Here is a 57,223-nt window from a genome sequence, read left to right as displayed (position 1 = left end):
GCTTCGGCCACGAAAGCGTGGTCCTTATCCGCGACCGCTTCATCCCACCCGAACTGCAGGAGAGCTACACGGCAGTGACCCGCATGCTCCTGGAGGCGGTTGACGCAATCCTGGCTGAAGCTGGGCCGGTCCGGTTCCTGCGGACCCACGGCGACTGCCATGCCGGGAACATCCTCTGGCGCGACGATGCCCCCCACTTCGTCGATTTCGACGACGCCCGCATGGCCCCGGCCGTGCAGGACCTCTGGATGATGCTCTCCGGTGACCGCCCGCGAAAGCTCGCCCAGCTGGATTCGCTGTTGGAGGGGTACTTGGAGTTCAATGATTTCGATCCCCGGGAGCTGCGGCTGATCGAACCCCTGCGGGCCCTGCGGGTTCTCCACTACAGCGCCTGGCTCGCCCGCCGCTGGGAAGACCCCATCTTTCCCGCCACCTTCCCCTGGTTCAACACCCCCCGCTACTGGAACGACCAGATCATCGAGCTGCGGGAGCAGGTTGCGGCCCTGGCGGAGCCCCCCCTGGAGCTTCCCTGAACAATCCCTTTGCCGTGTCGCCGGTTGTGGCGCCGCGTATTCTGTGCTAAAAAGATATGAGCATTGAACTTCCTGATTTGTATACGAAAAATCGGGAGACGGTCATTGTAAAGGAGTGAGAGCTGCCATGAAACTGCTGGACGGAAAAAAGTGCGCCGAGAGCCTGGTTGCCGACATCGCCAGGAAGGTGGCGGGGTATGAGGAGTCGGGCCTCCGGAAGCCCCATATGACGGTGATTCTCGTGGGGGAGCACGCCCCCAGCGAGTCCTACGTGAAATCCAAGATCAAGTCGTGCGAGAAGGCCGGGTTCGAGGGGACGCTCCTCAGGTTCCCGGATACCATCAGGGAGGCGGAGCTCCTGGAGAAGATCGCCGAGATCAACGCCGACCAGACCACCGACGGCCTCATCGTGCAGCTCCCCCTCCCCCGGCACATCAACCAGCAGCACATCATCAACGCCATTGCCCCCGAGAAGGACATCGACGGGTTCCACCCCACGAACTTCGGCCGCATGACCCTGGGGCAGAAGGCGTTCCGCCCGGCCACCGCCTATGGCATCTGCAAGCTCCTCCAGTTCTACGAGATCCCGGTCTGGGGGAAGCACTGCGTGGTCATCGGCCGGTCGAACATCGTGGGCAAACCCATTTCCATCATGCTCTCCAACGACTTCGACATCGGCAACGCCACCGTGACCCTGACCCACATCGAGACCCCTCGGGAACTGCTGCTGGACGAGACGCGCCGGGCCGACATCGTCATCGTGGCCGTCGGCATTCCCGGCTTCGTCACCGAGGACATGGTGAAGGAGGGGGTGGTCGTCATCGACGTGGGGATCAACCGGCTGGAGGACGGCAAGATCGTGGGGGATGTGGACTTCGAGAACGTGCAGAAGAAGTGCTCCTGGATCACCCCGGTCCCGGGCGGCGTCGGCCGGATGACGGTTGCCGCCCTCATGATCAACACCCTCATGGCCTACCAGAACAATTTCGACCTGGTCTGAGGATGCCCGGCGTTCCCCGCGCCGGAATCTGCAGCATCTTCCCCGAACGGCGGCCCCTGGCCGCCGTTTTCGTTTTTTGTACAGCACCGCTGCCGTGAAGGTTGCGAACCGGACGAAGGGCGGTAAGGTATAGGGGCACGACATCACGGTCACAAGGTGGTGGCCCATGGCATGGCTACCCGGTCTACGACGGACCGGCTTTCGATCCTTCATCCCTCTCTTGCTGGTGGCGTTCGCACTTCTTCCCGGTGCTGCGACGGCCCACACGGAGGAGCAACTCCACGAGCACGGCCCCTTTGGCACGGATGCCGGAGCGGTTGATACGGCGAAGTTCGGCCTCACCGAACGGCTGGGGGAGAAGATTCCCCTCGACCTCACGTTCCGGGACGAAACCGGTTCGCCGGTCCGCCTGGCCGACCTGGTGACCGTTCCCACGATCATCCTTCCCGTCTACTACAGCTGCACCAATGTCTGCAATTTTCTCCAGGGGGGATTGGCCAGCGTCCTGAAGGATGTCAGGCAGAAACCGGGGGAGGAGTACCGGGTTATCTCGGTCAGCTTCGACGAAACCGAAACGCCGGAACTGGCCGCCAAGTACAAGCGGATGTACCTGGCCTCCATGAACGCCACTTTTCCGGAGAACGGGTGGCGTTTCCTGACCGGCGACGCGAAGAACATCCGCCGGCTGACCGATGGGGCCGGCTTCCGGTTCGCGCGCCGGGGAAGGGATTTCATCCACCCGGTGGCGAGCATCATCGTTGCCCGGGACGGAACCATCGTCCGCTACCTCTACGGGACGACCTTTCTCCCCAAGGACCTTTCCCTGGCGCTGCTGGAGGCAAGGAGCGGGAAGGTGGGGGCGACGATCCGCCAGGTGGTGGGATACTGCTTCACCTTCGACCCGACGTCGAAGACCTATGTCTTCAACCTGCTGCGGGTGAGCGCCACAATCGTCATCATAAGCACCGGGGCCTTTCTCGCCTTCCTGTTCCTGACCGGGAAAAAACGCCCGGTGTCTCTCCGAGGTCGCCATGAAGCCCACTGACCAGACCCCGCCCCCCGCCGCCAGCTTCTGGAACGACACCGGCAGGAGCGGCATCACCGCCTGGCTCTTCTCCACCGATCACAAGCGGATCGGTCTCCTCTACTTCTTTTCGGTGTTCGGCTTTTTCCTCGTGGGCGTGGTGCTCGGCCTCTTGCTCCGCATCGAGCTGATGGCGCCGGGCCGGACCATCATGGGGCCCCAGACCTACAACGCCCTCTTCACCGTCCACGGGGTGGTGATGGTTTTTCTCTTCATCATCCCCGGCTTCCAGGGCTCCTTCGGCAACCTCATCATGCCGATCCAGATCGGCGCCCGTGACGTGGCCTTTCCCCGCCTGAACCTCTTTTCATGGTGGCTCTACATGGGCGGCGCGGCGATCATCCTCACGTCGCTCTTCACCGGCGGCGGCCCCCCCGACACCGGCTGGACCTTCTACCTCCCCTTCAGCAGCCGGACAGGGACCAACGTCTCCCTGGCGGTATTCGGCGTCTTCATCGTCGGCTTCTCGTCCATCGCTACCGGCGTCAACTTCGTCACCACCATCCACCGCCTCCGGGCCGAGGGGATGACCTGGGGGCGGCTGCCGCTCTTTGTCTGGTCCCTCTACGCCACTGCCTGGGTGCAGATCCTGGCGACCCCCATCCTCGGCATCACCCTGGTGCTTATCATCGCCGAGCGGCTCCTGGGAACCGGCCTCTTCGACCCGTCCCGGGGGGGCGACCCCCTCATGTACCAGCACCTGTTCTGGATCTATTCACACCCCGCGGTCTACATCATGATCCTGCCGGCCATGGGGGTGATCTCGGACATTATCCCGGTCTTCGCCAGAAAACCGATCTTCGGCTACAAGATGATCGCCTTTTCCAGCCTTGCCATCGCCGCTGCCGGCTCCCTCGTCTGGGGGCACCACATGTTCACCAGCGGCATGAGCGATACGGCGATCCTGGTCTTCTCCTTCCTCACCTTCGTGGTCGCCATTCCGTCGGCCATCAAGGTCTTCAACTGGGTCTCCACCCTCTACCGGGGATCCATCTCCCTGGAGGCCCCCATGCTCTTTTCCCTCTCCTTCATCCTCCTCTTCTCCATCGGTGGGTTGACCGGGCTGATCCAGGGGGCGGCGGCCACCGACATCCATGTCCACGACACCCAGTTCGTGGTGGGGCATTTCCACTATGTCATCTTCGGCGGCTCGGGATTCGCCTTCTTCGCCGCCATGCACTACTGGCTCCCCAAGTTCTATGGCCGCCGCTATGCCGAAAAGCCGGCAATTATCGCTTGGGCGCTCATGTTCGTCGGCTTCAACATCCTCTACTTCTCCATGATCGTGCTGGGGTTGGAGGGGATGCCGCGGCGTTACTACGACTACCTCCCCGAATTCGCCCCCCTCAATCTGCTCTCCACCATCGGGAGCTGGATTCTGGCCGCCGGCCTCGTGCTGCTCCTGGTGAACCTGTTCCGGGGGCTGAGGAGCGGAGAGCGGGTCGGGAGCAACCCGTGGGGAGGGGCGACCCTGGAGTGGAGTATCCCGACGCCCCCTCCCACGGAGAATTTCGAGGAGGAGCCGGTGGTCAGCCACGGCCCCTATGATTTCAGGGGAGCCGGCATCCCATGAGCCATCCGACCCGCAAAGACCACGCCGGCGCCAAGCTCGGGATGTGGCTCTTCCTCTTCACCGAACTGCTCCTGTTCGGGGGGCTGTTTCTCCTCTACGGGACCTACCTGGCCCGCTACCCCCGGGAGTTTGCCGCGGCGGGGCGGGAGATGCATCTGGGGTTCGGGACGGCCAATACGGTGATTCTCATCACGAGCAGTCTGATGGCGGCCATGGCGGTCACCGCCATCCAGCGGAACGGACGTAGGCAGGTCGTGTATTTGCTGGGGGGGACGGTTCTCTGCGGTGCCGTTTTCCTCTTCAACAAATACCTGGAGTGGAGCGCAGAGATCGGCCGCGGCATCTATCCCGGCTCGCCCCGGCTGGCGGCGGGGCCTCCAGGGGAATCGGTCTTCTACAGCCTCTATTACCTGACCGTCGGGCTCCACGGCCTCCATGTCCTGATCGGCGGCACGCTGCTGACGGTGGTGGCGGCGCGGGTCGGGCGGGGGACGATCCACGCCGGGGATTTCGCGTGGCTGGAGAACGGCGCCCTCTACTGGCACCTGGTGGACCTGGTCTGGATCTTCATCTTCCCCCTCTATTACCTGGTTTTGTAGGGGGAAGTTCAAGGAAGCGAACATGGCATCTGAACGCACAGGGAGCCACATCATCGGCTACGGGACACTGACGGCGGTCTGGATCGCACTTCTGGCCCTCACCGCGCTCACGGTCTGGGTGGCCCTCAACGCCCCGGGAATAGGCCACGTGTGGGGCTCCCTCGCCATTGCCGCCGCCAAGGGGGGGCTGGTTATCGCCTTCTTCATGCACATGCGCTACGAGGGGAGGCTCCTGCGCTGGCTGCTGTTTGTGGCCCTCCTTACCCTGGCGATATTCATCGGCCTTACCTTTTTCGACGTTCTCTACCGATAAGGACCTGTCGTGGACCCGAACCTCTACACCACAACCCGCGCGGTGGACCCGATCTTCATGCTGATCTTCGGGATCAGCTTGGTGCTCCTTATGGGGATCACCGCCACCATGGTGGGATTCGTCATCCGCTACCGCCGCTCCCGGGCACCGGAGCCCACCTCCCAGGTGGCGAGCAACATCTGGCTCGAGATTGTCTGGACTGCCCTCCCCACCATCATCGTCATGGGGATGTTCTACTACGGGTGGGCCGGCTACCTGACGCTCCGCAACGTGCCGAAGGATGCCCTGGAGGTGACGGCCACGGCCCGCATGTGGTCCTGGAGCTTCGCCTATGCTAACGGCAAGACCAGCCCGAAGCTCTACGTCCCGGTCGGAAAGCCGGTGCTGGTGCACCTCGTATCCGAGGACGTGATCCACGGCTTCTATGTTCCCGCGTTCCGGGTCAAGCGCGACGTGGTCCCGGGAATGAAGAACCATGTCTGGTTCGTGGCGGACAAGCCCGGATCCTCTGATCTTTTCTGTTCTGTCTATTGCGGCCTCGGCCATTCCGCCATGGTCTCGACGGTGGAGGCGGTTCCCGAGGCGGAGTTCCAGTCGTGGCTTTCGCATGTGGAGGGAGAGGAGAAACAAGGAGAGGGAAGGGAACTCCTTGAGAAGAACGGCTGCCTCGGCTGCCATTCCCTGGACGGGTCGCGAAAGGTGGGGCCCACTTTCAAGGGGATCTGGGGGCGGAACGTGACGGTGGTGACCGGCGGCGTGGAACGGACCATCACCGTGGACGAGGCCTACGTGAAACGCTCCATCCGGGAGCCCGCGGCCGACGTGGTCAAGGGGTACCCGTCGGTCATGCCCCCCTATCCAGCCCTGTCCGACAAGGATATCGAGGAAATCGTGGACTTTTTTAAGGAGCTCAAGTGATTGCAGGGACTGGCCGGCTGCTTCGCCCCCGTCTCGCGCTGCTGAACGGCATCGCGGCGATGGCGGGGTGCCTCCTCGCCCCCGAGGGAGCGGCGATGTCACTCATCGGTGCCTCCCTGGCGGGGGTGACGCTTCTTGCCGCCGGGGGATCGGCCCTCAATCAGGTGATGGAACGGGACCTGGATCTCCTCATGGAGCGGACCCGGCACCGCCCCCTCCCCACGGGGGAGCTCTCTCCCCGGGCGGCAACGGCCATCGGCGGCATCTGCATCGTCGCCGGCCTCGTTGTGCTCGCCGGGGCCGGGGGGATTTTCCCCCCCCTCCTCGGTGCCGGTGCCCTGGCCTGGTACCTGGGGATCTACACCCCCCTCAAGCGCCGCACTCCCTTCGCACTTCTGGCCGGCGCCGTGAGCGGGGCGGTTCCACCCCTTGTGGGATGGGCCGTCACCGGCGGTAATCTGGTCGATTTCCGGATTGTACTCGTGGCGGGGCTCCTCTACCTCTGGCAGATTCCCCATTTCTGGCTCCTCCAGTGCCGCCACGCGGAAGACTACCGGCGGACGGGTCTCCCGCTCTTCGCTCCCGGCGTTACGGCCGGCTCACCCGTCTTCAGGGTCTGGATCGGGGCGTTCGCGGCAGGAACGCTCCTGCTTCCGCTGTTCGGCATCATAGGCGGCGGGGCAGCGCTCGGTTTCTGCGCCTTTTCCCTCCTCTTGGTCCTCCTTGCACTCTCCCGAGCCGACGTTGCCCTCTTCTCCAGCCTCAACCTCTTCCCGCTTCTGATCGTCCTGGCTCTCTATCTCCAGCGGTAAATTCCATCGGCTCCTTCATCGTGTTGCAATGCTCATGTGCTCCGCCCGCCACCACCGGCCCGGGGAAGCGACCAGTTGTAGCGGATGGCAAAGAGCCGCACCACGATGACCGTCATGGCGGCTGCGAGAAGCGACCAGGTGCGGGGGAAGGAGGTTCTGTCCAGGAGAAAGAGGAGGGCAGCGCCGGCGATGCAGGCCGAGGCGTATACCTCCTTCTGCAGCACCAGCGGGACATGGGTGGAGAGGACGTCCCGGATCATCCCCCCGGCGGTGGCGGTCATCACCCCCATCATCACGGAGCCCACGAACCCCATCTTGAAGGCGAGGGCCTTCCCTGTGCCGATGACCACGAAGGTGCCGAGCCCCACGGCATCGAAGTAGAGGAGGGGGTGATGGAGGAATTCCAGGTGCCGGTGAAAGAGAAATATCGCCAGGGAAACGGCGATGGAGAGGTAGAGGTAGGTCTCGTCCTTGAAGATGAAGGGGGGGGTGTCCCCCAGGAACAGGTCGCGCAGGGTTCCGCCCCCCGTGGCGGTGACGAGGCCGAGCATGAGCACGCCGAAGAGGTCCATGTCGCGGCGGATGCCGGCCCAGGCGCCTGAGGCGGCGAAGGCGGCGGTCCCGAGAAGGTCGAGGGCATAGAGCAGGTTCATGGGTTCTCCTTTCGCGGAGAGCTTACCTGCTCGCCAAAGGGAACGCAATGCGAAGTTTATATGGTTGGGGCTCAGGGGATTGCGCTCCCCCGGGCTTTCATTCATTATGCTTTGACGACCGTGCAGCCTCTCGCCTGCGGCGCCGGGCGCCCCGCAGGGCGAAGAACCCGCCGATGGCGGTCAGAATCCAGATGGTGGCCGTAACGATTATCTCGCTTGATGTCATGGTGCTCCTCCGGTCCGTGGGTGCGTGTCCGGCTGAATGGTAGCACCGGCGGGAGCCACCGGCATTGATGCAGGTCAAGGAAGGGGAGGGGAGTTTGGGGAATAGATGGCCAGCAGTGACTGACGGGACAACAGCCGTGCCCCTGCGGGCGCTGGAGCTCTTCTGCGGGATCGGCGGATTTGCCGCGGCGGTGGAGGGGGGAAACGTGCGGGTCGTTGGCGCCTTCGACCAGGACCCGGCGGCCCTGGCCACCTACCGGCTCAACTTCCCCGGTCACGGGGCCCGGCAGGTGGATCTGGAACGGGTAAGCGCCTGGGAACTGACGGCCGGGGGGATCGACCTCTGGTGGCTCTCTCCCCCCTGCCAGCCTTACTGCGAACGGGGAGCGTGCCGGGATCTGGCCGACCCCCGCGCCCGGAGCCTGGTTCATATCCTGGAACTGCTGGGGCGGATACCGGACGATCTCCTCCCCCGCCATCTGGCCCTGGAGAACGTGGCCGGCTTCGTGGGCTCCGAAGCCCACGGCCGGCTCACCGAGGTTCTGGCTTCCCGCGGCTTCCAGGTGCAGGAGCGGCTCCTCTGCCCCACGGAGTTGGGGATTCCCATGCGGCGGCCCCGCTACTACCTGTCCGCCTCCCGCGACGAAATGCGGCCGCTCGTAGCCCCGAACCCCCGCCCCCTGCGCCCGCTGGCCGGGTACCTCGACCGGCGGTTTGGCCGCGACGTACCCGATGAACTGCTCCTTTCTCCCGACGTTGTTGCCCGTTTCGGCGGAGCCCTCCCCATCCTTGATTCTGGCGACGGTTCAGCCTGTGCCACCTGCTTTACCGCCGGGTACGGGAGGTCCATCACGTCCGCCGGCTCTTACCTGCAGTGCGCAAGCGGCGTGCGCCACTTCTCCCCGGAAGAGATTGCGCGGCTCATGGCGTTTCCGGAGGGATTCCGCTTCCCTGACGAACTCCCGCTCCGGAAGCAGTGGCACCTGATCGGCAACAGCCTCTCGGTGGCTGCGGTGCGCGAGGTGCTCCGGGTGTTCCCCTCTCTGGCATTGTCGCCGCGAATCGACGATGAAAATCCGTCCAACCACCCCGAAAACATGATATAACCCGGCAGGTTGTTATTATTTCCGGCCTTCTGTCCGGCCCCAGGAGCCTCTATGTCCGATCCCCTCATTCCCCGCACCCCCTCGGCCTACGACTATCCGCTGCTGATCAAGAACCTCCTCTTCTGCCCCGTGGTGGACAACCCGGACCAGGAGATCGTCTACCGCGACTTCTACCGCGGCACCTACCGCACCCTGCGGGAGCGGGTCCGGCGCCTGGCCAGTGCCTTGACCGGCCTGGGGGTGAAGCCCGGCGACACCGTGGCGGTCATGGACTGGGACAGCCACCGCTACCTGGAACTCTTCTTCGCCGTGCCGATGATCGGCGCGGTGCTCCATACCATCAACGTCCGGCTCTCGCCGGAGCAGATCCTCTACACCATCGACCATGCGGAGGACGACCTTCTCCTGGTGAACAGCGAATTTCTCCCGATCCTGGAGCAGATCCGGGGGCGCCTCGACGCGGTGCAGGGGTACGTGCTCCTTACCGACGAGGCGAAGTCGCCCGAAACCGCCATCCCCTTCCTCGGCGAGTACGAGGCGCTCCTGGCCGCGGCATCGCCGGAATTCGCATTCCCCGATTTCGACGAAAACACCCGGGCCACAACCTTCTACACCACCGGCACCACCGGCATGCCCAAGGGGGTCTACTTCAGCCACCGCCAGCTGGTCCTCCACACCTTCGGTGTCATGACGGCCCTGAGCACGGCGGTGGGGCACGGGACGTTCCGCCGCACCGACGTCTACCTGCCCATAACCCCCATGTTTCACGTCCACGCCTGGGGGATGCCCTATGTGGCCACCATGCTGGGGGTGAAGCAGGTCTATCCGGGGCGTTACGTGCCGGACCATCTCCTGGATCTCATCGAGCGGGAGAAGGTGACCTTTTCCCACTGCGTCCCCACCATCCTCCACATGCTCCTGAAGCACCCCCACGCTGAGCGGATTGACCTCTCGGGGTGGAAGGTGATCATCGGCGGCGCGGCCATGTCGCGGACCCTCTGCCTGGAGGCGCTGCGGCGCGGCATCGACGTCTTCACCGGCTATGGCATGTCCGAGACCTGCCCCATCCTCTCCTTTTCCCATCTCACGCCGGAGATGCTGGAACTTTCCCCGGAGGAGCAGGCGACGATCCGCTGCAAGACCGGCCAAGCCCTGCCTCTGGTGGATCTGCGGGTGGCGGGTGCCGATCTGCGGGAGATGCCCCGGGACGGCGTGAGCAGCGGCGAGATCGTGGTCAGGACCCCCTGGCTCACCCAGGGGTACCTGAAGGACCACAAGGCCTCGGAGCGGCTCTGGGAGGGAGGATACCTCCACACCGGCGACGTGGCGGTCCGCGATGGGCTGGGATACGTGCGGATCACCGACCGGACCAAGGATGTCATCAAGGTGGCGGGGGAGTGGGTTTCCTCCCTGGAGCTTGAAGACATCATCGCCCACCACCCGGCCGTGGCCGAGGTGGCGGTCATCGGCCAGCCCGACGAGAAGTGGGGGGAGCGCCCTCTGGCCCTGGTGGTCGCGAAGCCCGGCGAGGCGGGGCGGGTGACCGAAAAGGAGCTGGCCCACCATGTGCGGGAGTATGCTGACAAGGGGGTCGTCAGCAAGCAGGTGGTCCTTGTCCGGGTCCACCTTGTGGAGGCCATCGACAAGACCAGCGTCGGCAAGACCAACAAGGTCGCCCTGCGGGAAAAGTACCTGTAGCACTTTGGAGTAACGGTGAGATTCCATCCTCCCTCACAGCCGGGTAAACGGTCACGGTTTCTTCTCGTGAGGAATCTCGTCATGGGGATCGTTCGGTCCGGCCGGGGTGGGGTTTGTGCGTCGGGAGTCGCGCTGATCGTCCTGCTTATTGGGCTGCTCACGGTGCCGGCCTTTGCAGCGGGGGAGCGTCCCATAGTGGTGGGGGGGGACCGGGACTATCCCCCCTACGAGTTTCTTGACAAGGACGGAAAGCCGGCCGGCTACAACGTGGAGTTGACCCGTGCCATTGCCGACGTCATGGGGATGAAGGTGGAATTCCGCTTCGGCGGCTGGTCCGAGATGCGCAAGGGGCTCACGGGTGGTACCATCGACATCCTCCAGGGTATCTCCTTTTCGGAGGATCGCTCCAGGAGCATCGACTTTTCCCCACCCCACACCGTCGTTCACCATGCCATCTTTGCTCGTCGCGGCACTCCGCCGGTCGGCTCCCTGGAGGAGCTTCGGGGCAAGGAGGTGATCGTCTTCCGCGGCGGCATCATGCACGATTCCCTCGTCGCGCTGGGATTTGGCCCCAACCTGACCCTGACCGACACCCCTGCCGACGCCCTGCGTCTGCTGGCTTCGGGGAGGCACGACTACGCCGTGGTGGCCATGCTTCCCGGCATGTACCTGATCCGGGAGCTTCACCTGAGCAACCTGGTGCCGGTGGCGAAAAACATTGCGGCTCAGCGCTACTGCTATGGGGTCAGGCACGGGAATGCCGAACTCCTGGCCCGCTTCAGCGAGGGGCTGGCCATTTTGAAGCAGACCGGCCAGTACCAGGCGATCTATGACCGGTGGCTGGGGGTGTACGAGCCGCCAAGGTTCACCACGGAGCGGCTTCTGAAGTATGGGGCCATGGTGCTCCTGCCGCTGCTGACAGTTCTGGCGGCGACCGTGGTCTGGTCCCGGACCCTGCAGCAGCGGGTGGCCCAGCGCACCGAGGAACTGGCCCGGGAAGTGGAGGAGCGCAAGCGGGCCCTGGAGGAACTGCGCCTCCACCAGGCAAGGCTGGTACAGGCCGACAAGATGGCTTCCCTCGGCATCCTCGTCTCCGGCGTGGCCCATGAGATCAACAATCCCAACGGCCTCGTCCTGCTGAACCTGCCGATCCTCCGAGATGTCTACCTCGACGCAGAGGAGCTTCTGGAGGCCCGCTACCGGGATGAGGGGGATTTCCTGCTGGGGGGACTCCCCTATTCGAGGATGCGCCAGGAGATTCCCCATATGCTGGAGGAGATGACCGACGGGGCCACGCGAATCAAACGGATCGTCGAGGACCTGAAGGACTTCGCCCGGTCGGATGTGGTTGACCGCATGGAGCCCTTCGACCTGAATGCTGTGGTGCAGGCGGCGGTGCGGCTGGTGGAACCCTCACTCCGCAAGGCGACCTTCCACTTCTCGGCCGACTACGGTGAAGAGTTGCCATTGGTGCGGGGTAATTCCCTGCGGATCGAGCAGGTGGTGGTCAATCTCCTGATCAACGCCTGCCAGGCGCTGCCGGGTACCGACCGGGCCATCTCCCTGGCCACGGTCCATGACCCCGCAACCGGCACCGTGGTGCTCACCGTCCGGGACGAGGGGGTGGGGATTCCCCCTGAGCACCTCTCCCGTCTCACGGATCCGTTCTTCACCACCAAGCGGGAAAGCGGCGGCACCGGCCTGGGGCTCTCCATCTCGGCGGGCATCGTCCAGGAGCATGGCGGGAGCCTCGCCTTCGACTCAGCACCCGGCAGGGGGACCACCGTGACCCTCACCCTGGCTGCCCTCAAGGAGGATATGATCCCATGACGGAACTGCTCGCACCCCCCTTGGGGGTTTTGCTGGTGGACGACGAGCCGGCCTGGCTCCGTTCCGTGAGCCTTACCCTGGCCCGGGCGGGGATCACCAATACCGTCACCTGCCAGGACGGCCGCCTCGTGATGGATATTCTGGCCAAAGGGGGGATCGGGCTGGTGCTCCTCGACCTGACCATGCCCCACTTGGCCGGGGAGGATCTCCTGGCGCTGATCGGCGAGCGTTGTCCGGAGATCGCGACCATCGTGGTGAGCGGCATGAACCAGGTGGAAACCGCGGTTCGCTGCATGAAGCTGGGGGCCTTCGACTACTTCGTCAAGACCGTCGAAGAGGATCGCCTCGTGTCGGGGGTCGTCCGGGCCCTCCGGATGCTGGAGCTGGAACGGGAGAACCGGGCCATGACCGACCGCTTCGTTTCCGGCCAGCTGCGGCACCCGAAGGCGTTCGCCAGTCTCGTGACCGGCGACCGGACGATGCATGCCATCTTCTCCTACATCGAGGCGGTTGCCGCGAGTCCCAAGCCCTTGCTGATCAGCGGCGAGAGCGGAGTCGGGAAGGAACTGATCGCCCGGGCCGCCCACGGTCTCAGCGGTTGCTCCGGGCCCCTGGTGTCGATCAATGTGGCCGGTCTCGACGATACGGTTTTCGCCGATGCCCTGTTCGGACACGTGCGGGGGGCCTACACCGGTGCCGACCAGACCCGGAGGGGGATGATCGAGGAGGCCGCCCATGGCACCCTGTTCCTGGACGAGATCGGAGACCTCAGTATTCCCTCCCAGGTGAAGCTGTTGCGCCTTCTGCAGGAAGGGGAGTATTTCCCCCTGGGGAGCGACCGGCCCAAGCGCCTCAAGGCCCGGATCATCGTCGCCACCCACCGGGATCTGGCGGCGCGGGAAGCGTCCGGGGGATTCCGGCGCGACCTCTACTACCGGCTCCGTACCCACCAGATTCACGTACCGCCGCTGCGGGAGCGGATGGATGACGTCCCGCTGCTGGTTGAGCACTTCCTTGCGGAAGCCGCCCGAACCCTTGGCAAGAAGAAACCGACCCCCCCGCGGGAACTGTTCCAGCTCCTCGCAACCTACCGGTTTCCCGGCAATGTCCGGGAACTGAAGGCGATGATCTTCGACGCGGTGAGTGTCCACCGTGGAGGGGTTCTTTCGCTGGATACCTTTATCAGGGCCATCGGCCCTGTCAGCGGCGAGGCGTTGAACGTGCCGCCGCCTGAAAAGAGCCTTTTCGCCGGTCTCGACCGTCTTCCCACTTTTGCGGAAGCCGCCGAACTGCTGGTCGTCGAGGCCATGACCCGCTCCAAGGGGAATCAGACCATCGCCGCCCGGCTGCTCGGCATCTCCCAGCCGGCCCTCAGCAAGCGGCTCAAACTCGCCCGCCAGTAGTTTTTTCCCCGATTGCCAGAGCAGCGCCGCAAAAGGGTATAACCACGGTTATTGTTATAACCCAGGTTATACCTCTTCTCCTTTCGTGACGTGTCGCACGGTTTCACCACTCCTCTCCCCTCGTTGCTATAACCTCGGTTATACCCCTTTGTGGTAGGCAGACAATTTTAAAACAGTGTTTATTGCTATATTTAAGCATGTTACGCGACTGTTGCGATTTGGTATTCAGTTTGCTGATATGACTTTATAGTCCATCGCGCGTTATGGTCGAAGTCGGCCACTGCACTGTACTCGGTACCACAACTTCAACGATGAGAGGGTGAGCGAATGAAACAGAAACGGTTCTACCAGCATCTGTATGTCCAGGTTCTTGCCGCCATTGCCGCCGGGGTACTCCTCGGCAATTTCTTCCCGGAGACGGGGGTCGCCATGAAGCCTCTGGGAGACGGCTTCATCAAGCTGATAAAGATGATCATCACCCCCGTCATCTTCTGCACCGTCGTCACCGGTATCGCCGGGATGGAAGACATGAAAAAGGTAGGGCGCGTGGGAGCCAAGGCGCTCCTCTACTTCGAGGTTATCACCACCTTTGCCCTGGCCATTGGCATTATGGTGGTGAACGTGATCCAGCCCGGCGCCGGTTTCAATGCCGACGTGACCAAGCTCGATACCAAGGCCCTGGCCGCCTACACCACCCAGGCAAAGTCCCACACGACGGTGGACTTCGTCATGAACATTATCCCCAACAGCGTAGTGGATGCCTTCGCCAAGGGTGACATCCTGCAGGTGCTTCTCTTTGCGCTCCTGTTCGGCTTTGCTCTTTCAATCCTCGGCGAGAAGGGGAAAGCTGTCCACGCACTGATCGACCAAGTGTCCCAGGTTTTCTTCGGCATCGTCAACATCATCATGAAACTGGCCCCCGTCGGTGCCTTCGGAGCCATGGCGTTCACCATCGGCAAGTTCGGCGTCGGCTCCCTCTCCAAGCTCGGCATGCTCATGGGAAGCTTCTACCTTACCTGCCTCCTCTTCATCTTTGTGGTGCTCGGCACCATTGCCCGACTCTGCGGTTTCAGCATCATCAAGTTCCTCTCTTACATCCGCGAGGAACTCCTCATCGTACTTGGCACCTCTTCATCCGAGTCGGCCCTGCCTCGCCTGATGACCAAACTGGAGCATTTGGGATGCAAGAAGTCGGTGGTGGGGCTCGTGGTCCCCACAGGCTACTCCTTCAACCTGGACGGCACCTCCATCTATCTGACCATGGCAGCGATTTTCGTTGCCCAGGCCACCAACACCCCCCTCACCCTGACCCAGACCGTGACCATCCTGGCAGTGCTCCTCCTCACCTCCAAGGGGGCGGCGGGGGTCACCGGCAGCGGCTTCGTCACCCTGGCCGCCACCTTCGCCGCGATCCCGACCATTCCGGTGGCGGGTCTGGCCCTCATTCTCGGCATCGACCGCTTCATGTCCGAGGCCCGCGCCCTGACCAACTTCATCGGCAACGGCGTTGCTACGGTGGTTGTCTCCAAGTGGGAGAATGAGCTGGATGCGGCGCAGATGCAGCGGGTCCTGAACAATGAGGCTGTCGAGGATGAGCTGCTGGTGGGCGAGCCGGACCTGGAGGCAGTGGCGGATTAGGATATCCCCCTGTCCCTCTGTGCTCCGCAGGAAGAAGGCGGCCATCCGGCCGTCTTCTTTGTTTCTTCTTCACCCGCCATAACGGGGGTTCCTTTACGGTCGCCGGACCCTGTGCTAGGATGCCGGGAAAGGAGACCTCCATGCCCCATCACAGCCGTATCCGCCGCCAGCGCTGGGTCATCTTCTCGGTGCTGGCGCTCATGTATATTCTGGTCTATTTCTACCGGGTCTCCCTGGCGGTGGTGGCAGGGGACATCTCCCGGGAGCTGAGGCTCACCCCCCAGCAGCTCGGCTCCCTGTCGGGGATTCTCTTCTACGTCTATGCCGTGGCCCAGCTCCCCCTGGGACCCATGATTGACCGGCTGGGGAGCCGGCTCGTCATCAGCGGCTGCGGCGTGCTGACCACCATGGGCGGCATCCTCTTCTCCCAGGCGGACACCCTTGCCATGGCCATGGCGGCCCGGGTGCTGATCGGCATCGGCACCGCGTCGGTGCTCATGGCCACCTTCACCATCTTCAGCCACTGGTTCTCCAAGCAGGAGTTCGGCCGGGTCTCCGGCTTCATGGTGGCCATCGGGAACCTGGGGAACCTTTCGGCCACGGCCCCTCTGGCCCTGGCGGTGGCCGCCATCGGCTGGCGTTCTTCGTTTCTGGTGATCGGCATCCTCCAGGCGGTGGTGACGGTACTGGTTTTTAGCATGGTAAAGGATCGCCCGCCGGTGGCGGATCCCGGAGACGCCGCCGACGCCGCTAGGCCCGCCGGCATGCTGGATGCCTGGGGAGAGATCTTCTCCAATCCCCATTTCTGGCTTTTGGGAGGGGTCTCCTTCTTCTGGTACGGCAACTACCTGGCCCTCCAGGGGCTGTGGGGCGGCCCCTACCTCATGGAGGTGATGCGCCTTTCCCGGGCCGCCACCGGCCAGATGCTCATGTTCACCTCCCTGGGGTTCATTACCGGGAGCATGGTGGTCGACACCGTCGCCCGCCGGCTCTTCCGTTCCTACAAGAAGACCCTTCTGGCAGGGCAGATTGTGCTACTCATCCTCATGTCCGGCTTTCTCGGGACCGCCGAAACGCTTCCCCGCCCGCTCCTGGCGCTCCTCTTCTTCGCCATCGGCCTGGCCGTCTCCAGCGGAGTCATGATCTACCCCATCATCCGCTCCATGTTCTCCGTGCGAATCGTGGGGACGGCTCTCACCTCCCTCAACTTCTTCGTCCTCATGGGTGCGGCGGCGACCCAGCAGATCATGGGGGTGATCGTCGGCTCCTACGGGCGCGGCGCTGCGGGTGCCTCTCCCGCCGCCTACCATGCCGCCTTCCTCTTTCCTGTGGCGGGTCTGGCCGGTGCCATTGTGGCGTATTTCTTTGCGCGGGATTATTCGGAGAAGGGGTAAATAGACTGACCTGTGGGGATCACGCCCCCCGCAGGTCCATCAAACGTGAAAAGGCCCGCCAAATCGTTCGGCGGGCCTCTTTTGTATTGCTTCTGTTCTCCCCATTTCAGGGTCATGCCGGCTCGGTACTTCAGCCGGCCACGTGCTGCCTCAGATTGTGTTCGGGAGTAGCTACCTCTATAGCGGGGCCCTCCTTCTGTTGACAGTCTGTTGCACTTCTGTTGCCGGTAGCGCTACCTGGTTCAACTATACCTTTGGAATAATTCTCTGCACAGACTGTAAAAAAATTTTTTTCCGGGTATAATGTGACATTGTGCCAAAGGGGGCGGAAAACCGCCTCCTTTCTCATTGAATATCTCTCAGGACTGAGGCGAAGGCCGCGACAGTCCGCGCCTTTTTGAGCTGTTTGAGCCCCTTTGCCAGGAAGGGATCGTCCATGGTGGCCAGAACCCCCTTGATCTTCCCCAGAACCTGCGTGTCGCCGCAGAAGATTCCGCCGTATCCCTTCAGCAACTCCCCCAGATAGCGCTTGAGTATAGCCACTCTCTCATCGCCGGTCGGCTCTGCCGGAGCCTTCCCCCTGAGCCGCTGGAACAGCAGGGGATCGGCGATGGCTCCCCTCCCCAGCATGAGTCCCGCCGCCCCCGTTTCCCGCAGGACCCGCAGGCCGTCGGCGGCTTTCCGGATGTCGCCGTTGGCGATGAGCGGGAGCCGTGTCTGCCGCACCACCTCGGCGGTAACGGCATGGTCGGCGTGGCCGGCGTATTCCTGCACAACCGTCCGGGGATGGAGCACCAGGAAGTCGACCCCCGCCCCCTCGAACAGGGGGAGAAGGGTCATTATCTGCCCGGGGTCGTCGTAGCCCGCCCTGACCTTGACGGAAAATGTCCCGGCAATGGCCCTCCGCAGGGCCGGAATGAGTGCTTCCAGCCCTTCGGGCCTGCGGAGCATCCCGCCGCCGGTGAGGCCGGAAGTCATCCGTCCGTAGGGACAGCCGAGATTGAGGTTGATGTGAACGGCCCCTGCCTCCTGGGCCGCCCGGGCCGCGGCCTCCAGGGCGTCATGGTCGTGGCCGATGAGCTGCACCGCCAGGGGGACGCCCCCCTCTGCGGCGGCCACCTCCCGCAGATCCCCCGCCCTGATTGGCTGCCGCGCTCCGCCGGGGTTCACCCGCATGAACTCGGTGAAGACCACATCGGGCCGCACCCAGTCAATGAACAGGGCACGCAGTGCCCGGTTCGTCAGCCCCTGCATGGGGGCCAGCATCAGGGGAATGTGGCCTGCCGGCCAGGGGAGGGGAGTGTTTGGAGTTGTAACGGATGATGGAGTTGTGTCGTGCATAGTGGCTAAGGGGGAAAGACGACAAAGGCGACCATGGGTCGCCTTTGCTGTTTTCGTACGCCGATTTTTTCGGGAAAATCCTAGAGGATCTCCACCAGCTCGAATTCGTAGGTGAGATCTTCGCCTGCCAGGGGATGGTTGGCGTCGAAGGTTACGCTGTCGGCGGTCACTTCAACCACGGCCACCCCGATCTCCTCCTCGTCGTCGTTGGCGAGCACCAGTTCCTGCCCCACCTCGGGAACCAGGTCCGCGGGGAGGTCGCTCTTGGGGACCGTGAAGACCTTTTCCTCGTCGTACTCGCCGAAGGCGTCCTCGGCCGGGATCGTGACGGTCTTCTTCTCGCCGGGGGCCATGCCGATCAGGGCCTCCTCGATCTGCTCGAAAAACTCCCCTCCGCCGATGGTGATCTCCATGGGGCCAGCCTCGCAGCCGCAGTCGTCGTCATCGCAGCCGTGGTCGGATTCGCATCCGCATTCGTCGCTATCGCACGCATCAGCTTCGAGGGTGCTGTCGAAAACCGTTCCATCCTCAAGCTTGCCGGTGAAATCTATTTTTACCCGGTCGCCCTTCTGTGCCTGTTTCATTCCGTAGTCCTTCCTACTCTTGTGATATGTCCGGCCCTTGGCCAATTGCAACATCGTACGCGGTCTTGTGCCCGGCAGTCCAGTGAAAATATCTTTATGCCTCTCCGTTACTCGGTGAAGGCGAGCTTCCTCTCAAGATCCATGGAGCGGGTGATCTGCTTGGCCTGGTCGAAGGTGATGATCTCCTTCTCGCAGAGCTCCAGGAGGTGCTGGTCCAGGGTCTGCATGTGGTAGAGGGAACGGCCGTTCTCGATGTGCTTCTCGATCTCGTCGAGGCGCCCCTCGCGGATGCACGCCTGGATGGTGGTGGTGGCCCGCATGATCTCCACCACCGGCAGGATGCTCTCGCCGCTCTTGTCCTTGATGAGCCGTAGCGACACCGTGGCCACCAGGATGTCGGCCAGGCGCTGGCGCAGGACCTCCTGGGCATCGGGGGGGAAGTGGCCTATGAGCCGGTTGATGGTGGAGACGGCGCTCTGGGTGTGAAGGGTGGAAAAGACCAGGTGCCCCGTTTCCGCAGCCTTGATGCAGGAGTCGATGGTCTCCAGGTCCCGCATCTCACCAACCATGATGACGTCGGGGTCCATGCGCAGCGCCGAGCGGAGCGCCGCGCTGAAGTTCTCCGTGTCGATCCCCACCTCCCGCTGAATGATGCAGCTCCGGTCCGAGGTGAAGAGGAACTCGATGGGGTCCTCGATGGTGATGATGTTGAAGGAGCAGGTCTCGTTCAGGTGACGGAGCATGGAGGCCAGGGTCGTGGACTTGCCGTTGCCGGTGGGGCCGGTGACCAGCACGAGCCCGTTGGGGGCCTTGGCGATCTCCCCCAGGACCGGCGGCAGGTTCAGCTCCTGGAAGCTCCCCACATGTGGAGGGATCACCCGCATGACGATGCCGATGGCTCCTCGCTGGCGGAAGATGCTGACCCGGAACCGGCCGCCGTTGGGGAGGGAGTAGGAGGCGTCCACCTCCCGCAGGTTGTCGGGAAAGGCGCGCCGGTTCTGCTCCAGGACGGTCTTGGCGATGAATTCCGTGTCCTGGGGGGTCAGGCGGGGGAGCTTTGAGCGGAGCAGCTGCCCCTTGGCCCGGAAAAAGGGGGGATTGTCCACCTCGAAGTGGAGGTCCGACACCCGCTTCTCGAAGGCTATCCCCAGTATCTGGTTCAGAAGGTTCATGTCCATGAAGGTACCTCGCTAACGTCTCATCCCATCAGGGGAGCGGCTTTTCACGCTTTCGGCGGTAGACGGCGTTTTCCAGCACGATCCCCGCCTCCCCGGCCAGGATTTCCAGGAAATCCACCGGGACCGGGGCCGGCTCCCCCTGGCCGAAGTCTCCGTAGATGAGGGAGACGGTCTTTCCGAAACTCCTGAGGGGGAGGAGGAGGACCGTGGGGCTGAGCGGTGCGCCGATGGCGGCGAAAAGGTGTTCCCGCACTATCTCATCGTCAGTTTTTCCGAAAAATGCACCTCTTTTTTCAATCATCTCGCGAAAAAGCGACGGCCGTGCCAGGGGAATCGTGAACCGGAGCGGCGGGGTGGGGCCGTCGCGCCGGTCGCCGCGGATCCCGATGGAGCGCTCGGCAATCAGTTCCGTATCGCGGACGATGAGGGTGAGTGCCCGGTTGAATTCTCCCGCCACCGACTGCAGCAGGGAGAGGGCGATCTCCGGGGGCTCCCCCAGCCTCCGCAGCGCAGTGACGCTGGTGGCGATCCTGGCGGCCGGCGTACTCCCCTGATCGCGCCCCATGGCCCGCAGGTAGGCGGGAAGCGCTCCCAGGAATCGGAGAGTGTCTTCCAGGAAGGTCTCTCCCCGTTCCTGGCGAACGGGGCGGGGGAGCACCGCTCTCACTCCTTCCTTGAGGGAGTCGAGGGCGAAGACATAGTCCCTGGGGGAGACCAGCTGCAGCGCCGCAACCTGGGGGTGGGCCTTTTGTTTCATGAGCCGCAACCCCTCCAGCTTGTGGGGTGAATAGTGGACGCCGACGCTGTCGGGGGTGTCGAAGACGATCACCGGAAGGGCTTTTTTCGCCAGGAGCTGGTCGACGATCGGATCCAGGTCCTGCTCCTCGGAGGTGGCGAGAACGGATATCCCGTCCTGCCGGCAGACGGTGGTGATGCAGTAGGCCATGAGCTCGTCGGCGCTGAAAAAGACCACGGACGGGACGGTCCCCTCCCTGTCTTCCCCCGTGCCGGAATAGCTGCCGAGGAAGGCCAGGAGTTCCTCCCGTTCCTTGTCCGAGAGGTCGGCCCCCAGTTCCTGGATCTTCAGGTGCGGGGTGCGGTCCTCCAGCCCCGCGAAGACCTTGGGAATCGTCTTTTCCAGGTTGTCCACGTCGGCCAGTCCCAGGTCGTCGGCGGAGATGATGAACCCGGTATCCTCGGTGGAGGTTTCCCGGGAAGGGGGCTCGTCGGTGATCTCTTCCACCACCAGGAGCCCGTCGCGCATCTTTTCATCGAAGATCCGCAGGGCGTCCATGAGGACGTTCTCGGCGTGGAGGGTGATTTCCTGGTGAAGGTTTTCGGGGAAATAGCGGTATTCGTCGGAGACCGTGACGTTGGCAACATCCAGCTCGAAGGTCCCCCGCTTCCAGGTGAGGATCTCCACCACCGTCAACTCGATAAGGGCCTCCAGCCCCCGGTAGGCATCCTCCTTCCGGACCCTCCCCCCCTCGATAAGGGTGGCCACCAGGGGGCGACGGTTTGTTCCGGCGTTCCGCTGCTCCTCCAGGGCCGCCGCGAGGGTTTCGGCGGTGATGACCCCTGCCTCCGCCAGGATGTTGCCGATCCGGAGGCTGTTGTCGTAATGGTTCGAGCTGATGATGTAGCCGTCGCTGAAGACGAGTTGGCTCTCACCCTTGCGTCCCTTGACCGTCAGGGCGCCCGACTTGCGGGTCGCGTGGAGCAGTTGAATGACGTCAACGATGGAAAGGTGTTCAAGGTCTCCGGTGAATGACATCCCGTGCGGCGCTCCTCTCGTGGCTGGTTCCGGCAAAGATTCTATTAAACTCGAAAAAGGTGCGGCATTCAAGCACTAACCGGCGGGAATCGTGGAGTTTGTTTCCCGCCGGGAGCCCACGACCTTCTTGACCCGGACCACCGGACCCTGTATGGTTTGGGCAGATTACGACCGGTGCTCCACCGGAAAGGAGATCTCCCATGGAAACCGTCCTGAATCCCTGCGAAATCCGCGTTCTCGGTTGTCTCGTCGAGAAGGAGCTGGCGACCCCCGAGTACTATCCCCTCACCCTCAATGCTTTGACGGCGGCCTGCAACCAGAAGTCGAACCGGGACCCGGTCATGACCCTGGAGGAGGCCGACGTGGTCCGGGCCCTGGACTCGCTCCGCATGAAGGGATTCGCCCGGCAGTCGGCCGAGGGGGTGCGGGCCATGAAATACTGCCACTGCTTGGCCGAGAAGTTCCTCCTGGAGCCCCCGGATCTTGCTGTCCTGGCGGAGCTCCTCGTGCGGGGACCCCAGACCGTTGGGGAACTCCGGACCCGGGCCGAGCGGATGCGCCCCTTTGCCGACCTGGCCGCGGTGGAAGAAGTCCTGCGGATGCTCATGGAGCGGGAGGAGTCCCTCGTCACCCGACTTCCCCGCCAGCCGGGGCGCAAGGAGCAGCGCTATGCGCACCTCTTGGCGGGAGCGCCCGAGGCGGAGGGAGAGGAGAGTGCGGCACCCCCAGAGGGGGCGAGGCTTCAGGTGCAGGCCGAGAACGAGCGGATAGCCCGGCTTGAGGAGGAGGTGCCGGCACTGCGGGCCGAAGTGGCCGAGCTGCGCCGGATGATGGAGGAGTTCAGGTCCCAGTTCGAGTAACGTCCGACACACCAGTACGGAGGCGCATCATGAACGCGATCATCAACGGCATCACCCTGGCCTACGACGACCATGGCAGCGGACCGGCAGTGGTTCTCATCCACGGGTTTCCCCTCTGCCGGCGGATGTGGTACCCCCAGATCAAGGCGGTGACCGAGGCCGGTTTCCGGCTCGTGACCATGGATCTGCGGGGTTTCGGGGAAAGCGACGCCCCCGAGGGGCCCTACTCCATGGATCTCTTTGCCGATGACGCGGCGGGGCTCCTGGACCACCTGGGGATCGGGCGGGCGGTTGTGGGAGGGATGTCCATGGGGGGATACGTCCTGCTCAACCTCGTGGAGCGCTATTCAGAGAGGCTCGCGGGAGCCGTCTTCATCACCACCCGCGCCACGGCCGACGACGACGCGGGGAAGGCCCGCCGGCTCCAACTGGCCCAGGATACCATGAAGTTCGGTCCCCAGATCATCGCCGACGCCTTCGTGCCGCTTCTCTTTGCTGAGGAATCCCTCTCCGAACGGCCGAAACTGGTGGAAGAGGTTGGGGGATGGATCGTGGGGACCGACTCGCGGGGGCTTGCGGGGGGGCTCCTCGCCATGCGGGAGCGGAAGGACTACAGCGGACTGCTGGGCGCCATCGGGGTCCCGTCCCTGGCCATAGGGGCCGAGGGGGACCGGGCCGCGCCGCCGGAGACCGCCCGGGCCATAGCAGCCGGCATCCCCGGCTGCCGGCTCGAAATCGTAACCGAGGCGGGGCACATGGCCAACCTGGAGCACCCCGGGGCCTTCAACGATGCCCTGGTGGGGTTCCTGAAGGGGCTGGGGAAGTGGTGATGCCTGTCAGGGGGGACACTTGCCGCAGACGGAGCGGAAGAGAACCGTGCTGAGGTAGCGGTCACCCCGGTCGGGGAGAAGGACGACGATGGTGCTTCCGGCCGGAGCGTCCTGTGCCACCCGGATGGCGCCTGTAACTGCGGCGCCGCTTGACATCCCCACGAAGAGCCCCTCGCGGACGGCCAGGTCACGGGCCATCTCGAAGGCGGGCTCGTCCTGGATAGTGAGCTTCAGGTCGAGGGCAGCGGGGTTGTAGATGGCCGGGACGATGGCCTCCTGCATGTTCTTGAGCCCCTGGACCTTGTGGCCGAGCCGGGGCTCCACGCCGACGATGCGAACGGACGGTTTATTCTCCCGGAAGTAGCGGCTCACCCCCATGAGGGTCCCGCCGGTCCCCATTCCAGCCACGAAAAAATCCACGGTGCCGTCGGTGCCGCGGTAAATCTCCGGGCCAGTGGTCTCGTAGTGGGCCAGGGGGTTGTTGGGGTTGGCGTACTGGTTGGGCATGTAGTAACGGTCGGGCTCTTCGTCGAGAATCCGGTGGGCCAGGCGGATGGCGCCGTCGGTGGCCTCCTCGGCCGGGGAGAGGACCAGTTCGGCGCCGTAGGCCTCAAGAACCGCCCGCCGCTCCAGGCTCACGCAGGCCGGCATCACGAGCTTCACCCGGTACCCCTTGGCCGCGCCGAGCATGGCGATGGCGATGCCGGTGTTCCCCGAGGTGGGCTCCAGAATCGTCCTCTCGGCGGACAGTTCCCCGCTTGCCTCGGCCTTGGAGAGCATGTAGAGGGCAGGTCGGTCCTTGACCGAGCCCCCCACGTTGTTCCCCTCCAGCTTGGCGAGGATTCTTACCTTCGGGTTGGGGTTCAGCTTTCTGATCTCCACGAGGGGGGTGGAGCCGATGCTCCCAGACAGGGAAAAGGGGGTATGTTCCATGGACGATGTCCTCTGCTTTGGTGGGTTAATAACCGCTTATGCTATAGGAATGTACGGAAAAATACAACCGTCCCGAGTGCGGGGATTGCCCGCGGGAAAGAACACATGCGCCTTCGCGGACCATCCTTGACATTCCCTGACATTGCAGCCGGCCTCGTATCCCATCCCCCCGTCGAGATTTCCTCTTCGGGGATGACGTCCGCCGCCGTGGCGCTCATCCTCCGGAAGGGGAGGGAGGGGCTTGAGGTCCTCTTCATAGAGCGGGCCTCCCATGACGGCGACCCGTGGTCCGGCGACCTGGGGTTTCCCGGGGGGAAAATCGAGCAGGGTGACGCGGGACCCCGGGCTGCCGCGGAGAGGGAGACCCGGGAGGAACTCGGCATTGATCTCACCACAGCCCATTATCTGGGGCGCCTGGCCGACGTCGCGGGGGCCCACCTGCCGATCCGGGTATCATGTTTCGTCTATGGCTTGTTCGGGAATCCCCCCATGCGGCCGGGGGGGGAGGTGAGGGACGCCTTCTGGGTTTCCCTTGCCGATCTTTGCGATCCGGCGCGCCACCAGGACGCCTCGGTCCGCTTCGGCGGCGAAACCTTCGAGCGGCCGGCCATAATCCTTCCGGCAGAAGGGAAGCCGGTCCTCTGGGGGATCACCTACCGGTTGGTCATGCAGTTCCTTGCGCTCGTGGCCGGCGTGGGCGTCACGTAGGTCGGGACAGGGTGCGGGATGGTTACGTGGTGATCCCCTCCTTGCCCGGGGCAAGGGTGTCGGCGTGGGCGAGGAATTCCTCCATGAGTTGCGGAGGGTCGTAGCCGAAGGAAAAAACCGATTCGTAACTGAGGATTTGGAGCGGGTCCAGATGGGGTGAGGCGAAGCCGATGCCGTCGGAGGCGGTGCGGACGATGCGGCCCGGCATGGTGATGGTGAGGGTGGAGGTGCCACTGAGAAAGTAGATGGAGACGAGGGCCTCTTTGCCCGGCTCATGGTCTCCCCGCATGGACAGAAAGAGGCCGTGATGGCTGATGTCCCGCACCTCGCCGTAGGTGACCCGCGAATCCTTCTCCAGGAATGCCGGTGCTGAAAAAGGGACCCGGGGATGTCGCCGCCGTTCGAATTGTCCCATGGCTTCCTCCTGCATGTATCGGTCATTTTTGTGAATCAATAAGCCTTTAAACTATAACGCAAAAACTTTTCATGTGCATTTATTTTCGCGGGAAAAATCGATGCTATCCCCAAGAGCCACCATGGAAATCCTTTACCGCGACGAGCATCTCGTGGCGGTCCACAAACCGCCGGGGCTACTTGTCCACCGCTCGCCCATAGATCGGCACGAGACCCGGTTTGCCCTCCAGGAAGTGCGTGACCTTCTGGGCCAGCGCGTCTATCCGGTCCACCGACTCGACAAACCCACGTCGGGCGTCCTCATCTTCGCCCTCGATCCCGCTTCGGCCCGGGGCCTTGTCGGCGCCTTCGCGTCCGGGAGCGTGACCAAGACGTATCTGGCGGTGGTTCGAGGAACCATGCCGGAGGAGGGGGTGATCGACCATCCCCTGGCAGAGGAGCCCGATCGGTTTGAGCCGGGAGGGGGGAATGTCGGAGAGAGGGCGCCCCAGCCGGCAGTGACCGACTATCGGCGCCTGGCAGACGTGGAGCTTCCTGTTGCCGTGGGGCGCTATCCCACGAGCCGCTATTCGCTGGTGGCGCTCTCTCCGCGCACGGGTCGCCGTCATCAGCTTCGCCGCCACCTCAAGCACCTCTTCCACCCCATCGTTGGCGACACGAAATACGGCGAAGGGCGCCACAACCGGTTCTTCCGGGAAGAGCTTCTGACGGTACGCTTGCTTCTGCACGCCGTTGAGCTTACCGTTCCTCACCCGGCAACCGGGGCGCCGCTGATGGTCTGCGCCCCGGTCGAGGGGGCCTTTGAATCACTCCTCGCCCGGTTCGGCTGGCTCTCTGCCGTCCCATCCCGTTGGCTAGGCCCCCAGGGGAAAAGCATGGCTGGGGAGGAGATACAACCGAGACAGCGGATTTCTCCTGTGCTACCTTTGTTGTAGTATTGATACAGTGTTGACAGGGAGGTTCACATCATGGACGAAACACCAGAACTTGAAAAGGCAACCTTCGGCGCCGGGTGCTTTTGGCACGTGGAGGCCGAATTCCGGCGGGTGTCGGGGGTGGTAGCCACTCACGCCGGGTACATGGGGGGATGGAAGGACCATCCCTCCTACGAGGAAGTCTGCTCCAAGGAAACGGGGCATGCGGAGGTGGTGGAGGTGGTCTACGATCCCGCGCGGGTCTCCTATGACGAGCTTCTCGGGGTCTTCTGGACAATCCACGATCCGACCCAGCTGAACCGCCAGGGACCGGATATCGGTACCAACTACCGCTCGGTCATCTTTTTCCATACCCCGGAGCAGGAGCAGGCCGCCCGGGTCTCGAAGGAGAAAGAAGGGCGTTCCGGCCGCTATTCCCGGCCAATCGTTACCGAAATTGCTCCCGCCTCCGCCTTCTGGTGGGCCGAAGAGTACCATCAGCAGTACCTGGAGAAGCGCGGCGGCGGAAGCTGCAACTGGTGAAGGGAAAGGAGCTAGCAATGACAGCAAGAGGATGGCTTGTGGGGATGATCGTCGCGGCGGCTGCGGCGGTCTGCGGCGTGGGAAATGCCGGCGCCGAGGTACGGCTGGCAAAGGGGCAGACCCTCTATGTGCCGGTCTACTCCCACGTCTACACCGGTGATCGGGCACTCCCCTTCAATCTGGCGGCCACTCTGGGGTTTCGCAACATTGATCCGGCCAGCCCCATAACCGTTACCCGGGTGGATTACCACGACTCCAACGGCCGCCTTGTGAAGCGTTTCCTGGCCGGTCCCCTGACAATCCCTCCCCAGGGGTCCACCAGCTTTTACCTCAAGGAACGGGACACGAGCGGCGGTTTCGGCGCCCATTTCATCGTGGCGTGGGAATCGGCCAGGGAGATCAATGAGCCCATCGTCGAGAGCGTTATGATCGGCGCCCGGTCGGGCCAGGGAATCTCCTTCGTGAGCCCTGCCCGGGAGATTCGGCCCCAGGCCAAGTGAGGATTGAGGTGCCACCGTGAAGACCATCGATCTGCGGAGCGATACCGTCACCAGGCCCTGCCCGGCCATGCGGGCCGCCATGGCTGCAGCCGAGGTGGGTGACGACGTCTATGGCGAGGACCCCACCGTGAACCGCCTCGAAGCCCTGGCCGCCGGGATGCTCGGCACCGAGGCGGCTCTCTTCGTGACGAGCGGCACCCAGTCCAATCTCCTTGCCATCATGACCCACTGCGGGCGGGGTGACGAGTACATCGCCGGCCAGACGGCCCACTGCTACCGTTTCGAGGGGGGCGGCGCCGCGGTCCTCGGCGGGGTCCAGCCCCAGCCCGTGGACGTGGAACCCGACGGAACCATTGACCTCGTGAAGGTGGCCGCGGCCATCAAGCCCGATGATCCCCACTTTGCCCGGACGCGGCTCCTCTGTCTCGAGAACACCCAGGCGGGGAGGGTCCTCCCCCTCGATTACCTGGCCCGCGCCCGTACCCTTGCCCGGGAGCGGGGCCTCGCCCTCCACCTGGACGGGGCGCGGCTCTTCAATGCGGCTGTGGCCCTCGGCGCGGAGGCCCGGGAGATAACTGATCATTTCGACTCGGTGTCGGTCTGTCTCTCCAAGGGGCTCGGCGCGCCGGTGGGGTCGCTCCTGTGCGGGAGCCGGGGGTTCGTGGCCGAGGCCCGGCGCTGGCGCAAGGTCCTCGGCGGCGGCATGCGCCAGGCAGGCATCCTGGCCGCCGCAGGGATTGTTGCCCTCACGGAGAACGTGGCGCGCCTTGCCGAGGATCACGCCAATGCGCGGCGTCTGGCCGAGGGGCTGGCCTCTATCGGGTTCGATGTTGACCCTGCCTCGGTTCAGACGAACATGGTGTTCCTCTCCATTCCCCCTGAACGGACCGAGGCACTGACAACCTTTCTCCGCGACAGGGGAATTCTCATCGCCGGTCGGGAACGCATCCGCCTTGTCACCCATCGGGATGTGACCTCTGCCGACATCGACCGGGTTGTGGGCGTCTGCGGAGACTTTTTCAGGCGTCTCTGACGCTTCATTCCTTCCATTGCAAAAGCCGCCCCCTGTGGTTTACTTGAACGTGTAGCCTCCCCGGAAAATGCCCTTTGGAGTCAGATCATGCCTATGAAGATTTTTGTGTGGATGCTTGCCGTTGTTGCGGGGGTTCTCGCCTCGTGTGCCTTCATTACCGTCAACGTCTATTTCCCCGAGAAGGAGGTTAAGAAGGCCTTCAAGACCTTGGACGAGAAATACCTGGGGAAGGAGGGGGGGGAGGCGCCCGTTCCGGAGCAGCCCCCGGCCGGTGTCGAACCGGCGCCGGCAGAGAAGCCCCAGAGCCGGTTCGAGGGAGCGCGATGGCCCTTTGCGGTGGCAGCCACCGCCTGGGCCGCAGAGGATGCGGCCGGCGGCCTGGTGGTTGAGCTTTCGCGGATGCCTGAGGTGGTCAAGGCCTACGAGGAGATGAGGGGACGGCTCACGACCCTCGATCAGCTGCGTGACGGCGGCATCGTGGGAGAAACCAACCAGGGGCTTGTCACCGTCCGCGATCCTTCCCGAATCGCCGGCCTGAAGGGAGTGGTGGATGAGGAGAACGCCAACCGCAAGACCGTCATTACCGGCATGGCTCGGGCAATCCTGAAGCAGGCGGGCAAACCCGACACGCCGGCCACTATGGGGCAGGTTCTCGGCAAGGCGGCCGCCACCTATGCCCAGACGAAACAGGATACGGCGCGGCCAGGCTGGTGGATCCAGTTGCAGAACGGAAAGTGGGTGCAGAAATGAGCCGATTCGTTCTCATCATCCCGTTCGGAGCCCTCACCCTCATGCTCGCTGCGTGCTCTTCCTTTCCCTGGTTGACGAAGGAGGAACCGGCCGCCACTTCCGTCCCTACCGCCAAGAACCGCTGCCTCCTCGAATCCGAGGATTGCCCTCCGCGGAAGATGACCATCACTGAGCTGATCGATGGTCTGAAGCATGAAATTGCCAGGGGCGAGGCGGTGTACACCCCGGCCGAGCTCCGGAAGCTCGAAAACAAGCTCAGTGATTACGAAGTGATGTACGATCGTCTGATGTACGGCAACAACGATTGATGCGAAATGGTTAGTGTAACGATTCCGAGGTGTTGATTGCATTGACGTGAGTTTTTGGGCATTAATTAATAATAAGTTATTGACTTTTAATGTAACACTGTTTACTCTTGCGGCACAAAACGCAGGAGGCGACGATACCTGATTCCGCAAGACAGGCGGACCCCCTTCGATTCCCTTTGGAATCGCCCAGGACATATTCTCCCCCACCTGCAACACATCACAACTAAAGCGTGGAAAAAAAGTGCTGACACAGTGCGGCGCGGCGTACACGGCGTGCCGGCCCGGCTCCGTGCTGTCCAGCGTCTTGGCAATGGCTGCCGGGACCGGATTGCTCAGTTTTTCCAGTGAGGGTTATTTCATGCATCTGACTGACTGTTTCACGGAACTGGTGGCCTATGTCACCCATTTCCTCCGCACGGCCACGGTGCGCCAGCCCTCCTACCAGGAGGTCCGCCGCGAAATCGACCTCCTCCTGGCCTCGGGAGAGTCGAACGTCAGGCGGGAGGGGTTCTCCCGGGACGACTTCGATCTGGCCCGCTTCGCCGTCTGCGCCTGGATCGACGAGGCAGTGCTTTCGTCGGCCTGGAACGAGAAGAGCCTCTGGCTCCGGGAGCAACTCCAGCGCCTCCACTACAACACCACCGAGGCGGGGGAGGAGTTCTTCTCCCGGCTGAACGCCCTGGGGCTCCACCAGCGGGAGGTGCGGGAGGTCTACTACCTCTGTCTCGCCCTCGGTTTCACCGGCAAGTTATGCAAGCCGGGGGACGAGTACCAGTTGGAGCAGGTGAAGACCGCCCAGCTGAAGCTCCTCGTGGGGAGCTCCGTGGGGCTTCCGTCCCTGGAGCGGACCGAGCTCTTTCCCGAGGCCTATCCGGCGGGAACGCCCGCCATGGCTCCGGCCCGGCGCCGGGCCGGCTTCACCCCCCTTGCCGCTGTCTGCCTCGCCGGACCGGCGGTGCTGTTTGTCATTCTTTTCTTCGTCTACCGCTTCACCCTTTCGGGGGTGGGGGAGAATTTCTTAAGGACGGTGCCGTACTGAGATGAAAACCAAGCTCGTGACCTTTCTCAAGTGGTTTCTCGTGGCGGGGGGGGCGGCGGTTGTCGTCCTTCTCGTTTTTGGTATTGTGCTTGCGCTCGATTGGCCCTGGTGGGTGGCCCTCTGCATTCTCCTCCTTCTGGCGGGGATCGGGGCCGGCACCGCGCTTCTGAGGGCCATGTGGCTCCGCAAGCGCGAACAGAATTTTGTCCAGGAGGTGATCGCCCAGGACAAGGGGGTGCTGAAGGCCCTTTCCGGCAAGGAGCGGGAGCATCTCACCCAGCTCCAGGAGCAGTGGAAGGATGCCATTGGCACCCTGAAGAATTCCCACCTCAAGAAGCAGGGGAACCCCCTCTACGTCCTCCCCTGGTACCTGGTCATCGGCGAGAGCGGCTCCGGGAAGACCACCTCCCTCAACAGCGCCCGCCTCTCCTCTCCCTTCATCGACGTCTGCCGCACCTCCGGCGTCTCCGGTACCCGCAACTGCGACTGGTGGTTCTTCGAGGAGTCCATCGTCATCGACACGGCCGGCCGCTACGCGGTTCCCGTTGACGGCGAGAAGGACCGTGACGAGTGGCAGAAATTCCTGTCGCTGCTGGTCAAGTACCGGAGGAAGGAACCCCTGAACGGCCTCATCGTCACCGTGGCGGCGGACCGGCTCCTGGCCGCCGGCCGGGAGGAGAACGTGGAGGAGGGGCGCACCATGCGGAGCCGCATCGACGAACTGATGCGTGCCCTGGGGGTCCGGTTTCCGATCTACGTCCTCGTCACCAAGTGCGACCTCGTTGAGGGAATGAACCGCTTCGCCGGCCTCCTGCCGGACAAGGCCCTCCAGCAGCCCATGGGGATGGTGAACCAGGAGCTGGACACCGACGTTGCCTCCTTTACCGACAAGGCGGTCGCCGCCGTGGTGGAGCGGCTCCGGACCCTGCGGCTTCTTCTCCTGCACCAGCCCGAGGCCCGGGAAGCGGATCCGGGGCTCGTCCTTTTCCCCGAGGAGTTCTCGGCCTTGCGGGACTCCCTCGGTGCCTTCATGGAGGGGGCGTTTCGTGAGAACCCCTACCAGGAGACCCCGGTCCTTCGAGGGCTCTTCTTCTCCAGCGGCCGCCAGGAGGGGAATCCCCATTCCCGCTTCTCCGAGGCCTTGGGTCTGACGGGGGAAAAGGCAGTTCTTCCCGGAACCAGCAAGGGACTCTTTCTTCACGACTTTTTCGCCAAAATCCTCCCCGCCGACCGGGCGCTCCTGTCGCCGACCCGTCGGGCCGTGGAGTGGCGGGCCCTCACCGGCAACCTGGGACTCGTCTCCTGGATGCTCTTCGGCGTTGCCCTCTGCGGTCTCCTTTCCTTCTCCTTCGTGAAGAATATGACTACCATCCGCCAGGTCTCCCATCAGTTCGAGCGGACCCCGCGGCTGGCCGGCAACCCCACCAACGACCTCCTCGTTCTCGATGCCTTCCGCCAAGGAATCCTCAGGGTGGAGGAACGGAACCGCTCCTGGTGGATTCCCCGTTTCGGCCTCACGGAAAGCGTCAAGGTCGAGCGGACCCTCAAGGAAAGGTTCTGTCGCCAGTTCCGGGACGGCTTCCTCTCCCCCTACGACCGGCAGCTGGCCGCTGGCGTCGCGGGACTCTCCGCCGGCACCCCCGACGAGCTCTTCGCCCAGTACGCCATCCACCTAGCCCGGCGAATCAATATCCTCAACGCCGGCATGAACGGTAAAAAGCTGCCGGAACTGAGCGCCATGCCCCAGCCGGCTTCAGTCTCCTTCCTGGCAGGCGAGACCGCCGCCGGGGCCGACGCCCGCAAGCGCTTCGGCACCCTCTACCTGCACTACCTGGCCTGGCGAGCCGATTCCCCCGATCTTGCCAAGGAGACGGCCCAGCTCCAGGGGTGGCTCCGCCAGATCATGGCCCACAAGGGGGGAAGCCTTACCTGGCTCGCCCCGTGGATCGACCGGCAGTCGGGACTTCCGGGGGTAACCCTGGCCGAGTTCTGGGGAGGGGGCGCGCCGCTCCCAGGAGAGCAGGCGGTTCCCCCCTCCTTCACCCGCAAGGGGAAGGGGGAGATGGACAGCCTCGTGACCGAGCTGGAGGCGGCCCTCGGCGACCCCCGCCTCGTGGCGGCCGGCAAGGGCGGTCTCGGCACCTGGTACCGGGGGAGCTGTCTGGCTGCGTGGCAGCGGCTTGCCGCGGCGTTCCCGACGGGGACCGACCGGCTCCGCACCATCCGCGACTGGCAGCAGGTAGCCGCCAAAATGTCCACGGAGCAGGGTCCCTATTTCGCCTTCATCAACCGGATGGCCACCGAACTCGATACCCTCGTGGGTAAGGAAGGGGTCCCCCCCTTCGTGGCCCAACTCTACGCCTTCCAGGTGGCCCGGGCAGGGGGCGCCGTCCCCGGCGCCGTGGGAAAGGCGACCGAAAGCGGCAAGCGCCTCATCAATTCCCTCGGCGACAGGATTCACCCCGACGCCGTGGCCAAGGGGATAGAAACGCCACTTGCCGCCCCAAAGGCCTGGCAGGAGTACCAGGCGGCCCTGGCGGCCATCGCGCCGGCGGCATCGTCGCGGCAGCAGGCTTTCCAGCTGGCGACCCAGACCTTCGGCGACGACCCGGCCACGGGAAAGACCCCCTTCATGGCCGCCTGGGGCGCTGCCGGCCGCCTTCGGGCCGGAGTCTCCGGCGTCGGCGCCGACGAGGCCTTCTGGCGGCTCGTGACCGGTCCCCTCGACTACCTCTGGACCTACGTCCGGCGCGAGGCGGGATGCCAGCTCCAGACCCTGTGGGAGGAGCAGGTGATCGCCGCCACCCTCGGGATGACCCCCCAGCAGGCGGGCCCCCTGCTTCTCGGCCCCGACGGCCTCGCCTGGCGCTTCGTCAAGGGACCGGCCGCGCCGTTCGTGCGGGGGACCGCCGCAGGCTACGCGCCTCGGCACGCCCTCGGCGGAGCCCTCCCCATCGAGGGTTCCCTCTTCGCCTTCCTCTCCAAGGGGGCCCAGGTCCAGGCCTCGACGGGGGGGCGGCAGCCCAACTACACCGTGGCCGTCAAGGGGCTCCCCACCGACGCCAACGCCGATGCCCGGATCAGGCCCCACGCCACCCGGCTGGAACTCCAGTGTGCCGGCTCTCCCCAGACCCTCGTGAACCAGAACTTCCCCGTGGGTAAGACCTTCTATTGGTCTCCCGATACCTGCGGCGACGTCATCTTCCAGATCGAGGTGGGGGATCAGGTGCTCACCAGGCGCTACGGGGGCCCCCAGGCCTTCCCCGACTTCCTCCGGGAGTTTGCCGGCGGATCGCGCACCTTCCCTGCCCGGGAGTTCCCCGGCGAGAAGGATGCCCTGGAGCGGATGGGGATCAAGCATATCCGCGTCAACTACCAGATCATGGGTGGGGGGCAGGTGGTCAAGCAGGGGAGCGCCATGGCCGGAGCCACGGCCCCGCGGGTCATTGCCCGGTGCTGGTGATGAAAATCTTCCCCAATCTCACGGACGAGAAGGAGAGCGACTGATGCTCGGCACTGACACTACGACAACCTGGCACTGGTCCGCCTTCGGCAAGCACCCGGCGGCGGCCGACTACTTCCGCCTCGGCCACTCCTCCCCCTTTGTGGATGGGCTCACGAAATGGGTGGAGAGCGGCTACACCCTCCAGTCAGAGCGAAGCGCCGCCCCGCCCCCCTTCTGCTCCTGGCGCTTCTGGGCCCGGGGCTTCGGCCGGGAATCCCTGGTGTTGGGCGTCGTCCGGGTCTCCAGCGACAGCCTCGGCCGCCCCTATCCCCTTCTCATCATGGGGAGCGGCCCCCTGGAGGGATGGGAGGGGCAGTGGGACCTCCTCCCCTTTGCCTGCGAGAAGAGCTGGTGCCAGATCGAGTTCCTGGCCACCAACACCTTCGGCGACCTGAAGAAGCTTGAGGAGGGGCTCCAGGGCTTGCGCCCCCCCACCTCAGACTGGGACGAACTGGCGGAGCGCCGCCGGGGGCTGAACCGCCTCGGTTCCCCACGGGACCCCTATGCTTCCTTCCTGGACAGTCCCCGGCTGGAAACGGTTGCCGCCGAACGGGCCGGAAAGGATGAATTCTCGGTGCGCCTCGACCGGGGGCCGGTCAACGACAAGATTACCCTCGTGAGCCTCTGGCACCTGCTGGCCAAGGGGGCCGCAAAAGGGGTCCCCAACGCCCTTTTCATGGGGGGAACCCTGGAGCGCTCCTTTCTCGCCTCCTACCGGCGGGCCCTGGCGCCGGGGGATTTTCTCCACCTCTGGTCCGCCTCGGACGCGGGTGGGTGGCCAAACAGCATCGGAACGGAGTACGCAATGGATATAGCAACCCTGGGAAAAGAGCCTGTTCGCCCCGACCAGCCGGTGGGGGAGGATGTCCGCTACGATCCCCTCTTCGACACCCTCCAGGCGGAGGTGGACAAGCTCACCTCCCCGGCAATCGCCGGCACCGTGGACTGGGAGAAGGTGGTGCGGCTCTCGGTCGACATCCTCGCCACCCGCTCCAAGGATCTCCTGGTGGCCAGCTACCTGGCAGTGGGGCTTGTCCAGACCCGCGGCGGGGACGGCTTGGCCTTGGGTCTCAAGGTCTGGCGCGACCTCCTGGAGCGGTTCTGGAGCGACCTCTATCCCACCAGGATGCGGGGGCGGCAGCGGAGCGTGGAGTGGTGGCTGGACCGGACCGAGATCGCCCTGCGCCAGCAGCGTCCCCAAACCCTCCCGACGGAACAGCACGGCATCGTGCTGGAAACCCTCGCTGCAATCGACCGCTTTCTGGGAGAACACCTGGAGGATGCCCCGTCCCTCACGAAACTGCGGGAACTGGTGTCGGACATGGCGCCGGAAGAAGGCGGGGAGACAGTATCCGAAGCCGTGGCCCCTCCGCCGGCCCAGCCCGAGGCTCCCGCCACCGATCTTTTCGCCCCCCCCCGCCAGGCCACCGTTCCTCCCGTGGAGCCTCCCCGGCAGACGATTGCTCCCGGCTCCTCCCTTCAGGCTCTGGAGGAGGGGCTTCGCCAGGTGGGGGAGGCGGCAGGCGCTCTCCTCCAGCAGGACCCCGCCGGCCCCGTTCCCTACCGGCTCTCCCGGCTTGCCGCCTGGGGGAAGGTGACCGAGTTGCCGCCGGCAGTGAACGGCCGTACCCGCATCCCCCCGCCCGAACGGCAGGTGCTGACCCTTCTCCAGGAGCTGGCCAGCCACGGCGACGGTGAGGCGCTTCTGAAGGCAGCGGAGGCGCGGCTCCCCCAGTTCATCTTCTGGCTCGATCTGAGCCGCCTCACCGTCGAGGCCCTCTCCCGCCTTGGCGATCGCTTCGCCGCTGCCCGGGAGGCGGTCTGCGCCGAGACGGCAGCATTCGTTGGTCGGCTTCCAGGACTCGATGGCCTGGCCTTTGCCGACGGCACCCCCTTCGCCGACCCGGAGACCCGCCAGTGGCTTGCGGGACTCGCACAGCGCGAGGCATCCGCTGTCCATTGCCCTGCCGGTGCCGATAGCGACGGCCGCGCCGAGGCCATCGCCCGGGAAGCGGAGGAAGCCCAGGCCCTCATCCGGAGCGGCAAGCTCCTGGAGGCGGTGGAGCGGTTCCAGAAGCAGCTCGGCAACGGCGCGTCCCGCAAGGAGAAGCTCCTTTGGCGCCTTGCCCTTGCCCAGCTTCTCGTGAACACCAACCGGGCCCGATTGGCGCTCCCCCACCTTGAGCAGGTCATGGCCGATATCGGGGCCTTCGGCCTCGAAGAGTACGACCCGGCCCTGGCCCTTCGGGGACTGAAGCTCGCCTGGGTTGGCTTCGACTCCCAGGCCGAGCCCCGCTTCAAGGAGAAGGCCGCCGATGCCCTCCACCGCATCGCCCGCCTCGACCCGGTGGAGATGGTGCGGCTTGCCAAGGGGTAAGAACATCTTGGAGGATACCAAGTGAAATTTATCTGGCTGGTAGGATTACCCATCATTTTTTTGTTAATTCTTGCCAAGCCCTGCGAGGCTTCCCGCAAGGCTGATGGGAATCTTTTGAAATGCAAAGGTCCCGGTTGCGAGGCTGTTGCGGTCGAGATCCCCTGGCCGGAAGCGCCATCAACCGATGAAAGCATTACGATTCTGTTCAGAGGACTTTCTTTCCGGGTGCCATCCGATGTGGCTTCTGTGGGGATAGGAGACAACCTGAGCGTCTTCAGGTTCAAGAACGGGGAGCCTTTGCTGCTCGGCTGTGAAACATTCAGTGCCCTCAAACTTCCCAAACGCGGACTGTCGGTAATCGAGGCAGCGAACGTTCTCTTTACCAAAACGCCTAAAGATCCAGAGCCTTCTGGAAAGGATAATCGCAAGAGCTGGCGACTGATGCTGTCGATGAAACGTGGGTTATTCCAGACAAATCCCCGGCTGGCTGTGTACCGCAAGGGTCCGGTTACGATCTACCAGATAACGAAAGGTCCAGGCCCGTACAGAAATGTGGCTCTAGTCTCTCATGCGCATTCCAGAAATTTCCTTATGCGTCTGGAGAGCAATTGTGAAACCAACAAGTTCGTAGAAATTCTGTCAACCATTTCCGTAAAGGAGAAATGACATTCATGGCATTGACCGATACAGAACAACATGATCTGAGGGTTATCGTGGAAGCCTTCTGGGGAAAGCATGAGACTGCTAATTGGGAAATGAATGAAGAGCTTGTTGCAGTAATATCAAAGATGATTTCGGAAGTTAAAAGCTGTTCGCAAGCCATGGATCTTGTCCCTCGTCCGGGCGTTTACCTCAACCCCAAAGATGTTCAGCGTGAATTGCGCAAGATGGCACGGAGAGTCAAAGAGAAGGGAAGTTCCTACTGGGTGTGCATGCTCATGGGTGCAACCAATTGGAAGACTGAAGCTGCTAGGGTTGCTCAAGGTCTTTGATGGATTTGCATAACCCTTACGCTGATTGCGTCCTCCACGGATGGAGAAACTGTCACCGTTACGATCGTACGAAAGGAGAAGGACATGTCGAAAGAAGCATCTGTAGCACCGAAGGAACGGGTCAACATCGTCTACCGTCCGGCCTCGGACGGAGCTGCCGAAGAGGTTGAGCTGCCGCTGAAAATGCTCGTCATGGGGGACTTCACCGGCACCACCGACGAGCGCCCCGTCGAGAAGCGGGATCCCATCGCCATCGACAAGGAGACCTTCAACGACGTCATGAAGGCCCAGGGGATCACCCTGAACATCGCCGTCCCCAACCGGCTCGCCGGAAGCGAAAGTGACGAGCTTCCAGTGAACCTCAAGGTGGAGTCCCTTAGGGACTTCGGCCCCGAGGCGGTCGTGGAGCAGGTGCCCGAGATGAAGCGGCTCCTGGAGCTGCGGGAGGCCCTGCGGGCCCTCAAGGGACCCCTTTCCAACGTTCCCGACTTTCGCAGGAAGATCCAGGAACTGATCACCGACGACGCGGCCCGGGCCAAGCTTCTGGCCGAAATCGGCATCGAGGAAGGGTAAGGAGGAGCAACAATGAGCGTAGAACAGCACAACACCGCAGCAGTCGAGACCCGGACGGAAGGATCGCTTCTGGAGGAGATCGTCCAGGCCACGAAACTCCAGCCCGCCGACGAGGCCTACTCCATCACCAAGAAGGGGGTCGAGGCCCTCATCGCCCAGCTCCTGGAGCCGGGGACCGAGACCCCGAAGGTATCCAAGGCGGTCCTTGACGACATGATCGCCGAGATCGACAGAAAGCTCTCCCTGCAGATGGACGAGATTCTCCACCATGCCCAGTTCCAGAAGCTGGAGTCCTCCTGGCGCTCCCTCCACTTCCTCGTGGACCGGACCGACTTTAGGGAGAACAACCGGATCGAGATCATGAACGCCACCAAGGAGGAGCTCCTGGACGACTTCGAGGACGCCCCTGAGGTGGCCAAGTCGGGACTCTACAAGACCGTCTACTCGGCCGAGTACGGCCAGTTCGGCGGCAAGCCCTACGGTGCAATCATCGGCAACTACGACTTCGGCCCAGGCCCCCAGGACATCAAGCTCCTCCAGAGCCTGGCCGCCGTGGCCGGCATGGCCCATGCCCCCTTCATCGCCGCCGCCTCCCCCCAGTTCTTCGGCTGCGACGACTATACGGCGCTGCCGAACCTCAAAGACATCAAGTCGATCCTCGAAGGCCCCCAGTACGCCAAGTGGCAGTCGTTCCGGGAGAGCGAGGACGCCCGCTATGTGGGTCTGGCGCTCCCCCGGTTCCTCCTGCGGCTCCCCTACGGCGAGGCCACCAAGCCGGTGAAGAGCTTCAACTACGAGGAGAGCGTCTCCGACAGCCACGACCGCTACTGCTGGGGGAACGCGGCCTTCTCCTTCGCCACGCGCCTTACCGAGAGCTTCGCCAATTTCCGCTGGTGCGCCAACATAATCGGCCCCCAGGGGGGCGGCGCCGTCCATGATCTGCCGCTCCACCAGTACGAGGCCATGGGGGCCATCCAGACCAAGATCCCCACGGAAGTGCTCGTCTCCGAGCGCCGGGAATTCGAGCTGGCCGAGGAAGGGTTCATCGCCCTCACCATGCGCAAGGGGAGCGACAACGCCGCCTTCTTCTCCGCCAACTCCGTGCAGAAGCCGAAATACTTCGGCACCAGCAAGGAGGGGAAGGAGGCCGAGCTCAACTACAAGCTGGGGCTCCAGCTCCCCTACATGTTCATCGTGAGCCGCCTCGCCCACTACCTGAAGGTCATCCAACGGGAGCACATCGGCACCTGGAAGGAGCGGGGGGATCTGGAAAACGAGTTGAACCTCTGGATCCGCCAATACGTCTCCGAAATGGACAACCCCATGCCGGGAGTGCGGAGCAGAAGGCCCCTGCGTCAGGCCCAGGTGACCGTTGAGGAAGTCCCCGGCGAGCCGGGCTGGTACCGGGTCGGCCTCAAGGTCACCCCCCACTTCAAGTACATGGGGGCGTACTTCACGTTATCTCTTGTCGGCAAGCTGGACAAAGAGTAAAGCCGGGACCAGGGACGGGGAACATCCCATTATTATTTTGCAATGCGGCCCATCACGGGCCGCGTATTCCACACCACAAGGAGGAAGTAATCAATGGCAATGCCTGCGCACCTCACCATCACCGGTGAAAAACAGGGGAAAATCGACGGTTCCTGCGAACTGCAGGGGCGCGAGAAAACCATCCTCGTCTTCTCCATGAACCACGATATCCATATGCCCAAGGATCCCCACTCCGGGCTTCCCACCGGCAAGCGGGTCCACGGACCCCTGAGCATCGTCAAGGAGTTCGACGCCAGCTCCCCCAAGATGTATCAGGCCCTCTGCACCGGCGAGCACCTCAAGGACGTCACCCTCAAGTTCTACCGCATCACCAAGCAGGGGACCGAGGAGCACTACTACACCATCAAGCTCGAAGACGCCATCGTGGTCAGCATCAAGCCCTACATGCCGGTCACCCTCCTGGCCGAGAACGAGCCCTACCGCCACATGGAAGAAGTGGCCTTCACCTACCGCAAGATCAAGTGGACCTGGGAGCCCAACGGCATCGAAGCCGAGGATTCCTGGAGCGTGCCCAAGTAAGCAGTTCGTATATGTGATGCATTGCCCTCCCCGGCCACGGGGAGGGCAGCTTTGATTACATGCCAAGGAGATTGTCGATGTACCGGAAACTTGCCGCAACCGTAGCCATAACCCTTGCCCTCGGCCAGACCGCCCACGCCGGCTTCAGCCTGAGCGGCCTCATCGATGCCGGCCAGGATCTCGCCAAGGCCGCCGTCCTCTCCGATGCCGACGTGAAGGCCGTTGCCGCCAACGCCAGCAGCAAGTATGACAGCTCCAACAAGGTGGCTCCCGCCTCCAGCGCTTACGGCAAGCGCCTGGAGAAACTCACTAAGGGGATCAAGATGGAAGGGGGCGTAAAGCCCAACTACAAAGTCTACCTCACAAAAGACGTGAACGCCTTTGCCATGGCCGACGGCACCATCCGGGTCTACAGCGGACTCATGGACGCCATGACCGACGACGAAGTGCGCTACGTCATCGGCCACGAAATCGGCCACGTAAGCCTCGGCCACAGCAAGAAAGCCGTCCAGACCGCCTACGCCGCCTCCGCCGCCCGCAAGGTGGGCGCCGCCAGCGGCAACGCCGTGGCCGCCCTGTCCGATTCGGCCCTCGGCGACCTGGCCGAGAGCCTGGTCAACGCCCAGTTCTCCCAGTCCCAGGAAAATGACGCCGACCAATACGCCCTGAACCTGATGAAGGCGAACAAATACGACACAAAGGCATCGGTAAGCGCCCTGCGGAAGCTGGAAAAGATGTTCGGCAACGACAAGAGCCTCTTCTCCAGCCACCCCGCCCCCGGCGACCGGGCCGATGCGTTGGAGAAGATGCTGTAAGAAGGATGTTTGATGTGATGCCCTCCCCGGTGACGGGGAGGGTGGTTCGATTGCTGAACCTATTCGTGAAGGAATTCAGCGCGCAATGAGGATCTCCCCCGTTTCGAGAGTAACCGGCGTCATCTTGGCAGCATTCACTGCTTTTGTTCTGCTTGCCACAATCGCGCAGGCCCAGAATAGTGTCCCGGAATTCAGGAATTACCCGGTGGCAGGCAAATTTACGGGCAAGAATGCTCCGTTGCAGCTTGGCCGGAAAGACCGCATGTTCCGGACGCGTTTGAAAGAGGCCGCACGGCAGAAGCCCAATTTCGCCGGACACTACATTCTCACGACGTGGGGATGCGGTATGGAATGCCTGATGGGGGCGGTAATCGATGCCAGAACGGGAAAAGTGTATCGCATCCCCTTCACTCTTTGCTGTTGGGGTGACGAAGGGAGCGAGACGTTCGTTCCCGTGGAATTCCGCCTCGACAGTAAACTGATCATCTTTTCAGGCGTTAGAGATGAAAAGCAAGGGGCTGAGGGGAAACATTTCTACACGTTCGAAAACAACCGCTTTGTGCCGATCTCCTCGGTCAGTAAAGCTCTTCCTTGATGTTCGTTGCTTTTCCCGCATAAGACCGTTGCTGCGGCAGCGAGCAGGTAATTTCGCCAGAGGAATTTTTTCATGTTTAATCACGCATCCGAAGCCCGTTTCCTTTTTTCCATGACCGGAACATCCGTTGAGGCTTCGGTTGTTCACCTGTGGGCGCGCGAGGCCCTGTCCGCCCCCTTTCAGGTGCAGGTCACCCTGGCCACCGAGTTCGAGATCGAATCTCCAAGCGAGATCATCGGCAAGGAAGCGCTGGTGACCATCATCAATGATGACCAGGCTTCGGGCGGCGAGGACCGGTTTTTTCACGGCATTGTGAGAAGATTCGAAGAATTCGGCAGCAGCGGAAAGTATCTCCTTTACGAAGCAGAAGTCGTTCCTGCGTTCTGGCAGCGGAACCTGCGCAGTAATTGCCGCATCTTCCAGGAAATGCAGGTCCAGGACATTATCAAGAAGATTCTCGAAGAAGGGGGTATCACCTCTGACCGCTACCGCTTTGCCCTGATGAACAAGAACCGTCTCCGCGGTTTCTGCGTCCAGTACCGGGAGAGCGATTTCGATTTCGTCTCCCGGCTTCTGGAAGAGGAGGGGATGTTTTATTCCTTCGAGCACTACCGGGACAAGCATGTCATCGTCATCGGCGACGCCGGGATCGTCCATGTTCCCATCACAGGGAGCCCGCAGATTACCTTTAACCCCAACGGCGGCATGGTTCCGGAAAAAGAAAGCATCCACTCCTTCAGCTATTCGGAAAAGCTCTGCCCGGATTCCTACACCCACCGCAACTTCTTCTTCAAGCACCCGTCCGTGGACCTGACGGCTCGGAAAAAGGGAGAGGCCGGACCGCAAACCGAAATCTACGACTACCCCGGCCCCTATGTGGCTCAGGAGCGAGGGGATTACCTGGCCAGGGTGCGCCACGAAGAACAGACCGCCCTGCAGTGCCAGGCTGAAGCTCAGAGCACCTCGTGCCGGATCATCCCGGGCTCTACCTTTTCCCTTGCCGACCATCCGGCGCGCCACCTCAACGCCGAATACCTCCTCGTCTCCGTCACCCACGTGGGCGAGCAGCCCCAGGCACTGCAGGAAGAGGCTGGTGGCGCTTGCAACTACGGCAACACGTTTCTGGCCATCCCCGCCTCCGTCTCCTTCCGCCCCCGGCGCGGGACACCCAAGCCGGTCGTGCGGGGGCTCCAGACCGCCATCGTCACCGGCCCCCCCGGCGAAGAGATCCACACCGACCGCTACGGCCGGGTCAAGGTGCAGTTCCACTGGGACCGCGAGGGAGAGCGCAACGACACGAGCTCCTGCTGGCTGCGCCCCGCCCAGGGGTGGGGCGGAAGCGGATGGGGGATGCTCTTCACCCCCCGCGTTGGCGACGAAGTGTTGGTCGACTTCCTCGAAGGGGACCCCGACCGGCCCATGATCGTCGGCAGCGCTTACAACGAGGAGAATCTCCCCCTCTACGAGCAGCCCTTCAACAAAACCGTCAGCGCCATGCGCACCCGCAGCTACCCTAATGACACCGGTTCCAACGAACTGCGCTTCGAGGACCGCAAGGCGCGGGAAGAAATCTATCTCCACGGCCAGAAGGACTGGACCATCGGCATCGAGAACGACAAGAACCAGACCGTCGGCCACGATGAGAGCATGCAGGTGGGGAACAACCGGACCAAATTCGTCGGCGTCAACCAGACCGTCACTGTCGGCCGCAACCACAGCGAGAGCATCGGCGACAACAAGCGCGTCAGCATCGGCCTGAACCGCACCGAGACCGTCGCCATCAACACCGCCGAAACCATCGGCGCGGCCAAGGAACTCACCATCGGCGGCCTTTACCAGATCAGCGTCGGCGGCGCCATGAATGAAACCGTTATCGGCGCCAAGGCCGAGGAAGTGGGAGCCGTCAAGGCGGTCTTCGTGGGCGCCCACATGACCCAGCAGGCCATGGCTAACCGCGAGAGCAGCGTCGGGGAAAACCTCACCACCGTCATCGACGGCAATCACACCGTCAAGGCCAAGGCAATTCACATGGAGGGCGGAGACGAGATCATCTTCAGAACCGGCAAGGCGATGATCTCCATGAAGAGCAACGGAGAGATCGTCGTGCTCGGGGGGAACGTCACCACCAAGGGGGCGGGTGAGGTGAGGATCAAGGGGAAGAGTATTGCGAAGTCGCAGTATACTCCTACTGAAGTTCCGAGCTTCATCAAGCCAGAAAAATGCAGCCTGCGTTGGCAGGTAGTCAGTGCTGTGGACGGGACTCCAGGCCCTGGAGTTGATGTTGTGCTTCTTGATCCGGTGACCTCGGCTTTGAAAGTAAGTCTTGTTACGGGTGAGGACGGTCGGACTGAACGTCAAATCAGCGAAACCAGCCCTGAAGAGTATATTGCTTTCGTGGGAAGCGGCGAATGGGCGATCGACATCACGACCGATGACGAGCCGCAGATGCTTGAATACACCGACTGGTTCGATCGGGAGGCCGAAGAATGAAGACTTATATCGTCAAACGAGGCGATACGTTGACGAAAATAGCCAATGAGTATAACACGACACCTCAGGCCATCGCAGAACTCAATCACCTGACAAATCTTGATTTCATCAGAATCGGCCAAAAGCTCTTCTTACCGCCAACGTCGTTTAGCCGGCCATCTCCCAGCCTTGCCCCGCCTGCCCCCAAGGAAGCCGGACGACTGTGGCTCACGTTTGTGGATGCTGCTAACAAGCCGATTCGCAACATGAAAGTGTGGGTTAAGATCGGAGGGGCTGAATTCGATTTTCTTACAGACCAGCAAGGCCAGATACCGGTTTTGTTGGTGAAACAGCCGGCTACGCCGGTGACGGTCTTTGCGCAGAAGGCGAATGACGAAAAAAAGCAAATCCAGACTTTTACCGCCGAGTTGAAGAATCAATCCTGCAGGATCACCAGCCCCAAACTCAAAGTAAGGTCCGTACAGCAGCCCCATAAGGGAGAAGCGCCCAAGAAGCCACCGATTGCGCCAAGCTCAACGACTGCTCCCGCCTCACCGGCAGTTCCCCCGCTGCCCGGCACCGTGGACGACACACGGAGCCCGGCTGGTCATCCGGTGAAACAGGTGGCGCTCGAATGTCCCAACAAGGAGAACCTCTGGTTGGGACCAAACTTCAAGTATCGAGACATCATTCTTGCCGCCAGTAAGCGAAGTGGGTTCCTCCCCCAGGCCATTGCGGCGTTGCTGGATGCCGAGTCTGCAACCATTAAAAGAGAGATTGAAAAACCGGTGCTTGACAAGAGTGGGAAGCCTGTGATCGATCCAAAGACCGGAAGGCCGAAGACACGTAAGAGAACGGAGGAAACAGGAGAATGGGCTGCAAACTCAAGAAACAAGAATTCTTCCGCGCGGGGGGTATCGCAGTTTCTTGATGGGACCTGGATTGGACAAGCCTTGACCAAGGGAACATTCCTGAATGCCCGCACAAAGGAGAAGGGCTGGCTCACAACCGCTACCATCAAAGGAAATGGGAGAACTGCGCTGAAAGTTGTGCCTGCTTTCAGCCTTGCCAACGGCATGCTCGTTACAAAGAGTCCTCTCCATAAGACACTCTCAAGCAAGCCCTACGTTACGGGCAAGGCTATGGCAAGCGACGCCAATCTCCAGAAGTTGCTGGATTTGCGATTTGACGTTGAATGTGCGATTCATGCGGCGGTGGACTACGGGAAACAAAACCTGGAAAGCCTCAGTGAGGAGGGTTATCGGATAAGCGGCCTGAGTGATGGGGAAAAGGCCAAGATTATGTATCTTTGCCATCACCTGGGTGCAGGAGATGCCCGCAAATTCATAAATGACACGATGACTGCCCGCCGCGCCCAACACCTACTAGTGCAGCAAGTGGGTGAGGTGTCTGCTGAAGAAAAGGCCATGGATGCCGGGGACGACTATCTAAGGGCACATCGAGAATGGCTGGCTAATTTCATCGATAAAAAAATTAGAATAACCAATCATATGTGTGATACATCTGGCGCGACAGATGGCCGTAAAGTCATTCCCATTACTAAAGCCATAAGGAGTAAGTAACCGCATGAAACTGTATCGTTTTTTCACCTGTCTGATTTTGCTTTCCATGTCAGTTGCATTCATATTGACTGTTTCAGCGCAGGCATCTGAAGAAAGCGACCTTGATGATTTGCACTTGCGATTTGCCACAAAGCACGGAGAGTTGACCTTTGTGAATAAGGAAGGAAAACTAGATGTTAATGCTGTGGAAGCTAAACTTGATGGGAAGTCGATTTTGTCTTCGATAAATCAAAAAGATGGATGGGGTGTATCACTTGTCATAATGATACCTGACTCTCACGCGAACCCGTATCAGCGAACCACGAAAACAAAACCTCCCACCAGACCGCTGAAAATCGACCGGATAGTTGTCGCCGAAGGCCGAAGTATCGATTGTGTCAACCAGTTCATAATCCTCGACTTTACTGGCGAGAAACCTTTCGTGTCCGAGCGTTTCGGCTACAATCCCGAAGGCAAGTCTTGCCTTCACTTCGTTCGGGCCAAATGGGGCAAGAAGGAATCCTACATCTATCTCAATGGCCCGGATAAGTTTGTCTATTACACTGGTGGCCGGGTAATTGGGCCTTTGGAATGACGGCACATTTTGGAAGGATATCCTGATGCCGTTGCCTTAATGACATGCAACACACTCAAAAGCTATATGCAATGCAGAGCGCTACAGCACAGCGGAGGATATATATGAAAGCAACCCATATTATAGCGCTATATGTTGTTTTAATCAGTCTCTGCGTGTTTCCACAACAAGTCCAATCCAAAGAACCTAATGAAATTACAACTATTTTTGTAAAATCTGCCATGGTAGATAACGAAGATCGTATGAGAATAAATGATTTTGCATTATTCGAATATCTTAGCGACAATAAATTTATAAGGTCAAAACCGAGTAGCAGTTACGATATGACTGACTACTACGTATTAGTAAAGCCCGCAACAATCATGGGGCACAAGCTTGTGTTGTTGGAATACGAAACACAAAAACCCTCCTTAGGGTGCTGTGCAGATTCGGGTTTTGGTGTAATTCTTTTGCTCTCTGGCAGCACAAAAGAGCTTGAAAAAGTAGCACACAAAAACATTTGCTCGATAGAGTATTTTAGTAACACCAAGCTACGAGAAAGATTGTTTTGGAAACCTCGCAAATCCGTCATTAAACCGGGGAAATATGCCTGGGTTAGCTGTAGAGAGAGCGACTTGCGGCAAATAGATAGCGAAGACTAGATTGCACCCTAAAATAGTCGTCCCTGAAAAAGTCTAAAAAATGGTTTCAGATAGCCTTCAAGGTTCAGCATTGGGAGCAGGTCGTGAATAAAGCAACCATTCTGATGTCATTACACCTTCTTCTGCTGTCAGGTGCCGCGTCAGCCGCTGATCCGTCCTGGCGCGGCGTCTGGAGCGGCACAATCGGTAAGCAGCAGGTTATGGTCTGCCTTGATCATGATGATTCATCGAGTTACTACTACCGCCGCCATTCCTATGACATCTCCCTCGAAGCATCAGATAAGAAAGGGCCCCGCTGGGCCGAGATGACCAAGGGGAAAAGGACTGGCGAATGGAAGTTCGAGTCGATCACCCGAGACAGGCTTACCGGCAATTGGTTTGCATCAAAGGGGAAGCGTTCGACGCCCATAGTCCTTGAGAGGGTAAGTGCTCCCGCGAATGAGGGTCAGCTCTGTGATGATGAGGCCTACAATGGTCCGCGGATTGACGCTGTTAAGATCAATGCGGGCAGTCCAGAGAACTTCGAAGGTAAGCGGTTTCGTACTCTCTCCGCTGGAGTGGATACCACTATTTCAACCGTTGAGCTTCTGGAGAGTGGACCTGGTGTTGCCGGCGTCAACCAGGCGTTGCGTGCAGAGCTGCGCGAAAGGATAGGAAATTACTATGAATGTCTTGGCTCGGATAATACCCGGGCCGAAGAGGTGGCTGAATACTCGGTGACTGAATCGCCGGTATTCTGGTCGTCACGATGGCTTGCGCTTGCAGTAGTCGCTGATGATTATTGCGGTGGCCTACGAATTAACCACCATTACTGGTACAGCACCTGGGACCTTTCCAGTGGAAAGAACGTCGACCTTTGGACCTGGTTTGAAGGCATGAAGTATGAAGCGTCGGCTGCACTCAATAAGATCATTGTTGCCCATGCCAAGTTTGATGAGGAATGTGCCGAAATGTTAACCGAGAACGTCACCTACAGCCTGCACCCCTCAAGGGAAGGAATGGTCTTTTCACCGCAGCTGTATGTTGGCTGTCAGGACGATATCGTTGTGCCCTATGACAAGTTGCTTCCCTTCCTCTCGCCAGTCGGCAAAAGAGAGGTCAAGGCTCTCATGAGCCCTCGCCGATAGGGTCAAACTCTGACCAATAATCATAAATGAAGGACACCCACCATGAGCTTGTTAAATCCCGGCTCCCAAGCCACATTCCTCTTCCAGATCGCTGGCTCGCCGCTGCAAACGTCAGTTGTAGGCTTTACAGCTTCTGAAAAGATATCCGATACATTCCAGATCGACGTCCAACTGGCCACGACGGAAGAGATCGAATCCTTTGCCGGCATCGTCAGCCAGGAAGCGCTTCTTACGATCCTCAACGACTCGGTGCTGTTGGACGGCGCAGCTCGCTACTTCCACGGCATCATCAGGAGGATGGAGCAGACCGGCATGGATGGCGACTACTATCTCTACCGGGCTCAGGTGGTCCCTACCCTCTGGCGCTTTACGCTGCGGAAGAACTGTCGGATTTTTCAGGAGACCACCACCCAGGAGATCGTCAAGACCCTCCTGGAAGAGGGGGGTATCACTGCGGAACGCTACCGCTTCGCTCTCACCAACAAGAACCGCCCGCGCGGGTTTTGCGTGCAGTACCGGGAGAGCGATTTCGATTTCATCTCGCGTCTTTTGGAAGAGGAAGGGATTTTTTACTTTTTCGAGCACTACCAGGACAAGCATGTCATGGTTCTCGGCGACGCTTCCCTTGTGCATGTCCCTCTCAACGGGGGGGAGCGGATCACGTTCAACCCCAACGGCGGCATGGTTGCCTCCGAGGAAAACGTCCACGCGTTCAGCTTCTCGGAGCGGCTCCGCCCCGATTCCTTTACCCACCGCAACTTCTTCTTCAAGCAACCCGCGCTTGACCTAACGGCGCAGCGGAAGAAGTCCGGGCAGCAATTCGAGGTCTATGATTACCCCGCCCTCCATGTTGACCTGGATCACGGAAGCTATCTCGCCAAGGTTCGCCTGGAAGAGCAGACCGTCAACAAGACACGGGGGGACGGTCACAGCTCCGTGCGGCGGCTGATTCCCGGCTACAATTTCACCCTCGACGCCCACCCGACCCGGAGCCTGAACGCCGAATACCTCATCGTGTCGGTGACCCACTCGGGCCAACAGCCCCAATCACTCAACGAGAAGGCTGGAGACGGCTTCAAGTACGGCAACAGCTTCACCGTCATCCCGACATCGGTCCCCTTCCGACCCCGGATTACCACCGAAAAGCCGGTGGTCCAGGGGCTCCAGACCGCCATTGTCGTCGGCCCGAAAGGGGAAGAGATCTACACCGACCGCTATGGCCGGGTGAAGGTCCAGTTCCACTGGGATCGGGAAGGGCAACGCAACGAAAACAGCTCCTGCTGGCTGCGCTCCGCCCAGGGGTGGGGCGGCGGCGGGTGGGGGATGGTCTTTACCCCCCGTGTCGGCGACGAAGTCCTCGTGGATTTCCTCGAAGGGAATCCGGATCGCCCTCTGATCGTGGGGAGCGTTTACAACGAAGCCAACCTGCCGCTCTATGAACTGCCGGCCAACAAGACGGTCAGCACCATCAAGACCCGGAGCTACCCCAACGACACCGGCTTCAACGAGCTTCGCTTCGAGGACCGCAAGGGAAGCGAGGAGATCTACCTCCACGGCCAGAAGGACTGGACCATCGGCATCGAGAACGACAAGAACCAGACCGTCGGCCACGATGAGACCCTGTCCGTAGCCAACAATAGGGAAAAGCACGTGGGGGTCGACCAGATGGTCACCATCGGCGCAAACCATACCGAGACGGTCGGCGCCAACAAGACCATTTCCGTGGGGAGCAATAAGACCGAAACCGTCGGCATCAACGCCATGGAGACCATCGGTCTGGCCAAGGAGCTCACCATTGGCGGACTCTATCAGGTAAGTGTCGGCGGGGCCATGAACGAGACGGTGGCCGGCGCCAAGGCCGAAGAGGTGGGTATCACCAAGGCGGTGCTGGTGGGTGCGCACATGACGGAAAAGGTCATCGGGAACCGTTCCATCACCGTCGGGCAGAATTTTTCAACCACCGTGAGCCAGACAAGCACCCTCAAGGCGAAGTCGATCATCTTCGAAGCCGACGACGAGATCGTCCTCAAGACCGGCAATTCCCTCATCTCCATGAAGAGCAGCGGCGACATCGTGGTCAGCGGCGGCACCATCCAGACCAAGGGGTCAGGAGACGTAATCATCAGAGGGGCGAAGATTTCGGAGAATTAGCATGTTGAATCTCTTCAGCCGTCGTCCCGCCCAACCATCACAACCGCCCCAGCAACAGCAGGTCGAGCGGATCGCCATTACCGGCATGGGACTCCTCTGCCCGGTTGGGGGCACCGCATGGGGGGCAGCCCTGGCGATGCGGAAGAAGATATCGTCCTTCATGGAGCATGAAACGGTCCTGGTGGCCGATGACCGTTATGGCACTGTGCTTCGCGGGGCTACGATCAGCCGAGTGCCCGATGAGGTTATTCCCCGTGACCTGTGCGGCTCTGACCGTGCCGTGGCGCTTCTGTCGCCGGCCATTCGCCAGTGCATAGTCGGGTTCTCTTCCCAATTGCTTAAAAGAGCCGTCTGGCTCCTCGACGATTTTTCGGAGCCAGCGGCTCAGGACTTTCGTGCAAGGCTCCGGGGAGCGCTGCCGGATCTTCCCATCCCCGAGGCCGTGGGTGACGATCTGACTGCGCCAGCCTACCCACGGTGCGCTTTCTTCGAGAGGATCATCCAGGCAGCGGAACGGTTGAGGCAGGGGAAGGAGCAACTGGCCATCGTGGGATGCGCCGACTCCCATGTCACTGCTCCCAGTCTGGAAGAGCTTCTTTATGCCGGACGGCTCAAGGACGCCGCCAACCCGGAGGGAATCCTCGTCGGCGAGGCTGCCGGCGCAATCCTGCTGGAAACGGAAACCCATGCCCGCCAACGAAACGCGACGATCCTTGCCACCATCGGCTCATGGGGACGGGGGACAGAGCCGAATCCCTGGACCGGGACGAAGCCATCCATTGCCCGCGGGATTACCGATGCATTCCTGGAGGCCTTTGAATCACTTGACGACAAGGGAGAGAGCATAGGCACCGTCATCGCAGACCTGAACGGTGAGCGGGCCCGGGCCCTTGAGTGGGGACTGGTGGAGGGGCGGGTCTTCCCCCCATCCGAGCGGGAGCGGGCGCTGAAACATCCAGCCGACACCCTCGGCGACTGCGGCGGCGCAATGGGGGCAGCTATGATGGTCGATGCCCTGGCCGGATTCATGCTCCACCACAATGCCCCCCGCCGCGTAGCGCTTTCAACGTCCGACGAGGCGGGGGAGCGGCGGGTTATCTTCCTGGAGCGGGGTGACCGCGTCGAGCGGCGTCCATTCATGAACGGCCTGCGTAAGGAGTTGAACATGGAGAAACAGCCGGCCCTGCCGGAGGAGGATACATAGTATGTCGACCAACACCATCGTCAACGGACAGACCGTGGTTCACAAAGACAGCGGAGGTGTCCTTACAACCGGTCCCGACGTCTGCAAGACCCCCATAGGGCCTTCGGTGGTGCCGATTCCCTACACCAACGTCGCCAAGTCGGCCGACACCAGTAACGGCAGCAAAACCGTCTCGGTGGACGGCAACCCGATCATGCTCAAAGGGTCCGTCTTCAGCGTCAGCACCGGCGACGAGCCCGGCACAGTGGGTGGAACTTCTTCGGGGGTAACCAAGGGGAAGGCGAAGTTCGTTAATTATTCCTTCGACGTTATGGTCGAGGGTAAACCGACCTGCCGGCGACTCGACCCCATGGTGAGCAATCTCTCGGCGTCGGGGAACACCCCGCCTGCGCCGCTGGTGCAGGGGAATGTGGGGGCAGAGGCCCGGGATGCCGTGTGCCATGTCCTGTCAATCGCCTTCGTGTTCAAGCATCCCCACGTGATAACGGGTCGCGCGGAGCAACCCCGCCTGAAACTGCCCTATACAGCCTCCGGCCCGGAAACCTTCAAATACGAAGGGGGGCATGACTATGTCGGAGTCCTGCTGGATCACGTTGAGCCGGGAACCTACACTCTCACAATTGACAAGTTTGACCTGGATGACCGGCCCATAGAGGAGTCGAAGGCATAGAAAATACCAGCAAGATAGCCCCCGGAAGGGACTGGTCGTGGTTTACGGAGATAGCAAATGAACGTCCGAATATTGTTGTCGTTATTGATGGTTTTGGTCATGGCCGGCTGTGGAAACGCTGCCGGAAACAAGATTGATAAAAGTAAGGATTTGAAGAAAGGAGCAACATCGGGGATGAAAACATATCACATGGGACGATTTGCCATAGATGTGCCGGCGGAGTTCAAGCTGGAGGTGCAGCAGCAGAAAATCAGATATGCGGAGGTTTCCGACTTTTTGTGGAAGAATAGCAACCATCGGGGAAAAGATAGGGAAGACTTGTGGCAACAAAAGATAAAATTAATAAACAAAAAACCTAAGCCTGTTAACAATAATAAAACAATCATCGAGGAAAGAATGTTGCAAGGCTTAGGTAAATGGGCGAAGGCAGTTGTCTATCATGGGAATTATTTAGTGCCAGAACTCATATATTGGACGTTGCTGGTTGATTACGGAGATGTTGCAGTGTGGCTAACACTAGATGGAACTAACAATGAAATGACAATAAATAATTTTACAAACATACTTTCTTCATATCATTACGGTTCAAGCCAAAACAACAAAGGGAATTATTCCTTGAGATACGGCGTCATTTCCCTTCCCTACTTGGAGCAGGAAAGCACCTATGCGAGGTTTGAGGGGCACCCGTTGATAAAAAAGCTGGAAATCACCATGAATGAAACCCATGAAGAAGAGTCCAAAAAAGATGGCCTGCTTGGCAGGCTTGCAGCAAGCCTGATGACCGGTTTCGCCAGTGGTGTTGATATTGACAAGGTCAGAACCGGCAAAAGAACGATTGCCGGGATGAAGGGCGAAGAAACCATCCTGAGGATGGATGATGGCATGAAAAAACGGCTGAATTTCATCTGGCGTTATGCAGGAGATAAGGATTCAGGCAATCGACCCAAAATCGTATTTGACATGGAAAGTGAGTTAGGTCAGGAAAAAGAAAAAATCAAGCTGTGGGATGCAATGCTCGATAGTATGAGGGCACAGTAATTCCAATGGATAACACAACAACGATTAAAATAACTGAAGTAGATTCTTCAGACTTGATTGAACCAATCAAGAGCTTTGACACAGACTGCCAGAACAGAATTGTGATTGAACGGCATGTGATGCCGATCATCTTTGTTCCCGGTATCATGGGTAGTCGTCTGCAGACTGCTGCCGGCGCAATGGTTTGGGATCCTGATGATTCAGGATTTATGCTCAAAAAATTTGGACTGATTACTGTGTCTGCCGCTGAAAAGAAGGCCATGGTAATTGGCTCAGAATTCAAAGATGAATATTTGCAAGTAGTGAGTGAAAGCGAACATATCTCTGACAAAAACGATAACACCCGCAAGGACCGTGGATGGGGTGGAGTTTCGTGGAGCAGTTACGGGAAAATTCTGAAGGAGCTTCAGAATCGCCAGTGGGACCAGACGGTGAACCTGTTTTTCGAGTTTCCGGTCCATGCCTTCGGCTACAACTGGACTGCCTCAAACGACCTTGCGGGCAAAATGCTTGCAGAATATATCAAGCAGGTCAAAGACCGTTACAAAGGGCGGAAGTGCGAGAAAGTCATCCTTGTTACTCATTCCATGGGGGGGCTAGTGGCCAGGTCTTCTATCAATCTGCATGGAGCCAAGGAAAACGTGCTTGGGGTTGTCCACGGCGTGCAGCCGGCCACCGGTTCGCCGACGGCCTACTGGCGGATGAAGGCGGGATTCGAGCGGCCCCATACAATCCCAGATATCGAGTTTATGCAGTGGTTCAAGAACCCGCTCAAGATGCTTAAGCATAAATGGGGGAGGTTAGTGCAACAAGGGAAACCTCTGAGCGAACTGGGGGGGCTTTTTAATATCCCTGTTCCCCTGCCGGACATCAATATCGGCAAGGGGAACATAACCGCCTGGGTTCTCGGCACCGACGGCGAAGAGGTGACGGCCCTTCTCGGTAACATGCCGGGCGGCCTGCAGCTCTTGCCGAACAAACAGTATAAAAACAATGACGGGTGGGAGCGGTGGCTGGAGTTGCTCGATGCCGAGGGAGAGCGGGTGGCTTACCCGGTATCCGATCCTTACAAGGAAATTTACCAGGAAAAAGAAAAGTATTATCGGCTCATTAATCCTGATTGGTTGAATCCTGAGAAAAAATCCAAATCTGTATTGAAAGCAGGTGTTGATCCGTGGACGTTTTATATACGTTACCTAACCGAAGCCGAAACATTCCACGACAAACTCGCAGCGGTTGAGAATAGAGGCGCCAACCTCCACCCCGAAACCTACCAGTTCTACTCTTCGGGAATCGCAAGCCCCGACCGGGTGGTGTTCGAGAAGAGCGAGGCGGGGTTCCTGGCGGGCGCCTGGCACGTCGTCAAGGAAACGATTGGACAGATTCCCGAAACGGCGAAAGATACGGCGTTGACCCTCGTTATGAAGAGCGCCCTGGGACCGGTTTCCTTCACCAAGGAAATCATCGAGACCGGCGCCAGTCTTGTGAGCGGGACGGTACTGAAGGATCGCCTGGCCAACAGAGGAGGGTACCGCGGCGAGGTTGACGATAATGACATTCCCGCTCACCAGGGCGAAAAACTGCAACTCGTCATCATGAAGCTCCCCGACGGTGCCGGCGACGGCACGGTGCCCGAATCTTCGGGTTTTGCACTGAAACCGAAAGAGGATCGCAAGCGGACCTTCTGTATTGCCGACAAGTCCGGATTTGAGGCGAATTTTGTGGACGAGAAGGCACAACGGACCAAGCCGAAACGCGATCCCGATTTCGATGAAGGTTTTTTCGACCGGGGACATGAGCCGATTTACAAAACCAAAAGCGCCCAACTGATTACCTTCACCGCCATTGAAAATATCTGCCGGCGGGAAATTCAAAACATACTGAACAAGAAGGGGTAGCGGTGGACCTCATCAACCCCACCCCCCTCGCCGTCGCCACTCCCCTTCTCACCGACCGCCACGGCGCCGAGACCCTCCTCGTCGTGGTCAAGGGAACCTGGCGGATCAATCGTGACGGCACCCTCTCCGTGGCGGACGAGCAGGTGCCGGTCCGCTTTGAGCCCGAGTATTCCGGTGACCCCACCTCGTCGAGCCTCATCCACGACACCGATGTGGTGTTGGAAAAGCCCGGCACTGACTGCATCCTCCTGGGCCATGCCTGGGCGCCGAAGGTGGGTGTCGCCTCCGTGGATGTTACCTTCGCTGTGGGACCGGTGCGAAAAACGGTGCGGGTCTTCGGTGAGCGGATTTGGATGAAGTGTTTGGGGAAGGTGTCCATGTCGAGGCCCACGCCTTTCGAGAAGATTCCCCTCGTATGGGAACGGGCCTTCGGAGGGGCGGATACGAGCTGGCCCGACCCGAAAGAGCACGTGTATTGTCTCGAAAATTCGGTGGGACGCGGTAACATTGCGCGCAAGACGAAACTGGAGGTCGACGGTCTTCGCCTCCCCAATCTGGAAAACCCGGCAGATCTCATCAAAAAGCCCACCGATTGCCCCAAGCCTGCGGGATTCGGGCCGATCCCGCCCCACTGGCTTCCCCGGGCCGGTTATGCCGGCACCTACGACGACCACTGGCGTAAATACGTGAGCCCCCTCCCGCCCGAGGATATGGACCCCCGTGTCCACTCCTGCGCATCCCCCGGGCTCGCATCGGCCCGGCATCTCATGGGCTCCGAACAGGTGCTGGTGGAAAACGCCTCCAGGGCCAGGTTGCAGTTTCAGCTGCCTGGAGGGGCTCCAAGCGTTTCGGTGCAAATTGGGGTGGCGGTCCATGAACTTGAGATGCGGCTCGATACGGTCATTGTCGAACCGGATGAGGAGCGGGTCGTCCTCGTCTGGCGTGGTCGGCACAACGTGCATGGACGAGTCCATGATGTGCACGGTGTCCGCGTCGGTTACAATGGTCTTTGAAATTCTTCTCCCTGAATGACTCCGCTGCTGCAACCGCACTCACCTTTCGGACACAGATCAATCGCCCGCGAAACTTGCCCGTCGGCTCAGAACCGGCCCCCCCGTCTCCTGGGGCAGGTCTCCATCTTCTCTCTGCAGACTTCAAATCCGGGATGTGTTTTTGTGACCGTTAAGTAACCCTGGTGATATTTTTTCTTGACGGCATTGGTATTAAATTGCTAGCCTGACTCCAATTGATTTAAGACAACTTCAATTGGATAGACGACAATACTAAACCATCCGCGAGGATGGGGCGGAAAGCCTACAGGGTCTCTCCGAGACAGCCGGGTTGCCGAAATATCACTCAGATATGCGGCCCCGGCTTTTTTGTGTCCAGAATCCAGGGTCGGAACCACAACCGGGAAAAAGGAGAAATTGCGCCCAAAAATCGATTCCCCGTACCGATCAAATGTTGAGAGAAGCAGGACGAGAACACGTATTGAGATCAGGGAATGAAAGGAGTGAAGATGAAAATTGTCAGTAAAACATCAGCGCAGTTCCTTTTCGCCGTGGCCCTGGGGGCAGGGGCTCTGACAGCGGTTCAGCTGAGGGGCACGGAGGCGCTGGCATATCCCGCGTACTTCACAAGCAATTGCGCCGGCTGTCATGCCGCGCCGGTGGCCGCCACATGCAATGGATGCCACCACCACGGTCCCGTGTCGCTGAAAGGCGCCACCAACAAAACATCCTACGCCCCCGGGGAGACCGTATCGGTAACCATAAGTGGCGGCAGCCAAAGCGGGTGGGTACGGGCCATCCTCTATGACCAGAGCAATAAGCAGGTAGCCATATCGAACGGCAATGAAAGCGGCATGGGGCACTCGACAACGTTCCCCGCGACCCTGAGCGCGCCGGCGCCGACTGTGCCGGGAACCTACACCTGGAAGGCTGCCTGGTTCGGTAACAGTTACGATTCCGGCAACCCGACCGCAAGCGCCCATGGCGAGGTTTCGGTGAATACCAATTCGTTCACCGTTGTGGCTCCGGCTGACACCACCGTCCCCGTCGTAAGCGCCTTCACCCTTCCTGCCACCTCTACAAGCCTTACCGTTGCGGTCAGCTCCTTCACCGCCACCGACAACGTCGGCGTCACCGGCTACCTGATCACCACGAGCGCCACCGCGCCGGCAGCCTCTGCCACCGGCTGGACAGCCACCGCCCCGACGAGCGTCGCCGCCGTAGCCGGGAGCAACACCTTCTACGCCTGGGCCAAGGACGCCGCGGGTAACGTCTCGCTCTCCAAGAGCGCCAGCGTGACGGTCACCCTTCCTGACACCACCGTCCCCGTCGTAAGCGCCTTCACGCTTCCGGCCACCGCCACGAACCTCACCGTTGCGGTCAGCTCCTTCACCGCCACCGACAACGTCGGCGTCACCGGCTACCTGATCACCACGAGCGCCA

General features: G+C 61.3%; 52 protein-coding genes, 1 pseudogene and 1 riboswitch (1 of these 54 cut by a window edge). Of the genes and pseudogenes, 45 read left to right on the top strand and 8 right to left on the bottom strand.

From position 1 onward, the window contains the following. The 8 genes from KI811_RS16915 to KI811_RS16880 form a co-directional block, all read left to right on the top strand. On the top strand, window positions 1–533 hold the 3' portion of the coding sequence (locus KI811_RS16915) for a serine/threonine protein kinase (RefSeq protein ID WP_214187646.1). 454 nt of this gene lie to the left of the window's left edge; 533 of the gene's 987 nt are visible here — the last part of the coding sequence; the start codon falls outside the window, past its left edge; it ends in the stop codon at window positions 531–533. Window positions 534–660: 127 nt separating this feature from the next. After that, window positions 661–1,533 (top strand): bifunctional 5,10-methylenetetrahydrofolate dehydrogenase/5,10-methenyltetrahydrofolate cyclohydrolase, encoded by an 873-nt coding sequence (locus KI811_RS16910; RefSeq protein WP_214187645.1) that lies wholly within the window; start codon window positions 661–663, stop codon window positions 1,531–1,533. A gap of 166 nt (window positions 1,534–1,699) precedes the next feature. Then, complete coding sequence (locus KI811_RS16905; RefSeq protein WP_214187644.1) at window positions 1,700–2,578, top strand: SCO family protein; 879 nt, start codon at window positions 1,700–1,702, stop codon at window positions 2,576–2,578. Then, window positions 2,565–4,190 carry a cytochrome c oxidase subunit I gene (ctaD, locus tag KI811_RS16900; RefSeq protein WP_214187643.1) on the top strand — a complete coding sequence of 542 codons (1,626 nt, stop codon included), beginning with the start codon at window positions 2,565–2,567 and terminating at the stop codon, window positions 4,188–4,190. Before KI811_RS16905 ends, ctaD begins: the two co-directional genes overlap by 14 nt. Beyond that, the gene (locus tag KI811_RS16895) at window positions 4,187–4,789 is read left to right on the top strand and encodes a cytochrome c oxidase subunit 3 (RefSeq protein ID WP_214187642.1); all 603 of its coding nucleotides are present in this window, start codon (window positions 4,187–4,189) and stop codon (window positions 4,787–4,789) included. The genes ctaD and KI811_RS16895 overlap by 4 nt, the downstream gene beginning before the upstream one ends. 22 nt (window positions 4,790–4,811) lie before the next feature. Further along, window positions 4,812–5,102, top strand: a complete 291-nt coding sequence (locus KI811_RS16890) for a cytochrome C oxidase subunit IV family protein (protein WP_214187641.1) — start codon at window positions 4,812–4,814, stop codon at window positions 5,100–5,102. A 9-nt stretch (window positions 5,103–5,111) separates the two neighbouring features. Beyond that, window positions 5,112–6,020, top strand: coding sequence for a cytochrome c oxidase subunit II (gene coxB, locus KI811_RS18935; protein WP_214187640.1), 909 nt, complete (start codon window positions 5,112–5,114; stop codon window positions 6,018–6,020). Further along, the gene (locus KI811_RS16880) at window positions 6,017–6,832 is read left to right on the top strand and encodes a protoheme IX farnesyltransferase (RefSeq protein ID WP_214187639.1); all 816 of its coding nucleotides are present in this window, start codon (window positions 6,017–6,019) and stop codon (window positions 6,830–6,832) included. Before coxB ends, KI811_RS16880 begins: the two co-directional genes overlap by 4 nt. A gap of 32 nt (window positions 6,833–6,864) precedes the next feature. Here KI811_RS16880 and KI811_RS16875 read toward each other — a convergent pair whose 3' ends face one another. Both KI811_RS16875 and KI811_RS18830 read right to left on the bottom strand, forming a co-directional pair. Beyond that, window positions 6,865–7,485: a trimeric intracellular cation channel family protein gene (locus tag KI811_RS16875; RefSeq protein ID WP_214187638.1), complete on the bottom strand. Its 621-nt coding sequence runs from the start codon at window positions 7,483–7,485 to the stop codon at window positions 6,865–6,867. A 97-nt stretch (window positions 7,486–7,582) separates the two neighbouring features. Next, complete coding sequence (locus KI811_RS18830) at window positions 7,583–7,711, bottom strand: hypothetical protein (RefSeq protein ID WP_281415256.1); 129 nt, start codon at window positions 7,709–7,711, stop codon at window positions 7,583–7,585. A 94-nt stretch (window positions 7,712–7,805) separates the two neighbouring features. Here KI811_RS18830 and KI811_RS16870 point away from each other — a divergent pair, with 94 nt between their 5' ends. The 6 genes from KI811_RS16870 (at window position 7,806) to KI811_RS16845 (ending at window position 16,779) form a co-directional block, all read left to right on the top strand. Next, window positions 7,806–8,816, top strand: coding sequence for a DNA cytosine methyltransferase (locus KI811_RS16870; protein ID WP_246551836.1), 1,011 nt, complete (start codon window positions 7,806–7,808; stop codon window positions 8,814–8,816). Between the two features lie 51 nt (window positions 8,817–8,867). Continuing rightward, window positions 8,868–10,514: a fatty acid--CoA ligase gene (locus KI811_RS16865; protein WP_214187637.1), complete on the top strand. Its 1,647-nt coding sequence runs from the start codon at window positions 8,868–8,870 to the stop codon at window positions 10,512–10,514. Window positions 10,515–10,595: 81 nt separating this feature from the next. Continuing rightward, entirely contained in the window at window positions 10,596–12,344 is a 1,749-nt protein-coding gene (locus KI811_RS16860) for a transporter substrate-binding domain-containing protein (protein WP_214187636.1), read from the top strand. Further along, entirely contained in the window at window positions 12,341–13,747 is a 1,407-nt protein-coding gene (locus KI811_RS16855; RefSeq protein ID WP_214187635.1) for a sigma-54-dependent transcriptional regulator, read from the top strand. The genes KI811_RS16860 and KI811_RS16855 overlap by 4 nt, the downstream gene beginning before the upstream one ends. A gap of 327 nt (window positions 13,748–14,074) precedes the next feature. Next, complete coding sequence (locus KI811_RS16850; RefSeq protein ID WP_214187634.1) at window positions 14,075–15,385, top strand: dicarboxylate/amino acid:cation symporter; 1,311 nt, start codon at window positions 14,075–14,077, stop codon at window positions 15,383–15,385. Between the two features lie 140 nt (window positions 15,386–15,525). Then, window positions 15,526–16,779: an MFS transporter gene (locus KI811_RS16845; protein ID WP_214187633.1), complete on the top strand. Its 1,254-nt coding sequence runs from the start codon at window positions 15,526–15,528 to the stop codon at window positions 16,777–16,779. 345 nt (window positions 16,780–17,124) lie between these two features. On the opposite strand, the gene KI811_RS16840 is transcribed toward KI811_RS16845, so the two are convergent. The 4 genes from KI811_RS16840 to KI811_RS16825 all read right to left on the bottom strand — a co-directional run bounded on the left by KI811_RS16840 (window position 17,125) and on the right by KI811_RS16825 (window position 21,656). Next, window positions 17,125–18,045 (bottom strand): tRNA dihydrouridine synthase, encoded by a 921-nt coding sequence (locus KI811_RS16840; RefSeq protein ID WP_214187632.1) that lies wholly within the window; start codon window positions 18,043–18,045, stop codon window positions 17,125–17,127. Between the two features lie 155 nt (window positions 18,046–18,200). Next, window positions 18,201–18,704, bottom strand: a complete 504-nt coding sequence (locus tag KI811_RS16835) for an FKBP-type peptidyl-prolyl cis-trans isomerase (protein WP_214187631.1) — start codon at window positions 18,702–18,704, stop codon at window positions 18,201–18,203. A gap of 107 nt (window positions 18,705–18,811) precedes the next feature. Next, window positions 18,812–19,882 (bottom strand): type IV pilus twitching motility protein PilT, encoded by a 1,071-nt coding sequence (locus KI811_RS16830; RefSeq protein WP_214187630.1) that lies wholly within the window; start codon window positions 19,880–19,882, stop codon window positions 18,812–18,814. Between the two features lie 28 nt (window positions 19,883–19,910). Further along, window positions 19,911–21,656 (bottom strand): DUF4388 domain-containing protein, encoded by a 1,746-nt coding sequence (locus tag KI811_RS16825; protein WP_214187629.1) that lies wholly within the window; start codon window positions 21,654–21,656, stop codon window positions 19,911–19,913. 200 nt (window positions 21,657–21,856) lie between these two features. Here KI811_RS16825 and KI811_RS16820 point away from each other — a divergent pair, with 200 nt between their 5' ends. Together KI811_RS16820 and KI811_RS16815 are read left to right on the top strand one after the other, a co-directional pair. Next, a complete protein-coding gene (locus KI811_RS16820) occupies window positions 21,857–22,516 on the top strand; it encodes a YceH family protein (protein WP_214187628.1) in 660 nt (219 codons plus the stop codon). Between the two features lie 29 nt (window positions 22,517–22,545). Then, window positions 22,546–23,346, top strand: a complete 801-nt coding sequence (locus tag KI811_RS16815) for an alpha/beta fold hydrolase (RefSeq protein WP_214187627.1) — start codon at window positions 22,546–22,548, stop codon at window positions 23,344–23,346. A 6-nt stretch (window positions 23,347–23,352) separates the two neighbouring features. Here the strand turns inward: KI811_RS16815 and KI811_RS16810 are convergent, their stop codons facing one another. Continuing rightward, window positions 23,353–24,279 carry a PLP-dependent cysteine synthase family protein gene (locus KI811_RS16810; RefSeq protein WP_214187626.1) on the bottom strand — a complete coding sequence of 309 codons (927 nt, stop codon included), beginning with the start codon at window positions 24,277–24,279 and terminating at the stop codon, window positions 23,353–23,355. A gap of 105 nt (window positions 24,280–24,384) precedes the next feature. Between KI811_RS16810 and KI811_RS16805 the strand changes: the two genes are divergently transcribed. After that, on the top strand, window positions 24,385–24,987 hold the full coding sequence (locus KI811_RS16805; RefSeq protein WP_246551834.1) for an NUDIX hydrolase: 603 nt from the start codon (window positions 24,385–24,387) through the stop codon (window positions 24,985–24,987). A gap of 22 nt (window positions 24,988–25,009) precedes the next feature. Here KI811_RS16805 and KI811_RS16800 read toward each other — a convergent pair whose 3' ends face one another. Next, the gene (locus tag KI811_RS16800; protein WP_214187625.1) at window positions 25,010–25,402 is read right to left on the bottom strand and encodes a PilZ domain-containing protein; all 393 of its coding nucleotides are present in this window, start codon (window positions 25,400–25,402) and stop codon (window positions 25,010–25,012) included. A gap of 121 nt (window positions 25,403–25,523) precedes the next feature. Here KI811_RS16800 and KI811_RS16795 point away from each other — a divergent pair, with 121 nt between their 5' ends. From KI811_RS16795 to KI811_RS16660, 28 genes and pseudogenes are all read left to right on the top strand, one after another. Beyond that, the gene (locus tag KI811_RS16795; RefSeq protein WP_214187624.1) at window positions 25,524–26,336 is read left to right on the top strand and encodes a tRNA pseudouridine(65) synthase TruC; all 813 of its coding nucleotides are present in this window, start codon (window positions 25,524–25,526) and stop codon (window positions 26,334–26,336) included. A 33-nt stretch (window positions 26,337–26,369) separates the two neighbouring features. Further along, window positions 26,370–26,858, top strand: a complete 489-nt coding sequence (msrA, locus tag KI811_RS16790) for a peptide-methionine (S)-S-oxide reductase MsrA (RefSeq protein WP_214187623.1) — start codon at window positions 26,370–26,372, stop codon at window positions 26,856–26,858. A 17-nt stretch (window positions 26,859–26,875) separates the two neighbouring features. Further along, window positions 26,876–27,358, top strand: coding sequence for a DUF3124 domain-containing protein (locus KI811_RS16785; RefSeq protein ID WP_214187622.1), 483 nt, complete (start codon window positions 26,876–26,878; stop codon window positions 27,356–27,358). 16 nt (window positions 27,359–27,374) lie between these two features. Continuing rightward, entirely contained in the window at window positions 27,375–28,391 is a 1,017-nt protein-coding gene (ltaE, locus tag KI811_RS16780) for a low-specificity L-threonine aldolase (RefSeq protein ID WP_214187621.1), read from the top strand. Window positions 28,392–28,478: 87 nt separating this feature from the next. Next, window positions 28,479–29,141, top strand: a complete 663-nt coding sequence (locus KI811_RS16775; RefSeq protein ID WP_214187620.1) for a DUF1318 domain-containing protein — start codon at window positions 28,479–28,481, stop codon at window positions 29,139–29,141. Continuing rightward, window positions 29,138–29,449 carry a hypothetical protein gene (locus KI811_RS16770; protein WP_214187619.1) on the top strand — a complete coding sequence of 104 codons (312 nt, stop codon included), beginning with the start codon at window positions 29,138–29,140 and terminating at the stop codon, window positions 29,447–29,449. The genes KI811_RS16775 and KI811_RS16770 overlap by 4 nt, the downstream gene beginning before the upstream one ends. A 358-nt stretch (window positions 29,450–29,807) precedes the next feature. Further along, a complete protein-coding gene (locus tag KI811_RS16765; RefSeq protein ID WP_214187618.1) occupies window positions 29,808–30,488 on the top strand; it encodes a DotU family type IV/VI secretion system protein in 681 nt (226 codons plus the stop codon). Between the two features lies 1 nt (window position 30,489). Beyond that, complete coding sequence (locus KI811_RS16760) at window positions 30,490–33,951, top strand: type VI secretion protein IcmF/TssM N-terminal domain-containing protein (RefSeq protein ID WP_214187617.1); 3,462 nt, start codon at window positions 30,490–30,492, stop codon at window positions 33,949–33,951. Window positions 33,952–33,994: 43 nt separating this feature from the next. Next, the gene (gene tssA, locus KI811_RS16755) at window positions 33,995–36,370 is read left to right on the top strand and encodes a type VI secretion system protein TssA (protein ID WP_214187616.1); all 2,376 of its coding nucleotides are present in this window, start codon (window positions 33,995–33,997) and stop codon (window positions 36,368–36,370) included. A 21-nt stretch (window positions 36,371–36,391) separates the two neighbouring features. Next, complete coding sequence (locus KI811_RS16750) at window positions 36,392–37,036, top strand: hypothetical protein (RefSeq protein WP_214187615.1); 645 nt, start codon at window positions 36,392–36,394, stop codon at window positions 37,034–37,036. 5 nt (window positions 37,037–37,041) lie between these two features. After that, a complete protein-coding gene (locus KI811_RS16745; protein ID WP_246551833.1) occupies window positions 37,042–37,362 on the top strand; it encodes a hypothetical protein in 321 nt (106 codons plus the stop codon). Between the two features lie 84 nt (window positions 37,363–37,446). Further along, entirely contained in the window at window positions 37,447–37,935 is a 489-nt protein-coding gene (gene tssB / locus KI811_RS16740; protein WP_214187613.1) for a type VI secretion system contractile sheath small subunit, read from the top strand. 12 nt (window positions 37,936–37,947) lie between these two features. Further along, complete coding sequence (tssC, locus tag KI811_RS16735; RefSeq protein ID WP_214187612.1) at window positions 37,948–39,426, top strand: type VI secretion system contractile sheath large subunit; 1,479 nt, start codon at window positions 37,948–37,950, stop codon at window positions 39,424–39,426. Between the two features lie 93 nt (window positions 39,427–39,519). Beyond that, the gene (locus tag KI811_RS16730; RefSeq protein WP_214187611.1) at window positions 39,520–40,005 is read left to right on the top strand and encodes an Hcp family type VI secretion system effector; all 486 of its coding nucleotides are present in this window, start codon (window positions 39,520–39,522) and stop codon (window positions 40,003–40,005) included. Window positions 40,006–40,082: 77 nt separating this feature from the next. Next, on the top strand, window positions 40,083–40,820 hold the full coding sequence (locus tag KI811_RS16725) for a M48 family metallopeptidase (protein ID WP_214187610.1): 738 nt from the start codon (window positions 40,083–40,085) through the stop codon (window positions 40,818–40,820). Between the two features lie 124 nt (window positions 40,821–40,944). Beyond that, window positions 40,945–41,415 (top strand): hypothetical protein, encoded by a 471-nt coding sequence (locus KI811_RS16720; RefSeq protein WP_214187609.1) that lies wholly within the window; start codon window positions 40,945–40,947, stop codon window positions 41,413–41,415. Window positions 41,416–41,487: 72 nt separating this feature from the next. Beyond that, window positions 41,488–43,905, top strand: coding sequence for a type VI secretion system Vgr family protein (locus KI811_RS16715; protein WP_214187608.1), 2,418 nt, complete (start codon window positions 41,488–41,490; stop codon window positions 43,903–43,905). Then, on the top strand, window positions 43,902–45,467 hold the full coding sequence (locus tag KI811_RS16710) for a LysM peptidoglycan-binding domain-containing protein (protein WP_214187607.1): 1,566 nt from the start codon (window positions 43,902–43,904) through the stop codon (window positions 45,465–45,467). Before KI811_RS16715 ends, KI811_RS16710 begins: the two co-directional genes overlap by 4 nt. A gap of 4 nt (window positions 45,468–45,471) precedes the next feature. Beyond that, complete coding sequence (locus tag KI811_RS16705) at window positions 45,472–46,041, top strand: hypothetical protein (protein ID WP_214187606.1); 570 nt, start codon at window positions 45,472–45,474, stop codon at window positions 46,039–46,041. Window positions 46,042–46,145: 104 nt separating this feature from the next. Further along, window positions 46,146–46,682, top strand: a complete 537-nt coding sequence (locus KI811_RS16700) for a hypothetical protein (protein ID WP_214187605.1) — start codon at window positions 46,146–46,148, stop codon at window positions 46,680–46,682. Between the two features lie 83 nt (window positions 46,683–46,765). Next, a complete protein-coding gene (locus KI811_RS16695; protein WP_214187604.1) occupies window positions 46,766–47,809 on the top strand; it encodes a hypothetical protein in 1,044 nt (347 codons plus the stop codon). Window positions 47,810–47,851: 42 nt separating this feature from the next. Further along, entirely contained in the window at window positions 47,852–49,960 is a 2,109-nt protein-coding gene (locus KI811_RS16690) for a type VI secretion system Vgr family protein (RefSeq protein ID WP_214187603.1), read from the top strand. A 1-nt stretch (window position 49,961) separates the two neighbouring features. Further along, window positions 49,962–51,164, top strand: coding sequence for a 3-oxoacyl-ACP synthase (locus KI811_RS16685; RefSeq protein ID WP_246551832.1), 1,203 nt, complete (start codon window positions 49,962–49,964; stop codon window positions 51,162–51,164). A gap of 1 nt (window position 51,165) precedes the next feature. Then, window positions 51,166–51,834 carry a DUF4150 domain-containing protein gene (locus KI811_RS16680; RefSeq protein WP_214187602.1) on the top strand — a complete coding sequence of 223 codons (669 nt, stop codon included), beginning with the start codon at window positions 51,166–51,168 and terminating at the stop codon, window positions 51,832–51,834. 57 nt (window positions 51,835–51,891) lie between these two features. Further along, a complete protein-coding gene (locus KI811_RS16675) occupies window positions 51,892–52,872 on the top strand; it encodes a T6SS immunity protein Tli4 family protein (protein ID WP_214187601.1) in 981 nt (326 codons plus the stop codon). A 5-nt stretch (window positions 52,873–52,877) separates the two neighbouring features. Further along, a complete protein-coding gene (locus tag KI811_RS16670) occupies window positions 52,878–54,770 on the top strand; it encodes an esterase/lipase family protein (protein ID WP_214187600.1) in 1,893 nt (630 codons plus the stop codon). Window positions 54,771–54,772: 2 nt separating this feature from the next. Continuing rightward, window positions 54,773–55,783 carry a DUF2169 family type VI secretion system accessory protein gene (locus KI811_RS16665; RefSeq protein WP_214187599.1) on the top strand — a complete coding sequence of 337 codons (1,011 nt, stop codon included), beginning with the start codon at window positions 54,773–54,775 and terminating at the stop codon, window positions 55,781–55,783. A 259-nt stretch (window positions 55,784–56,042) separates the two neighbouring features. Then, window positions 56,043–56,119, top strand: a riboswitch (cyclic di-GMP riboswitch). Window positions 56,120–56,289: 170 nt separating this feature from the next. Then, window positions 56,290–57,223: pseudogene (locus tag KI811_RS16660) on the top strand (hypothetical protein); the annotation flags it as partial.

The sequence above is a fragment of the Geobacter hydrogenophilus genome (assembly GCF_018501225.1).
Lineage (GTDB): Bacteria > Desulfobacterota > Desulfuromonadia > Geobacterales > Geobacteraceae > Geobacter > Geobacter hydrogenophilus.
The sequence above is the reverse complement of the archived record's forward strand: the minus strand, read 5'-3'. Positions and strand labels throughout refer to the sequence as shown.

What these genes read in the sequence shown, in the direction of transcription:
- KI811_RS16910 (WP_214187645.1), top strand. Translation starts at nt 661, where the DNA reads ATGAAACTGCTGGACGGAAAAAAGTGCGCCGAGAGCCTGGTTGCCGAC.
- KI811_RS16905 (WP_214187644.1), top strand. Translation starts at nt 1,700, where the DNA reads ATGGCATGGCTACCCGGTCTACGACGGACCGGCTTTCGATCCTTCATC.
- ctaD (WP_214187643.1), top strand. Translation starts at nt 2,565, where the DNA reads ATGAAGCCCACTGACCAGACCCCGCCCCCCGCCGCCAGCTTCTGGAAC.
- KI811_RS16895 (WP_214187642.1), top strand. Translation starts at nt 4,187, where the DNA reads ATGAGCCATCCGACCCGCAAAGACCACGCCGGCGCCAAGCTCGGGATG.
- KI811_RS16890 (WP_214187641.1), top strand. Translation starts at nt 4,812, where the DNA reads ATGGCATCTGAACGCACAGGGAGCCACATCATCGGCTACGGGACACTG.
- KI811_RS16875 (WP_214187638.1), bottom strand. Translation starts at nt 7,485, where the DNA reads ATGAACCTGCTCTATGCCCTCGACCTTCTCGGGACCGCCGCCTTCGCC.
- KI811_RS18830 (WP_281415256.1), bottom strand. Translation starts at nt 7,711, where the DNA reads ATGACATCAAGCGAGATAATCGTTACGGCCACCATCTGGATTCTGACC.
- KI811_RS16865 (WP_214187637.1), top strand. Translation starts at nt 8,868, where the DNA reads ATGTCCGATCCCCTCATTCCCCGCACCCCCTCGGCCTACGACTATCCG.
- KI811_RS16860 (WP_214187636.1), top strand. Translation starts at nt 10,596, where the DNA reads ATGGGGATCGTTCGGTCCGGCCGGGGTGGGGTTTGTGCGTCGGGAGTC.
- KI811_RS16855 (WP_214187635.1), top strand. Translation starts at nt 12,341, where the DNA reads ATGACGGAACTGCTCGCACCCCCCTTGGGGGTTTTGCTGGTGGACGAC.
- KI811_RS16850 (WP_214187634.1), top strand. Translation starts at nt 14,075, where the DNA reads ATGAAACAGAAACGGTTCTACCAGCATCTGTATGTCCAGGTTCTTGCC.
- KI811_RS16845 (WP_214187633.1), top strand. Translation starts at nt 15,526, where the DNA reads ATGCCCCATCACAGCCGTATCCGCCGCCAGCGCTGGGTCATCTTCTCG.
- KI811_RS16840 (WP_214187632.1), bottom strand. Translation starts at nt 18,045, where the DNA reads ATGCTGGCCCCCATGCAGGGGCTGACGAACCGGGCACTGCGTGCCCTG.
- KI811_RS16835 (WP_214187631.1), bottom strand. Translation starts at nt 18,704, where the DNA reads ATGAAACAGGCACAGAAGGGCGACCGGGTAAAAATAGATTTCACCGGC.
- KI811_RS16830 (WP_214187630.1), bottom strand. Translation starts at nt 19,882, where the DNA reads ATGGACATGAACCTTCTGAACCAGATACTGGGGATAGCCTTCGAGAAG.
- KI811_RS16825 (WP_214187629.1), bottom strand. Translation starts at nt 21,656, where the DNA reads ATGTCATTCACCGGAGACCTTGAACACCTTTCCATCGTTGACGTCATT.
- KI811_RS16820 (WP_214187628.1), top strand. Translation starts at nt 21,857, where the DNA reads ATGGAAACCGTCCTGAATCCCTGCGAAATCCGCGTTCTCGGTTGTCTC.
- KI811_RS16815 (WP_214187627.1), top strand. Translation starts at nt 22,546, where the DNA reads ATGAACGCGATCATCAACGGCATCACCCTGGCCTACGACGACCATGGC.
- KI811_RS16810 (WP_214187626.1), bottom strand. Translation starts at nt 24,279, where the DNA reads ATGGAACATACCCCCTTTTCCCTGTCTGGGAGCATCGGCTCCACCCCC.
- KI811_RS16805 (WP_246551834.1), top strand. Translation starts at nt 24,385, where the DNA reads ATGCGCCTTCGCGGACCATCCTTGACATTCCCTGACATTGCAGCCGGC.
- KI811_RS16800 (WP_214187625.1), bottom strand. Translation starts at nt 25,402, where the DNA reads ATGGGACAATTCGAACGGCGGCGACATCCCCGGGTCCCTTTTTCAGCA.
- KI811_RS16795 (WP_214187624.1), top strand. Translation starts at nt 25,524, where the DNA reads ATGGAAATCCTTTACCGCGACGAGCATCTCGTGGCGGTCCACAAACCG.
- msrA (WP_214187623.1), top strand. Translation starts at nt 26,370, where the DNA reads ATGGACGAAACACCAGAACTTGAAAAGGCAACCTTCGGCGCCGGGTGC.
- KI811_RS16785 (WP_214187622.1), top strand. Translation starts at nt 26,876, where the DNA reads ATGACAGCAAGAGGATGGCTTGTGGGGATGATCGTCGCGGCGGCTGCG.
- KI811_RS16775 (WP_214187620.1), top strand. Translation starts at nt 28,479, where the DNA reads ATGCCTATGAAGATTTTTGTGTGGATGCTTGCCGTTGTTGCGGGGGTT.
- KI811_RS16770 (WP_214187619.1), top strand. Translation starts at nt 29,138, where the DNA reads ATGAGCCGATTCGTTCTCATCATCCCGTTCGGAGCCCTCACCCTCATG.
- KI811_RS16765 (WP_214187618.1), top strand. Translation starts at nt 29,808, where the DNA reads ATGCATCTGACTGACTGTTTCACGGAACTGGTGGCCTATGTCACCCAT.
- KI811_RS16760 (WP_214187617.1), top strand. Translation starts at nt 30,490, where the DNA reads ATGAAAACCAAGCTCGTGACCTTTCTCAAGTGGTTTCTCGTGGCGGGG.
- tssA (WP_214187616.1), top strand. Translation starts at nt 33,995, where the DNA reads ATGCTCGGCACTGACACTACGACAACCTGGCACTGGTCCGCCTTCGGC.
- KI811_RS16745 (WP_246551833.1), top strand. Translation starts at nt 37,042, where the DNA reads ATGGCATTGACCGATACAGAACAACATGATCTGAGGGTTATCGTGGAA.
- tssB (WP_214187613.1), top strand. Translation starts at nt 37,447, where the DNA reads ATGTCGAAAGAAGCATCTGTAGCACCGAAGGAACGGGTCAACATCGTC.
- tssC (WP_214187612.1), top strand. Translation starts at nt 37,948, where the DNA reads ATGAGCGTAGAACAGCACAACACCGCAGCAGTCGAGACCCGGACGGAA.
- KI811_RS16730 (WP_214187611.1), top strand. Translation starts at nt 39,520, where the DNA reads ATGGCAATGCCTGCGCACCTCACCATCACCGGTGAAAAACAGGGGAAA.
- KI811_RS16725 (WP_214187610.1), top strand. Translation starts at nt 40,083, where the DNA reads ATGTACCGGAAACTTGCCGCAACCGTAGCCATAACCCTTGCCCTCGGC.
- KI811_RS16715 (WP_214187608.1), top strand. Translation starts at nt 41,488, where the DNA reads ATGTTTAATCACGCATCCGAAGCCCGTTTCCTTTTTTCCATGACCGGA.
- KI811_RS16710 (WP_214187607.1), top strand. Translation starts at nt 43,902, where the DNA reads ATGAAGACTTATATCGTCAAACGAGGCGATACGTTGACGAAAATAGCC.
- KI811_RS16705 (WP_214187606.1), top strand. Translation starts at nt 45,472, where the DNA reads ATGAAACTGTATCGTTTTTTCACCTGTCTGATTTTGCTTTCCATGTCA.
- KI811_RS16700 (WP_214187605.1), top strand. Translation starts at nt 46,146, where the DNA reads ATGAAAGCAACCCATATTATAGCGCTATATGTTGTTTTAATCAGTCTC.
- KI811_RS16690 (WP_214187603.1), top strand. Translation starts at nt 47,852, where the DNA reads ATGAGCTTGTTAAATCCCGGCTCCCAAGCCACATTCCTCTTCCAGATC.
- KI811_RS16685 (WP_246551832.1), top strand. Translation starts at nt 49,962, where the DNA reads ATGTTGAATCTCTTCAGCCGTCGTCCCGCCCAACCATCACAACCGCCC.
- KI811_RS16680 (WP_214187602.1), top strand. Translation starts at nt 51,166, where the DNA reads ATGTCGACCAACACCATCGTCAACGGACAGACCGTGGTTCACAAAGAC.
- KI811_RS16675 (WP_214187601.1), top strand. Translation starts at nt 51,892, where the DNA reads ATGAACGTCCGAATATTGTTGTCGTTATTGATGGTTTTGGTCATGGCC.
- KI811_RS16670 (WP_214187600.1), top strand. Translation starts at nt 52,878, where the DNA reads ATGGATAACACAACAACGATTAAAATAACTGAAGTAGATTCTTCAGAC.